Source organism: Mycolicibacterium sediminis (assembly GCF_010731735.1).
Lineage (GTDB): Bacteria > Actinomycetota > Actinomycetes > Mycobacteriales > Mycobacteriaceae > Mycobacterium > Mycobacterium sediminis.
Genome location: NZ_AP022588.1, coordinates 4,846,661 through 4,904,331, shown reverse-complemented (window position 1 = coordinate 4,904,331; position 57,671 = coordinate 4,846,661). Strand labels below are relative to the sequence as shown.

Sequence of the window (57,671 nt, the reverse complement as noted above, 5' to 3'; positions counted from 1 at the left end):
GCGCAGCACCGAGATCGCCGAGCACAGGGGTAGCACCGAGTTGTAACCGGTGCCCGCGCCGTAGTCGGCGATGACGATCGGCCGCGGAACGCGGGGGATGGGTACCGCGGCCGCGGCTTCGTCGAACAGCGCCATCGCCCGGCGCAACCCCGCGGCCTGGAGGCGGGAGGCGGCGCTGTACCAGCTGCTGTCCGGCGGCTCCGGTCGCACCACCACGCTCGACTCTGGCATGGGGAGACGGTAGCCCCTCGATCTTGATCGTGACAGGTGAAACGGGCCGTGACAGACTGCCCCTCGTGAGCCGACGGACCGGGCCCCGAGTCATGACGCGCGCCGCCGTGTTCGTCATGGCGGTGTCGTTGATCGGCTTCGTGCCCGTGCTCGCCCTCAACGCCTTCGTCTTCGACGACTTCGACGCCTACGGCGAGGTGCCGGTGCCCGGCGCGAGCAGCCTCGAACTGCCGCAGGGCGAGGTCGACGTCAGCTTCCACACGCTGGTGATCGGCGGAGGCAACGGCGGGCTACCGATCCCGCAGATGTCCATCGGCATCGTCCCGCCCGACGGCGTCCCCGACCCGGTGCTCACCGAGGACGTCGGCACCACCACGTCGGTGAACAACGATTCGCGCATCAGGGTGTGGGTCGCCCAGATACCCGTCGCCGGGACCTACGAGGTGACGGCCGACGGCAACGTCGGCCCCTATCTCAATCCGACGCTCGCGTTCGGACACGGCACTCGGTACGGGTACCTGCCGTTCCTGCTCGGCGCGGTGTTCGGGCTGGCACTGCTGGCCCTCGTGACGGCGCGGGTGTGGGCTGCGCGCACCCGCCCGGCCGTCGTACCGCGCGGCTACGCCGCACCGGCGGCGACGTACGTGCCCACCGACCAGGGCGTCCGCCTGGAGCAACTCAGCACCCTTGCGCGCCTTCACGATTCGGGCGCGCTGACCGACGCCGAGTTCGCAGCGGAGAAGAAACGGGTGCTCGACGGTCTGTGAGCCGTCAGCTCCCGCGCGCCACCCACTCGTCGTAGTGGACGAGTTCGTCGCCGATGGTCGTGGTGTCGCCGTGGCCGGTGTAGACGACCGTCTCGCCGGGCAGCATGCCTAGCCGGCCCGAGATGGACTCCAGGATGGTGGGGAAGTCGGAGAACGATCGGCCGGTCGCACCCGGGCCGCCGCTGAAGAGCGTGTCGCCGCTGATGACGGCGTTCAGCTCCGGTGCGAACCAGCACACCGAGCCCGGCGAGTGTCCGGGGGTGTGCAGGGCGCGCAGTTCCACGTTGCCCGCCCGCAGCACCAGGCCGTCCTCGACGGGCTGGAAGTCGCTGTCGGGGTGGGTCATCCGCCACAGCACGTCGTCGGCGGGGTGCAGGAACACCGGCGCGTCGAGCGCCTTCCCGAGATCGGGTGCGACGGTCACGTGGTCGTTGTGGCCGTGGGTGCAGACCACGGCGACCACGTTGCGGCCGCCGACGGCGTCGATGATCGGCTGCGCGGTGTGCGCGGCGTCGAACACCACGACGTCGGAGTCGTCCCCGACGATCCAGATGTTGTTGTCGACGTCCCAGCTGCCACCGTCGAGTTCGAACGTCCCGCTGGTGACGACGCGATTCACGTTGGCGCTCACAGAATCACCACCGAACGCAGGACCTCGCCGGCGTGCATCTTGTCGAAGGCGGCCTCGATGCCGTCCAGGCGGATGCGCTCGGTCACGAACTTCTCCAGCGGTAGTCGGCCCTGGCGGTACAGGCTGATCAGGGTGGGGAAGTCGCGCTCGGGCAGGCAGTCGCCGTACCAGGAACTCTTCAGCGAGCCACCGCGGGAGAAGAAGTCGACCAGCGGCATCTCCAGCGTCATGTCCGGCGTCGGCACCCCCACCAGGACCACGGTGCCGGCGAGGTCGCGGGCGTAGAACGCCTGCTTCCACGTCTCGGGCCGACCCACGGCGTCGATCACGACGTCGGCGCCGAACCCGTCCGTGAGGTCCTGGATGGTCTCGACGACGTCGAACTCCTTGGCGTTGATGGTGTGCGTGGCGCCGAAGTCGCGCGCCCACGAGAGCTTCTTGTCGTCGGTGTCGACGGCGATGATCTTCTTCGCGCCGACCAGAGCGGCTCCCGCGATCGCCGCGTCACCCACACCGCCGCAACCGATCACGGCCACGGTGTCGTCGCGGGTGACGGCGCCGGTGTTGATGGCCGCGCCGAGACCTGCCATGACGCCGCAGCCGATCAGTCCGGCGACGGCCGGGTCGGCCTCGGGATCGACCTTGGTGCACTGGCCCTCGTGCACTAGGGTCTTGTCGGCGAACGCGCCGATGCCCAGGGCGGGGGTGAGTTCGGTGCCGTCGGTCAGCGTCATCTTCTGCGCGGCGTTGTGGGTGTCGAAGCACAGGTGCGGGCGACCGCGCTTGCAGGCACGGCACCGGCCGCACACCGCACGCCAGTTGAGGACCACGAAGTCGCCGGGCACGACGTTGGTGACGCCCTCGCCCACGGACTCGACGGTGCCTGCCGCCTCGTGGCCGAGCAGGAACGGGTACTCGTCGTTGATGCCGCCCTCGCGGTAGGTCAGATCGGTGTGGCACACCCCGCAGGCGATGACGTCGACGACCACTTCGCCCGGACCCGGATCGGGGATCACGATGTCCACCAACTCGATGGGCTGCTTCTTGCTCCGGGAGATCACGCCCCGCACTGTCTGACTCATGCCACCAACCTAATGGGTGGGCCCCGGCCGGGTGACGGTTCACCCGCGGCTCCCGGACCACTCGTGCGGGCGGCCGATCGACGCGTTTCGCCGAACTGGTGAGATGGCAGCGTGACCACACTCGACGCCCTGTCCGACTGGCCGGTGACCAACGCCTCGGCGGCCGTGGTCGGCCCGGCCGGCGTGCTGGCCACCCATGGCGACGCCGACGCGCGGTACGCGCTGGCTTCGGTGACCAAGCCCCTCGTCGCGCGGGCGGTGCATGTCGCGATCGAGGAGGGGGCGGTCGATCTCGACACTCCTGCGGGTCCGGAGGGATCGACCGTGCGGCACCTCCTCGCGCACACGTCGGGGCTGTCGATGCGCTCGGCCGAGGTGATCGCCGCGCCGGGGACGCGGCGCGTCTACTCGAACGAGGGCTTCGCCGTACTGGCCCGCACCCTCGAGGCGGAGTCGGGCTTCGACGTCGCAGACTATCTGCGCGAGGCAGTGCTCGAACCCCTCGGGATGCGGTCGAGCGCGCTCGACGGCGGTGCGGACGCGGCGGGCTACGGCGCGTCGGCGACGGTGTCGGACCTCGCGCGCTTCGCGGGCGAGCTGCTACGGCCCGCGCTGGTCTCGGCGGAGCTGCACGCCGAGGCGACCGCCGTCGCCTTCCCCGGCCTGGCGGGGGTGCTGCCGGGATTCGGCACGCAGCGTCCCAACGACTGGGGGCTGGGCTTCGAGATCCGCGACGGCAAGTCGCCGCACTGGACCGGCGCGGACAACTCGGCGCGGACCTACGGGCACTTCGGGCAGTCCGGCACGTTCCTCTGGGTGGACCCGACCGTCGACCTCGCGCTGGTGGTGCTCACCGATCGAGACTTCGGGGAGTGGACGCACGACCTCTGGCCTGCAGTTTCTGATGGAGTCCTGAGAGAATTCGGGGCACACTAGCGCAACACACGTCCCACAGGGCACAATAGACACGCGCGAAACATCTGCATCTATTCGGTAACGCCAGGCCGTTGGGGAAGACGTCCCAGGTAGCCCGAAGGAGCAGAGTATGCGTGCGTCGAACCAATTCGCCGACGCGACGACAGGCGTGGTGTATGTCCACGCCTCTCCCGCGGCGGTATGTCCCCACGTCGAGTGGGCTCTGTCGTCGACCCTTTCGGCGCGAGCCAACCTGAAGTGGACCCCGCAGCCTGCCGTGCCGGGGCAGCTGCGGGCCATCACCAACTGGCGAGGACCGGTCGGTACCGGCGCCCAGTTGGCCAACGCGCTGCGGTCGTGGTCCGTGCTGCGCTTCGAGGTCACCGAAGACCCGAGCGAGGGCGTGGACGGCCATCGGTGGTGCCACACGCCTCAGCTCGGGTTGTGGAACGGTGCGATGGGCGCCAACGGCGACGTCATGGTCGGCGAGATGCGGCTGCGCGCGCTGCTCGCCTCCGGCGCCGACACGCTGGCCGCCGAACTCGACACGGTGCTCGGCACCGCTTGGGACGAGGCACTGGAGCCCTGCCGCGGAGGCGGCGACACCGGTGAACTCACCTGGCTGAACCGCGGAGTCGGATAGCTCTTCTTTTTTCCGCCGAGCAGACGCAAACGTGCACAACTGGTCGGCGTGTCGAGCACATTTGGGTCTGCTCGCCGGGAAACGCGACCTTCAGTGCGGCCGTAGGACCGTCAGCGCGTCCGAGACCGCCGACACCTCCACGGGCAGCGGGCACGCGAACTCACCGTCGGCGTAGGCGTTGATGCCGGGGCAGTCGACCGTGATCACCGTGGCCCGCGCCGTGCGCACCTCGTCGAGGTCGATGTGCGTGCCCTTGAAGACGGTGGGGAAGAGGCGGATCAGCTTGGTACGCGACGCCGACTGGACCATCGTCACGTCGAGCAGGCCGTCGGCGTGGTCCGCGTCGGGACAGATCAGCATCCCGCCGCCGTAGCTCCTGGTGTTCCCGAAGGCGGCCAGCGTGAGGTCGGTGACCACTTCGTCGCCGCCGTCGAAGGTCAGCCGGAACGGCAGCAGACGCAACTTCGAGATCTCGGCGACCATCGCGAGGTTGTAGCGCATCCGGCCGTGCGGCCACGTCATCCGGTTGGTGCGGTCGGTGACCAGCGAGTCGAACCCCGCCGCCATGACCGTGCCGAACCACCGGTCCGTGCCATCGGCCCCCCGGATGCGACCGAGGTCCACCCGCTCGGAGCGACCATCGACGACGACGTCGGCGGCGGCCGCCGGATCGCCCGTCGGCAGCCCGAACTCTCGGGCGTGGTCGTTGCCGGTGCCGGCCGGGACGATGCCCAGCGGGACGTCCCCGCGGGCGAGCGCCTGCAGTGCCACCGAGATGATGCCGTCGCCGCCGACGACCACCACGGCGTCGGTGCCGCTCGCGAGTTCGTCGTCGAGCAGCCGTCGGGCGTGCAGCGCGTCGCTGCCCACGATCTCGCGCACGTCGACGCCCCGCTGCTGGAACCGCGCGACGGCGCGCTCGGCGGCGTGCGGCGCGTGGCCGTGCCCCGACGCGGGGTTGGTCAGGACGGTGACCCGGTTCACGGGATCAGCTTGCCAGGGTTCATGATTCCGGCCGGGTCGAGCACCGACTTCACCGCGCGCAGCACCTCGACGCCGAGGTCGCCGATCTCGTCGCGCATCCACGGGCGGTGATCGGCGCCGACGGCATGGTGGTGGGTGATGGTGGCGCCGCAGCGGACCATCGCCTCGGACGCCGCCGCCTTCGCCGCGCGCCACTGCTCGATGGGGTTGCCGCGCTGACCGGCGACCACGGTGAAGTACAGGGACGCACCGGTCGGGTAGACGTGCGAGATGTGGCACAGCACCAGTGCGGGGGTCCCGGATTCGCCCAGCGACGTCGTCAGCGCCTCGGTGACCGCCGCCTTGAGCGTCGACAGGTTGGACCACGTCGTCGCGGTCTCGAGCGTCTCGCACAGCGCGCCCGCGGACAGCAGCGAGTCACGCAGATAGGGAGCGCCGAACCGGCCGTGCTCCCAGGCCCGCGCCGGCGCCTCCCCGAGCGAGGTACCGCCCTGGGCCTTCAGCAGCGCCCTGGTCTCGGCGTGCCTGCTGTCGGCGTGCGCGGCGGTGCCCTCGAAGACGGTGATGGCCAGGCAACCACCGGTGACGGTCTGCTCGCCGATCGCCTCCGTGGTCGCGAGGTTGACGCCGGTCTCGGCCTCGTCGGAGAGCCGGATGACGGTCGGGCCCGCGCCGTTCTGCACCACGGCCCGCAAAGCCGTAGCGCCGGTGGTGAAGTCGGGGAACGACCAGGCTTCGTAACGCGTCGCCTCAGGTACGGGATGGACGCGCACCCGTACGGCGGTGATGACGCCGAAGGCGCCCTCGGACCCGACGATCAGCTGACGCAGATCCGGTCCGGCCGCCGACGCGGGTGCCCGCCCGAGGTCGAGCACGCCGGCCGGGGTGACGACGCGGACACCGCGGACCATGTCGTCGAACCGGCCGTACCCGGCCGAATCCTGCCCGGACGAACGGGTGGCCGCGAAGCCGCCGATGGTCGCGAACTGGAAGCTCTGCGGGAAGTGCCCGAGGGAGAAGCCGCGTTCGCCCAGTAGCCGTTCGGCGTCCGGCCCGGTGACGCCCGCGCCGAGCACGGCCTCGCCGGACGTTCCGTCGAGGGAGTGCAGGCGGTCGAGGCGGCGCAGGTCGAGTGAGACGACGGCCTTGAGGTCGCCGCGCGCCGGGTCCACCCCGCCGACGACGCTGGTGCCGCCGCCGAACGGCACGACCGCGATGCTGCGTTGGGCGCAATATGCGAGGACGGCCGCGACCTCGTCCTCGTCGGCGGGCAGCAGCACGGCATCCGGTGCGTCCTGGACGCCGGTGTCCCTGCGGCGCAACAGGTCCAGCGTCGACTTGCCGCCGGCGCGCAGCAGCCTGTCGCGATCGTCGGAGACGCAGTGCGCGTCGCCGACGAGGTCTCGCAGCCCCGCCGCGTCGGTCGCCGACAGGGCCGAGGGGCGGAGTCGGACCTCGTCGATGCTCGGCTCGGGGCGCGGCGTGGTGTCGACCCCGAGCGCCTGGTTCAGCAGCGTGCGGATGCCGTCGGAGAGGGGCTTCGCGGCAGCGGGGTCGCCCCACGCGTTCCATGCCATCGGAGGGCGGAGGTGGTCGTCGACGTCGGTCATGAGTTACAGTATTACAGATGATGTCAATCAGTAACGCAGCACCGGCGCAGACGGTCGGGGACCGCATCCTCGACGCAGCGGCGGACTGCGTCCTGGCCTATGGCGTCGACCGCGTGACCCTCGCCGAGATCGCCCGTCGCGCAAGGGTCAGCAGGCCGACGGTCTACCGGCACTTCCCCGACGTCCGCACGATCCTGGCGGCCCTGCTGACGCTGCGGATCACCCGCGCGCTCGACGAGGTGCCCAGCCGGGGCGTCGGCCGCAGCCATCTCGTCGACCGAGTGGTGGGCATCGCCCAGCTGCTGCGGCACGAGCCGGTGATCATGGCGGTTCTGCACCAGGACTCCGACCTCGCGATGATCTACCTGTCCGAGCGGCTCGGCACCAGCCAGCAGATCCTGCTCGACACCGTCGCCGACGAGATCGCCGCCGCGCAGTCCGACGGCAGCGTCCGCACCGGCGACGTCCGCCGGCTGGGCGCGATGTGCCTGCTCATCACGCAGTCCACGATCCTGTCCGCCGACCTCGTCGCGCCGATCCTCGACGCGGACGCACTGGCCGTCGAACTGGCCCACGCACTGAACGGATACCTGAAGCCATGACGAACTCGACCGCACTGTCCGCCGCCCGCCGCGCCGCCGACCTCGCCGCGCTCGGCGACGGTGCCGCCGTAGACGTCGTCGTCATCGGTGGCGGCATCACGGGCGCCGGCATCGCGCTGGACGCCGCCACCCGTGGGCTGTCGGTCGTCCTCGTCGAGAAGCACGACCTGGCGTTCGGCACCAGCCGGTGGAGTTCGAAGCTGGTGCACGGCGGCCTGCGCTACCTCGCCACGGGCAACGTCGGGATTGCGCGGCGCAGTGCCATCGAGCGCGGAATCCTGATGACCCGCAACGCTCCTCACCTCGTGACGGCCATGCCGCAGCTGGTGCCGCTGCTGCCCTCGATGAGCACGCCGTCGCGGGCGTTGGTCCGAGTCGGCTTCACCGCGGGGGACGGCCTGCGGAAGCTGGCCGGCACCCCCGCCGCGGTGCTGCCGCGCTCGCGTCGCGTCGGCGCGGCCCGGGCTGCCGAGTTGTCCCCGACCGTCCGGCGCGATGGGCTCGACGGCGCACTGCTCGCCTACGACGGCCAGCTGATCGACGACGCGCGGCTCGTCACCGCCGTCGCGCGCACCGCCGCGCAGCACGGCGCCCGGGTGCTCACCCGGATGGCCGCCACGCACGCCACGGGGACGTCGGTGCGACTGACCGACGAACTCACCGGCGAGGTGCTCGACGTCGCGGCGCGCGCCGTGATCAACGCCGCGGGCGTGTGGGCGGGCGAGGTCGACGCGTCGATCCGGGTGCGGCCCAGTCGCGGCACGCACCTGGTGTTCGATGCGGCGGCGTTCGGCAACCCCGTCGCCGCCCTGACGGTGCCGATCCCCGGCGAGCTGAACAGGTTCGTGTTCGCGATGCCGCAGCAGCTCGGCCGCGTGTACCTCGGCCTCACCGACGAGGACGCTCCCGGCCCGGTTCCCGACGTGCCGGAGCCGACGGCCGAGGAGGTGACGTTCCTGCTCGACACCGTCAACACCGCGCTGGACGTCGCGGTGACCCGAGACGACGTCATCGGCGCCTACGCCGGCCTGCGGCCCCTGATCGACACCGGCGGCGGTCGCACCGCCGACGTGTCGCGCGAGCACGCCGTCACCGAGTCGGCGAACGGCGTCGTCAGCGTCATCGGCGGCAAGCTCACCGAGTACCGCTACATGGCCGAGGACGCCCTCGATCGCACGATCGCGCTACGAGGGTTGGCCGCGGGGCCGTGCCGGACCCGCAACGTGCCGCTCGTCGGCGCGCCGGCCAACCCCGTCGCCACGCTGCGGTCCCCGGTCGAGCTGCCGTCGTCGCTGGTGGCGCGTTACGGCGCGGAGGCGCCCAACGTCATCGCACACGCGACGTGCGACCGGCCCACCGAGGTGGTGGCCGACGGGATCGACGTCACCAGAGCCGAATTCGAGTACGCGGTGACCTACGAGGGCGCGCTGAGCGTCGACGACGTCGTGGACCGGCGAACGCGGATCGGCCTGGTCGCCGCCGACCGCGAGCGGGTGCTCAGCGTCGCCGAGGAGATGTTCGCGTCGCACTGACGCTGGGCCCGCGAGTGTGGGGCTTCTGTACGCGATCAGGCGGATTTGCGTACGTAAGCCCCACAGTCGAGGGTGCTCGCTCACCGGCGGCGCCGCTGACGCTGGTGCGCGCCGCGGCCCGTCATGATTCGTTGACGGGTCTGGGAGACACACTGCGTTGCGGCCACGTTCGGATAGCGCTGAGCGTCCATGCCACCCGCACTTCTGCCACCTGAACGCTCGCTCGACGCCGGGCCCATGAGTGTGGGGCTTCTGTACGCGATCAGGCGGATTCGCGTACGTAAGCCCCACAGTCGAGGGTGCTCGCTCACCGGCGGCGCCGCTGCAGCTGGTGCGCGCCGCGGCCCGTCATCATTCGTGGCTCTTGTGACTGATCTGTGGGTCATTGGCGGTCGGGCAGGGTGGGGCGGTGTCCTCCGAGGGTGAGCATGGCTAGGGCGATTAGGGCGGCGGGGTTGGCGAATCCGAACGCGATGCGTGTGATGAGTCGGATCTTGGTGTTGACCGATTCGATGAGTCCGTTGGATAGACCGTGGGTGATGGCTGCGAGGATCTGTTCGCGGTGGCCGGCGATGCGACGTTGGAGTGTGACGAACGATTCGATGCGGCTGCGCCGGGCCCAGGCGATCCACCTGTCCAGCGCCTCGGCGGCGTGGTCGGCGGGGAGTTTGAAGATCGTGCGCAGGCCTTCCTTGAGGAGGTAGGCGCGGTAGAGCCGCGGGTCGGTCGTGGCGATCCACTGCAGCTTCACTCGCTGCCGGTCGGTGAGGTTCTCCGGGTTCTTCCACAACGCATATCGCACGCGTCGAAGTGCTAGCGCGGGCCCGGTGGATACGGTGGCTCGTCGGCCGTGGGCCCACCCGTGCGAGCGGGTGTGACCCCCGCGGCGGGCGTTGGCCCAAGCGTCGCGGCGGACGGCATCGAGGGCGTCGCTGGCCCAGCCGACGACGTGGAACGGGTCTGCGCAGCGGATGGCGGTCGGGCACCGCTCACCGACTACGTCGGCGATCCATGGGGCCCCGTCCGCGGTGACGTGGGTGATGCGGGCGCATCGCCCCGCACCCGATGCCTCCAGTGCATCGAAGAAGGCGCGCACGGTGGCGCGATCTCGGCCGGGACTGGCCCACACCAGGCGGCCGCTGTCGTGGTCGACCACCACGGTCAGGTACTTGTGGCGGCGCTTGTAGGAGATCTCGTCGATTCCGATCCGTGTCAGGTCGGCCAGGGCATCGGCGCCGGCGGCGGTGTCCGACCAGACCCGGGTGACGATTGATCCGACTGTGCGCCAGGCGATCCGCATCAACTCGGTGATCGCCTTCTTCGAGCATTGTGTGGCCAGCCAGGCCACCTGCTGGTCGAAGGAGCGGGTGTGTCCGGCACCGTGTCGAGCCCAGGGAATCTGTCGCACGGTCGGCCCGTGGGTAGGGCAGTTGACCCGCGGGGCGTCGGCCTCGAGTAGGACCCGAACGGTTCCCACGTCGAGCCCGCGCCACCGGCGCCGGTGCCCACGGTCATACCAAGGGGCTCTCAATCCGCAGTCGCCGCATCGACCTCGAACCGATCGCCGAGGCCTGACATGGGCCACGAGTACCTGCCTGTGGTCGTCGAACTCGACGTCCTCGACGACGGTGTTTTCGACGCACAACAAGGCGCGCCATAAGCTGGCGTTCTGCACGCCGTTCTCCGTTCTGATGTTCCTGACCTTCGACAAGCCAGAAACTAGACGGGGAACGGCGTGTGGCCGTTCAGGCGCGATCAACCACCCACAAATGAGTCACAAGAGCCTCATTCGTTGACGGGTGGGGGTGCGGTAGTGCTTCGGTGGCGGCATCTTGGCACTTCAGATTCCCGACGAAAAGTCGTGAACTCCCCTCATTCGCAACGAACGAGGGGAGTTCAGGACTGCTCGCGGGGGATTAGTGCCCAGCTGCTCGCCGGGAATGCCCGCGGGGTTACAGCGGGATGTTCTTGTGGCGGCCGCGGCGCGCCGGCGCCTCGGCCAGCGCCTGGGTCACGACGCTACGGGTGTGCGCGGGGTCGATCTTCGCGTCGACGACACCGATCTCGATGGCGCTGTCCACGCCGCCCGCGATCCGCTCGTGCTCGGCGGCCAGCTCCTCGTGCAGGGCCTCGCGGTCCTCGGGAGCGGCGGCGGCGAGCTTGCGCTTGTGCAGGATGCCGACCGCGGCCTTGGCGCCCATCACGGCGACCTCGGCGTCGGGCCACGCGAACACCTTCGTCGCTCCGAGCGAGCGGGAGTTCATCGCGATGTAGGCGCCGCCGTAGATCTTGCGGGTCACCAGCGTGACGCGGGGGACCGTCGCCTCGCCGAACGCGTGCAGCAGCTTGGCGCCGCGGCGGACCACGCCGCCCCACTCCTGGTCGACGCCGGGCAGGTAGCCGGGCACGTCCACCACGACGACGATCGGGATGCCGAACGCGTCGCACAGGCGCACGAAACGTGCTGCCTTCTCGGCACTCTCGGAGTTGAGGCAGCCGCCGAGTCGCAGCGGGTTGTTGGCCAGCACGCCGACCGAGCGGCCCGCAAGCCTGCCGAGGCCGACCACCATGGACGGTGCCCACTTGGCCTGGAACTCCTCGAACGGGGCGTCGTCGTCGAGCAGCGCACCGATCAGCGGGTGCACGTCGTAGGCTCGCCGCGGCGAATCGGGAAGCAGCGCAGCGAGATCGGTGTCGCCGGCCTCGGCCTTCGCGCGGTCGAAGTGGCCCTGCTGGCTGAACAGCCCGACCAGGCGGCGGCCACGCTCGTAGGCGTCGACCTCGCCGTCGGCCACGATGTGGCACACGCCGGACTTCTTGTGATGGGTGTCGGGCCCGCCGAGCGAGGCCATGTCGACGTCCTCGCCGGTGACGCTGCGGACCACGTCGGGTCCGGTCACGAAGACGCGGCCCTCGGGCGCCATGATGACGACGTCGGTGAGCGCGGGGCCGTACGCGGCGCCGCCGGCGGCGAAGCCGACCACGATGGAGATCTGGGGGATGAAGCCCGAGGCGCGGATCATCGCCTCGAAGACCAGGCCGACGGCGTGCAGCGCCTTGACGCCCTCGGCCAGCCGAGCGCCGCCGGAGTGCCAGATGCCGATGATCGGGCTCTGGTCCTCGATCGCGGTGTCGTACGCGTCCACGATGTGCTTGCAGCCGTCGACGCCCATCGCGCCACCCATGACGGTGCCGTCGGTGCAGAACGCGACCGTGCGGACGCCGTTGACGGTGCCCGCGGCGGCGAGGACGCCGGACTTGTCGCGCTCGTGCAGCAGTTCGACGGTGCCGTCGTCGAAGAAGGTGGCGAGGCGCAGCAGCGGGTCGCGCGGATCTACTGACTCATCGACTACTTCGGGGGCCATGGTCGTCATCTCAAGTCTCCTGATTTCGTAGCTCTTCGGTTCGTATCGTGTCGTGCCGTGCGTCGGATCAGTACTTGCCGAAGGCGAGAGCGACGTTGTGCCCGCCGAATCCGAATGAGTTCTTGATCGCGTACTTGAAGTCGCCCCGTCGCGGCTCGCCGGAGACGACGTCGAGGTCGATCTCCGGGTCGAGGTTGCGCAGGTTCAAGGTCGGGGGGACCACGCCGTCCCGAAGTGCCATCACGGTGAGGACCGCCTCGACGGCGCCGACAGCGCCTACCGAGTGGCCCAGCGCCGACTTGGGTGCATACACCGCGGGCCGGTTCGAGCCGAGGGCATTGTTGATCGCCTTGCCCTCCGCCACGTCGCCGACCGAGGTGCCGGTCGCGTGCGCGTTCACGTGGTCGATGTCGCCGGGGGTGAGTCCGGCGAGCTGGATGGCCCGGGTGATCGCCCGTCCGGCCTGATCGCCGGTCGGGTCTGGAGCGACGATGTGGTAGCCGTCGGAGGTGACGGCTGCGCCCATGAGCCGGGCGAGGATCGTCGCACCGCGGGCCTTGGCGTGCTCCTCGGTCTCGATGACCATGAGCGCGCCACCTTCGCCGAACACGAAGCCGTTGCGGTCCTTGTCGAACGGACGGCACGCTCCCGGCGGGTCGTCGTTGGTCGTCGACAGCACGATGCGCATCTGGGCGAACGCGGCGATCGGGACCGCTTCGATACGGGTCTCGACGCCACCGCAGATCGCGACGTCGGCCTCGCCGAGTGCGATGCTGCGCCAGGCGTTGGCGATGCCCTCCGAGCCCGACGCGCAGGCCGAGACGGGGGAGACGATGCCGGCCCTGGCGTTGCGCTCCAGGCCGACCGCGGCGGCGGGCGAATTGGGCATGTACGTCTGCACGGCGAGCGGCGAGACGCCCTCGACGCCCTTCTCCCGCATGCCGTCGTAGGCATAGAGGAGTTCCTCACTGGAGCCCATACCGGTGCCGATCGACACCATCAGGCGGCGAGGATCGACGCCGGGTGAGTCGGCGTTCTCCCAGGCGCGGCGGCCCAGCACGGTGGCCATCTTCTGCAGGTAGGACAGTCGTCCCTGCTCCTCGGGCGTCAGATCGCCGTTGAAGTCCTCCAGGAGGTGGCCGCCGATGCGGACCGGCAGGTCGTACAGATCGATGAAGTAGTCGTCCAGCGTGCGGATGCCACTCTTACCCTCGAGCAGGCGTCTCCACGTGCTGTCGGCGTCGGCCCCCAACGCGGTCGTCATGGCAAAACCGGTGACGACCACGTTGGGCAAACCGTTGCCCGAGGACATCTGCGTCATTACTGCTGGAACACTCCCTCTCGGACTGGCTATCGGTCAGTAGCGGCCGAATGCCAGAGCGACATTGTGTCCACCGAAACCGAACGAGTTGTTGATGGCGTACTGGTAGTCGCCATATCGAGGCTCACCCGCGACGACATCGAGATCGATCTCGGGGTCGGGTGTCTCGTAGTTCAGTGTCGGCGGGATGACGCCGTCCCGCAGTGCGAGCACCGTCAGGATGGACTCCAGCGCGCCGACCGCTCCGATGGAGTGGCCGAGCGCCGACTTGGGCGCGTACACCGCGGCGTTCTGCACTCCGGCGTTCCGGATCGCATTGGCCTCGGCCACGTCGCCGATCGGCGTCGCGGTCGCGTGTGCGTTGACGTGATGAATGTCAGACGGGGTCAGCCCCGCCGTCTCGATTGCCCGCTTCATCGCGTGCCCGGCACGCAGACCGTCGGGTGCCGGCGCCACCATGTGGTAGGCGTCCGACGAGATGCCTGCGCCCATCAGTCGGGCCAGTGGCTTGGCGCCACGGGCCTTGGCGTGCTCCTCGGTCTCGATGATCATCAGCGCGCCGGCCTCGCCGAACACGAAGCCGTCCCGGTTCTTGTCGAACGGACGCGACGCTGCCTCGGGGTCGTCGTTGCGGGTCGACATGGCCCGCATCATCGAGAACGCCGCGATGGGCAACGCCTCGATCATGCCTTCCACGCCACCGCAGACGGCGAAGTCGGCGTCACCCATGACGATCTGGCGCCACGCGTGGGCGATGGCCTCCGAGCCCGACGAACAGGCCGACACCGGCGTGATGACCCCGGCGCGGGCGCCGAGTTCGAGGCCGACGACGGCAGCCGCACCGTTGGGCATGACCATCTGAACGGCGAGCGGGGACACCTTGCGGGGCCCGCCCTCGTTCATCGCGTCGTACATCTCGACGATCTTCTCGCCGCCGCCGAGGCCGGTGCCGATCACGACCGAGAAACGATCGGGATCGACCTCCGGCTTCCCGGCGGATTCCCACAGCTGGTTGCCGACGTACTTCGACATCCGCTGGACGTAGGACATCCGTCGCAGCTCCAGCCGGGTCATCAGCGGATCGAGGGGCTCCTTGAGGTGCCCGCCGATCTTGACTGCGAGGTCCCACTTGTCGACGAACGGGTCGTCGAGTTCGCGGATACCGCTCTCGCCGGCCAACAAACCCTTCCACGTGCTGTCGATGTCCGCCGCCAGCGACGTGGTCGCGGTGACCGCAGTCACCACGACGTTGGGGAAGTTGCCGTTAGCAGTGGAAGGGCGGGTCACGAGGTGAACTTGTCGCGGAGTGCGGCGGCAGCCTCGGGGTTCTCTTCCTCGAGCTTCTGGATGTAGGCGACGACGTCACCGACGGTGCGCAGGCCCGCGAGGTCCTCGTCGGGGATCTTCACGCCGTACTTGTCCTCGGTCTGCACGGCGATCTCCACCATCGACAGCGAGTCGATGTCCAGGTCGTCGACGAACGACTTCTCCGGGGTGACCTCGGAAGGCTCGATACCGGTGACCTCTTCGATGATCTCGGCGATGCCGGCGATGATTTCTTCCTGCGTAGCCACGATGGCTCCTTCTATTCGGTGATCGGCACGCCGGATTCGGCATGCCAGGTGGGAACGGTCGGTGGTGCGGGTGCTACTGGACTAGTACTCGGCGAGCCCGTCCAGATCTGCGGGGCTCTTGACGGCGTGCGTCGGAACGCCCCGAAGTTCTCGTTTCGCGATCCCGGCGAGCGTCCCGGCGGGCGGGAACTCGACGATCGCTGCGACGTCCCGCTCACGCAGCGTCGCGGTGCACAGGTCCCAGCGGACCGGCTTGGTCAGCTGCGACACCAGCTTGGCCATGGCGTCGGTGGCCGAGGCGACCGGCTGGCCGTCGGCGTTCGACAGCAGCACGGTAGTGGGCTCGGCGGTGGCGACGCTCTCGGCCGCGGCGGAGTAGCCGGGCAGGGCGGAGGCCATGAAGTGCGTGTGGAACGCCCCTGCGGTGGCCAGCTTGCGGACGCGCGCCTTCTCCGGCGGATCCTCGGCGAGCTTGTCGAGCGCCGACTGTGCGCCCGCGGCGACGATCTGTCCGGCCGCGTTGCGGTTGGCGGGGACCAGGTCGAGCGCCTCGAGTCGGGCGAGGACCTCGGTCTCGTCGCCCCCGAGGACGGCGGCCATGCCGGTGGGCTCCGCGGCGCAGGCCTTCGCCATCTCGGCGCCCCGGGTCGCGGCCAGCTTCACCGCGTCGTCGGCGGAGATAACGCCGGCGATGGCGTAGGCGGCGATCTCGCCGACCGAGTGGCCGGCGACGACGGTCTGGGCTCGATTGGACCCCGGGTCGCCAGGCTCCTGCCCGCCGAGGCCGAGCAGTCCGCGCCGGGTCAGCTCCTCGTAGGCGAGCAGCGTGGCCGCGACGACGAGGGGCTGGGTGACCGCGGTGTCGGTGATCTCCTCGGCGGTAGCGGTGGTGCCCAGTGCGGTGAGGTCCAGGCCGCTGATCTCCGACCACGTCGCGAGGCGGTCCGCGGCGCCGGGCAGTTCCAGCCAGGGCACGAGCATGCCCGGGGTCTGGGAACCCTGTCCCGGAGCGAGCAGCGCAAGCACGGCGTTTTGTGGCACGGATTAAGAGAACACTGTGAAGTTGGGTTTACGCGGTGTAAGAGATTATGAACCTGGTCTTATGTTTTTGTAGGTAGTCAACAAAACGGCACGTGACGGGACCGCGCCGTGATCGGAATGCGACGTTTTATCCTCAAAGCGAAGCCACCGAAGGGCCCGGACGGGCTGTCAGCTGGATCACATCGGCGTTTGTCGTGCTGGAATGCGTCGTCTGCCGTCCCAGCCGCCCGAGGGTGGTGGCGACCCGCAGGATGTAGGCGTCCCTGGGGACGGTCGGATCACGTCCCGTGAAGTCGGCGACCCGCTTGAGGCGGTAGCGGACGGTGTTTGGATGAACGAACAGTTTGCGGGCGCATGCCTCGATCGCACCCCCCGAGTCGAGGTAGGCGTCGAGCGTCTCGGCGAGCGCGGGACCGGCGTCGGCGAGCGGCCGCATCACCTCCGTCTGCAGGACGGCGATCGCCGAGCGGTCGCCGGCGAGCGCCCGCTCGGGCAGCAGTTCGCGGGCCGGGACCGGGCGCGGAGCACCGCTCCACCCGGCGACGGCGTTCATCCCCGCGATCGCCTCGCCGGCGCTGTAGTGCGCGCCGGACAGCGACGTCGCGACGGGGCCCACCACCACGGGTCCGTCGGCGAACGCCTCCATGAGGTCGGCGAGGAACTTGTCGGTCGGGGTGAGCTGGCCCGACACGATGGCCACCAGCCAGGTCCCGTGCACGTCGGTCAGCGCCACCCGATCGTGCCTGCTGACGACCGCGTGCACGTCCTCGCTGGTGAACTCGAGGCGCGCGGGATTGGGCAGGCCGACGACCACGGTCGCCGGCGCCGTGGCGTCCCAGTTGAGCGCCGCGGCCTGCGACTGCAGTTCGGGCCCGATGTCGCCGCGGACGACGGCGTCGACGACGTTGGCCTCCATCCGGGTGTCCCACGCGCCGCGCGCCTCCGCCGCGTCGGCGTAGCCGGACGCCGCCGCGAAGGCCAGGTTGCGGCTGTAGCGCAGGATCCCGACGGTCAGTGCCGTCATCTGCTCCTGGTTGCGCGCCAGCAGCGGCACGGCCTCCTCGAAGTACTCCATGGTCACGCGCACCATGTCGACGGTCTGCCGCAGTGCGATGCGGCGGGTGAGTTCTTGCGGCACCAGCGCGAACGCCTCCGCGGTGTAGCCGACGTCGCCACCGGGGTCACGCATCCACTCGGCGAAGTTGACCAGCGCGGTCTGGACGACGAGCTGGACGCTGGCCCGCTGCGACGCCTCGAGTTCGGCGAAGAAGGGCAGCCGCTCACCCATCACGTGCACGGCCTCGGTGGCCAGGCGCCCGGAGTGCTGCTTCACGCGTCGCTGCAGCGACTCTGGGACGGACGCCACCATTTCGAGCGGCGTCCGTCCGGACGAGTTGTCAGTCACTCCTAAAAGCTACGCCGTTCTTCTGGCAGAAGTCCACAAACGCGTGGCTCAGGCGCTCCCGGTGTCCTTGAACGACACGCCTGCCGCCATGACGTCGTCGATCTGGTATTGCTTGGCCGCGGCCACCGCCACCGACGGATCGATCTCGCCGTCGCGCGCCAGCGCCGCCAGCACCGCCACCACGACCGACTCGGCGTCGGTGTTGAAGTAGCGTCGCGCCGCGGGCCGGGTGTCGGAGAAGCCGAAGCCGTCGGTACCGAGCGTGACGTAGGTGTTGGGCACCCACGGCCGGATCTGCTCGGGGACCGCGCGCATCCAGTCCGAGACGGCCACCACGGGGCCGGCCGTGTCGGCGAGCACCTTGGTGACGTACGCCTGCCCGGCCTCCTTGCCCGGATGGCGCAGGGCCTCCCGGTCGAGCGCCACGCCGTCGCGGTTCAACTCGCCCCAGCTCGTCACCGACCACACGTCGGCCGCCACGTCCCACTCCTTGGCGAGCAGGTCGGCGGCACGCAGGGCCTCCGGCATCGCGACGCCGGAGGTCAGGATCTGCGCGACGTTGCTGCGCTCGTCCTTCGCGGCCCGGTAGCGGTAGATGCCCCGCAGCACGCCCTCGTGATCGAAGTTCTCCGGCTCGGCGGGCTGCACGTAGGGCTCGTTGTAGATGGTCATGTAGTAGAAGACGTTCTCCGGCTCGTCGCCGAACATGCGCCGCAGACCCTCCTCGACGATGTAGGCGATCTCGTAGGCGAACGCCGGGTCGTACGTCACCACGGCGGGGTTGGTCGACGCGAGCAGCAGCGAGTGACCGTCCGCGTGCTGCAGACCCTCACCGGTGAGCGTGGTGCGACCCGCGGTGGCACCGAGCACGAAGCCCTTCGCCATCTGATCCGCGGCGGCCCACAGCCCATCGCCGGTCCGCTGGAACCCGAACATCGAGTAGAAGATGTAGACCGGGATCATCGGCTCGTCGTGCGTCGCGTAGGACGTGCCCACCGAGGTGAACGACGCCGTCGAACCGGCCTCGTTGATGCCCTCGTGCAGGATCTGGCCGATCTCACTCTCCTTGTACGCCAACATGAGTTCGGCGTCCACGGCCGTGTACAGCTGGCCGTTGCGGTTGTAGATCTTCAGGCTCGGGAACCACGAGTCCATCCCGAAGGTGCGTGCCTCGTCGGGGATGATCGGCACGATGCGCTTGCCGATGTTCTTGTCCCGCAACAGTTCCTTGAACGTGCGGACCGTCGCCATGGTGGTGGCGACCTCCTGGTTGCCCGACCCCTTCTTGAGCGCCTTGTAGGTGTCGCGAGGGGGAAGCACGAGCTTCTTCATCTTGGTGCGACGCTCGGGCAGGAACCCGCCGAGCGTGCGGCGCCGGTCGAGCAGGTAGCGGATCTCGGGGGCGTTCGGCCCGGGATGGAAGTACGGCGGCAGGTACGGGTTCTCCTCGAGCTGCGCGTCGTCGATCGGGATGCGCTGGGCGTCGCGGAAGTCCTTGAGGTCCTGCAGCGCCAGCTTCTTCATCTGGTGGGTCGCGTTGCGGCCCTCGAAGTGCTTGCCGAGGGTGTAGCCCTTGATGGTCTTGGCCAGGATGACCGTCGGCTGGCCCTTGTGCTCCATGGCGGCCCGGTAGGCGGCGTAGACCTTGCGGTAGTCGTGCCCGCCGCGCTTGAGGTTCCAGATCTCGGCGTCGGTCATCGGCTCGACGAGGGCCTTGGTGCGCGGGTCGCGGCCGAAGAAGTGGTCGCGGACGTAGCTGCCGTCGTTGGCCTTGTAGGTCTGGTAGTCACCGTCGGGCGTGGTGTTCATCAGGTTGACCAGGGCGCCGTCCCGGTCGGCGTGCAGCAGGGCGTCCCATTCGCGGCCCCAGACGACCTTGATCACGTTCCAGCCCGCGCCGCGGAAGAACGACTCCAGTTCCTGGATGATCTTGCCGTTGCCGCGAACCGGACCGTCGAGGCGCTGCAGGTTGCAGTTCACGACGAACGTCAGGTTGTCGAGACCCTCGTTCGCCGCGACCTGGATGAGGCCGCGCGACTCGGGTTCGTCCATCTCGCCGTCGCCGAGGAACGCCCACACGTGCTGATCGGTGGTGTCCTTGATGCCGCGGTCGGCCATGTAGTGGTTGAACCGGGCCTGGTAGATGGCGTTCATGGGGCCCAGCCCCATCGACACCGTCGGGAACTCCCAGAAGTCCGGCATCAACCGCGGGTGCGGGTAGGACGGCAGCCCGCCGCCCGGATGGCTGTGCTCCTGGCGGAAACCATCCAGTTGGTCGGCGGTTAGCCGTCCCTCGAGGAAGGCGCGCGCATAGATGCCGGGGGAGGCGTGCCCCTGGATGAAGATCTGGTCGCCGCCGCCGGGGTGCGCCTTGCCGCGGAAGAAGTGGTTGAACCCGACCTCGTAGAGCGCGGCCGACGAGGCGTAGGTCGAGATGTGGCCGCCCACACCGACTCCCGGCCGCTGGGCCCGGTGCACCATGATGGCGGCGTTCCACCGGATCCACGCTCGGTAGCGCCGCTCCACGTCTTCGTCACCGGGGAACCAGGGCTCCATCTCGGTGGGGATCGTGTTCACGTAGTCGGTCGACGTGAGCGCCGGGATGGCGACGCGCTGTTCGCCGGCACGCTCCAGCAGGCGCAACATCAGGTACCGGGCGCGGGCCGGACCGGACCGGTCGAGCAGCGCGTCGAACGATTCGAGCCATTCGGCCGTCTCGTCCGAGTCGATGTCGGGCAGATACGATGCGACGCCTTCGCGGATGACGCGAACACGATCGGGTTCTTTTGTGTTGCTTGAGTTTTGAGCCAGGTCTTGGCGCGCGAACTCGGTGGTCAACTTCCGCTCCTTGGTAGGCGGGTGTTCGGGCTCGTGGCCCTGGTGAACTGCATGTCCATCGTCCTCCATCCTGCCTGAACACGGGCAGCTGGGTCGGCTTCCGGGGCGACGTAGTGCGATGACCGGCGACGAATGCCCCCACCGGAGTAACGTCTGCTGACCGTGACCGGTCCACGGCTGGCGGCTCGGAGCCTGCGCGCCACGAGCCTCGCGACCGGCGTGGCCGCAGCCGTGGCGATGATCGTGGTGGGTTGCCAGAGCATCACCTCCGGTTCGGCGAGCCTCGACTCGGCCGACGTCCCGCTGTACCGCGCCTCCACGTCGTCGTCGATCGAGGCGTCGGTGTCGAGTTCGGCGGCCCGGGAGTCGGAGCGCCAGGAGTCGGTGGCCAAGGAGGCGGTGCACACCTCGTGCGAGGCGCTGAGTTCGAGCAGCGTCGACGCCATCGCCGCGGTGAACGGGTACGTCGACGCGGTCAACGAGAACTCCATGGACCTGGTGGCGAAGGCCGGCCCCGCGGTCGATGCGCTCAATCGGACCGCCGACGTCGTGGCAGGCAGCATCTCCGATCCGTTGGCGCCGGACCTGCGGGATGCGCTCACCGCCTGGGTGGACGCGGCGAGGGCGCTGGCGTCGGCGATCGCGGCCGATGCACAGACGTCGGAGTTCAACTCGGCGATCGACCGCGTGAACGATTCGCAGGGTGTCGCGCTGAACCTCTGCGACGCCGCATATTGACCAACTTGCGCGCCAGGCGCGTGCCTTCGGCAGTAGCGTGCGACGATAGGCCGACGAAACCCGGGGCGAACCCGCTGGCTGAAGGAGGACGACGGTGGTTGCGGCGGATTCGCCGAACTACGCCCGAAGGTTGGGCATCGAAAAGGACCATGCCATCCAGGAGCTTGGATGGGACGAAGACACTGACGACGACATCCGGGCCGACATCGAGGAGGTCGCCGGCGGCGAACTCCTCGACGAGGACGCCGACGAGGTGGTCGACATCGTGCTGCTGTGGTGGCGCGACGACGACGGCGACCTGGTCGACCGGCTGATGGACGCCATCACGCCACTGGCGGACGAAGGCATCGTCTGGGTGGTGACACCCAAGACCGGCAAACCCGGTCACGTGGCGCCCGCCGAGATCGCGGAGGCTGCGCCGACCGCGGGGCTGGTCGTGACGTCGTCGGCGAACCTGGGCGACTGGATCGCCAGTCGGCTGGTGCAGCCGAAGTCGAAGGCCGCGCCCAGGAGGTGACGGTCGCTGCTTGACGCAGGCTCCCGGGCACCGGACTTCACCCTCAGGGATCAGGCCGGCCAACCCGTCTCGCTGAGCGCGTTCCGCGGATCGGCGAACGTTCTCCTGGTGTTCTTCCCGCTCGCGTTCACCGCGGTCTGCGAGGGCGAACTGGCGGAGATTCGCGACAACGCGGCGCGTTACCGGACCGACGACACGGTCACGCTCACCGTCTCGATCTGTCCGCCCCCGGTCCACCGGGTGTGGGCCGAGCAGAACCGCTTCGACTTCCCCGTGCTCTCCGACTTCTGGCCGCACGGCGCCGTCGCCGCCGACTACGGGGTGCTCAACGCCGACAGCGGCCTACCCAACCGCGGCACCTTCGCCGTCGACATGGCGGGGACCATCGCGTTCGCGGAGATGAAGCAGCCCGGGGAACGGCGCGACCAGACCGCCTGGACGGACGCGCTGGCGGCACTGCGCAGCGCCTGATCGGATTTCCGCTCGGGCGTCGACGGCGTGTAAGTTGCCCCGAGCACGGGCGCGTAGCTCAGGGGTAGAGCTCTGGTTTTACACACCAGCGGTCGGGGGTTCGAAACCCTCCGCGCCCACCAGGTCGGAGGTAGTTTTCGAGTGTCCAGATACTTCGGGTGTTGAGGGTGTCTTGGATGCGTTTGAGGTCGGCCTTGAGATGCACGCTTAGGTCTGTGCCCTTCCCGAACCAGAATCATAGGAGCCGCTTGGTGGTCTCGTTGCTGCCGCGTTGCCACTTCGAGTGCGGGTCGCAAAAGTAGACCGGAGCCTGTAGCTGCAGGTTGACAGTGAACACGGAAAGGCGATGACCAAACGGCATGACAACCTCTCAGATCAAGGGATCTTGTCTTGACCGAATGAAACTTTCCACCCGTTCGGCTGGTCTGGAGCCTCGGGCCAGCGGAACGCGCCCCTGTCCCCACGCTGCGATCTTTGCTTCGTTTCACGCACGCATCTCATACCCGAGGTAGAGTCAGAACCTCGCGTAACTAACGTGGTTGAGACCACGAAATCTGTTGTCAATACAATAGAATTCGGGTTTTACCCGCGGAAAATTACCCCCAGGGGGGACCCTCCCTAGGCACCTCCAAGACCGCGCGCAGAATGCGTTGGTAGCAAGTCGGACGTGTCTGCGACTTCGATCGACCTGGCGTGCTAAACCGTTGTACGGGAATCGCAGAGGACACGGCGTAGGGGGGAACTTGGAGCTGTCAGAGCTAGCCAGGACTATCGAGCCAGCAGACACAGCGCTGCTGCTCGGTGCAGGTGCGGCCATACCATCGGGAGCGCCCACAGGTGCAGCACTTGCAAGGCATCTAGCTGAACAACTGTCGCCCCCACCCGATGGTGATGATCTGGCTGAAATCGCCGGGATCTTCGAGAACCGCGTCGGGCGCAAAGATCTCGTCTTGGCTGTGCGACAACGACTTTCCGACCTAGAACCTACTGGCGGCATGTTGGCATTGCCTGCTTTCAAATGGAAGGCCATCTACTCTACGAATTTTGACCGCCTTGTGGAGAAAGCTTACAAACTGGCAAGTGTCGATTTGAACGTGATCCGGACAAATTACGAGTTTTCATCGGGATCGCAGTCCGACGACGTCGTACCTCTTTACAAGATCCACGGATGCGTCAGTAAGGATGTGGCCCTTGGTGATCACGCCCGAATGGTTCTGACTGAGTTTGACTATGAAGAAGTTGAGAAATATCGACAAGCTCTATTTTCGAGTCTGCAATTGCAAATGATGGGTGGGACCACCCTCATCATCGGCCAGTCTCTGGCGGACGCTCATCTCCGTGATCTCGCTAAGCGGGTGGGAGCGCTCCGTCTGGAGGGTGTGCCGGGTCGCATCTTTCTTTTGGTCTATCAATATGACGCGGACCGCGCGAAACTGCTAGAGCAGCGCGGCATACAGGTTGCGGCGGGAACTCTGGAAGAGTTTCTTTTCCAACTCAGTTCTCGGCAGTTGGTCGCGGACAGCAGAGCAGTGGCGCATACCTCGGAATCGCCCGAGACGCTCCCGCCAAACCTTGCTACCAGTACCACAGTTGTCAGCCACGCGAGTGGACTTGCGCCTAACATTACGCGCTTATTCAACGGCAGCCCGGCGACGTATGCCGACATTCATCACAACTTGACAATTCAGCGTCATCGCGAAAACGTACTATTCGAAGCGCAAAATGGGCGGCGCGGGTACTTCTTGGTTTTAGGCGGCGCTGCGGGTGTCGGCAAGACCACTCTAGCGCGACGACTCATTTATCGCCGCCATACAGAGCGGTTCGTCACATGGGAGCATAAGAACGAATACCCGCTAGACGTCCAGGGCTGGCTTGGAATGGAAGCAATCCTACGACGCGACAACAGGCAAGGGATGCTGCTTATTGATGACTGCGCGAGGCATCTAAGCACGGTAAACCGACTGGTCGACGGGCTCGGCAAGATTGCTCGTCCGTTTCTTCGAATCGTAGTGACTGTTAATTCATCGCAATGGAAAAGTCGACCTAAATCACCATTCTTTTTCAGTCGTGGCACTTTTGAGCGTCTCTCCCTGCTGGCGGACGGCGATTTGACGTCATTGATCAATCTCGTTGATCAAAAAGTCGAGATTCGCAATCTAGTCGAAGAGGACTTTCTTCGCCTGGGGTTCAAGGACAAGGTGCGACGCTTGCGCGAGCGTTGCAGTTCCGAGATGTATGTGTGCCTGAAAAATATCTTTCACACCGAGCAGCTAGACACGATCGTCCTTCGGGAATTTGCGGAACTTGATGACGATGCCCAAGAAATTTATCGCTATGTAGCAGCCATTCAGGCAATGGGTGGGAAGGTCCATCGCCAGTTGGTTCTGCGCCTACTGCAGGTCGAAGCGGGCGGATTTTTCAATCTATTAGGTCGGATGGAAGACGTCGTCTCTGAGGAAGATATCAAACCGCGCATGGGATTGTATGGGTTGAAAACCAGACATGATGTGATTGCTGAGACGATTGCTAAATATAAATTTGCTGATGAAGGAGAGCTCTATCGATTGATAGAGCGTTTAATCGATGGTTTGAACCCTACGGAATATATTGAGCTCGAGACAGCGCGCGGCATGGCTGCACACGAAATGGGGATACAGCGTCTCACCGATCGAGGCCAGCGTGAAGCGCTTCTCCGACGCTTGATCGACGTAGTTCCAGCCGAACGAACCCCCCGGCGGCGCCTTATCCGCTTGCTTTTGGAAGATGGGAGATACGACCAGGCCGATCAAGCGATCCGCGTAGCGCGACGCGAGATAGGAAAAGATTCGATCATCAAGCGCTACCAAGCGACGCTGCTAATTGGTCGCGCCGAGACAACCTCGGGACTTCTGGACGGGGATCGATTCGCGATGCTCCTAGAAGCTGGACGTGTTGCTCGGGAATGTGTAGCGCACGCCCCCCACGATCGATACAACTATCGCGTGCTGGCTGATGTCGGAATCGCCATGGCCCAGGGACATGGACGGGGGGAACTGCTAGCCGAGACAATCGACATGATGCGGCAGGTTGAAACGGAGGTGGCAGACCCTGATTTTGTCCGTGACCGTCGGGACCTCGAATCGACGCAGAGGCGCACCGAGGCCGCAGCACCTCGTTTGCCCGAGATGGCTTGGGCGGATATCGACGAATAGACATCCGGACATGTCCAAACGCTAATGCCAAGAGTATGTCAGCGATCCGCTGTCTGCTCGGTATCGAGTTCTAACCTGCTGCCAGCGTGCGGCATCGTGTATCACAGCCAGGGTGGCGCGCCAGTCCTTGGTTGCAAGCGACAACTGAAGTTTGCGTCCGATAGTGGCTAACAACTCATCGAAGGCACGGAGCGCTTGTCTGTTGATTTCTGCCGGAACGGGTTTCGTGCCGTTGTACTTAGTCGTGGTGTGCAGAGTCGCAGGAGTGACCGGCGTTTCGGGCAGATTCGTACGCCGGTCGGCGTTACCGTTCGTCGCTGTGTGGGAGCATTGGCAACGGCAAGCAGGCAACATACCGATCGTCATCGCAGTTCTAGCCCTTCTCGTCGTGATCGGCGTCCTGCCCGTGGTGCTGCACTTGCAGGGATCGCTCACCGTCGGAAGTCTGGCCAAGTGGGTGTCGACTGTAGGTACGCTTGGGGCGCTCGCGGCACTTCTGTTCGCGGCAAGAGAGTGCCGTGCCGGGCAGGACGAGCGTCTCGCAAACGAAGCTGACCAAGCCCGTCTAATGGTCGTTGAGCACATCGAACGACACGATGATCCGCTTGCTGAGGATGACATTGGCGTGCCAAATTTTTTCAGCTCTGCTCCCGTGTTCAAACTTGGTGATTAGAAGCGCGACGCAGACGGCCAAGTTGGTTGAAGTTCAAGACAGTATTTATACGAACGTCCTGCTGATGCCGGTCTCAAAGCCGGATGAGCCCACTCCTCGGCTAATGCTCCGCGCGAGGCGGGGCTGACGCCAAACGTCGAGTTCGTGGTGTCCCACTTCACCGATTCGCACGGTCGCGATTAAGCGTGGACAGGCAGCCGGCCAGCCCGTGAAGGACTCCGGCCGACGGTCTTGGCGATTGTTCTGACGATCCTCCGGAGGACGCGCGCGGTTCGCTTACATTCTGCCCAGATTCTGCGTCCAGATACAGTTAATTTCGGTGACCTCAAATGATTTGGTTTGACTTCAGAGACTCTCACGCGGACATTTATCGGGCAGCCGTCGGGGGTTCGAAACCCTCCGCGCCCACCGTCAGGCAGGAACGTCGGGACCGAGGCATCAGAAGTGGGCGGCGCGGGCATAAACGCCTAAAAAGAGGGACCGAAAGCCGCAACCTCTGTGGTCCATCGGAGAAACCGTCTTGCGACGGGATCCGCGCCGGCGCCGACAGTAACCGGACGGGCTGGCTCCGGCAAGGATCATTGCCGGTTGCGCAGCCCCACCAGCGACGTCAACCCCATGTCGCGGTACAGCGCCGCCGGCGGCACGTCGCGGAAACCCCGCACCCCCGATCGCCCCGTCGCCGCCTGCGCGATCTTGCGGGCGATGCGGTAGTCGAGGTCCTTCAGCGTCCCACGGTCGGTGGTCGCGTCGAGCAGCGCGGGCAGACCGGCGACCGAGAAGGGGCTGGCCAGGTCGAGCATCACGTTGGTGGCCGCCACGAGGTGGCGGGCCCGCTGGTCCACCGGGAGGGAGGCCAGGGCGGGCGTTGCGCCGTCGATCCGGGTGGCGATGCGACCGACGAAGCGGCGCAGTCGGTGTGGCCCCAGCGTCACCGTGCCGGCATGGGTGACGGACAGCCCGAGACAGTCGATGCGGTCGCGACCGAGGTAGGCCGGGTCGACGGTGTCGGGCCTGCCATGTCCGCTCAACGCCGTGCGCAGCTCCTTGGACAGTTTGCGGCGCACACCCAGACCGCCGGTGAGTCCTTCGATGCGTCGATCGGCCTCGAGGATGGCGTCGAGGTCCGGGTGGGCCAGGATGAAGTCGTCGTTGTATCGAACGTAGAAGATGCCGTCGACGTCCGCGACGGCCCGGTCCATGGGCACCACCGCCAGGTTGCCGAGCAAGGGTACGAGCGGGGTTCCCATGGCGATTCCGTTCACCCGGGTGAATTCGGCGCCGTCGGCGTCCCGCACCACCGGACGGATCAGATCCGTGATGAGATCCCAACTGCGAGAGTCGATGTCGCCCTCGGCGCTGCCCAGCGACGCCACCTCGCGCACCGTTCGCCACAGCGCCGCGCCTGGACCGACGGGCAGGTTGTCGCCGTACTTCTCGAAGTCGGACTGCAGGACGTAGAGCGGACCGGACGCCCGGTTGCCCGGCTCACGATGGGACCGCACGAACCGGGCGAACGCTCGCATGGCGCCGAGGTTCGTCAGGCCCGGCAGATACGAGTAGACACCCGGCAGGCCGTAGCAGCGGGCGTTGTGGGTCAGGAGCTTGAACAGCGTCGAGCCGACGACGTGATCGATGAATGCCGGTTGGTGGGCGGCCCGTCTCTTGCCGTTGGTCTCGAGGAACCAGAGGTCGACCGGCTGCGGACGGTAGCTGCCGTCGGCGATGCTGCGGGCGATGGCGCGGGAGAGTGCACGCCGGTCTGCGGCTGCGTCGAGGTAGGTGACGCCGTCGGAGACGTCGTTGAAGCCCAGTCCGCGTTCGCTGCGTTTCGAGTAGATCCGCAGGATCGTGTCCTCGTAGGTCCTCGGGTCGACCAGCTTCCGTCCGACGTCGACCGGTTCATCGAGCATGGACGGCGCCTTCGGTGGGGCGCCCGCCCAGCCGCCACGACTTCAGTGTCCGCAGCCACTGCGCAAACCGTTCGGGAGCGGGATCCGGCGGCAGCAGGAAGACCATCTGCACCCTGTTCTGATGGAAGATCGCCGACAGCCACCGCCCGGCCACCTGGATCACCAGCGCGTCGTCGTCGAGGCTCCGGACCGCCTTCGGCAGGAGTGCCACGAGGAGGTCGGGATCCAGGTTCCGCATGTCGCGCCTGCCGGCTCGGGTGTGGAGGTCGGCCACGAAGCCGTCCGGGAAGATGGCGAGAAACCCCGGCCGCAGGAGAGCCGGACTGACCGGCGGGGCGGGCGCGGCGTCGACGGGCTTGAGCCACCTGTCGTGGATGATGCGGTCGAGAGCCGCGTGCCCGTCGTCGGCGGGATCGGGCCACCGGCGTCCACGATTCACTGCTCCTCCGGTTGCCGCCTGCAGGGTCAGATGTAGGTGGCCCGGTGCGTCGCCGCCGGACGCCCGCTCGAAGAAGACCAGTGAGGTCGGGGAGTGGAATGCCAGACATCCATTGTGGCGCAATTGTTCCCGCACGAGGCGCAGGGCTGCCGACCGCTGTCGCGTGGGAATCCACTCGGGCACGTCGACCGTTCCCGCGTACACGGGACCGGGCTCGGCGGCGAGCGCCCGAATCCAGTCGCCCAGCGGCAACTGCGTGGGACGTGACGGCACCCTGTCGTGAAAGTGCTGGACGTTCATGTGGACGATGAGCAGCACGAGCATCGCGGCGGTCAGTTCGAGGAGATCGGACGCGGGGTCGGGATCGAGCCACACGAGCGCGAACAGGACTGCGGTGAGCGCGGTGGTGGCGTTCAGGCTGTTGAAGCGGCCCTCGGCGAACAGGCGGATCTGATAGGTGCCGATGAAGCTTCGCACGACGAACAGCGGAAGCAGAGCGAGGAGGAACGAGAACGGTATGTCGGGGAGCACCCACGTTCCCAGTACGGCTGCCAGTCCCCAGAAGTAGAGGGTCACGACAGGGGTGATCCACAGCAGTCTGTGGAAGAACCAGACCCGGTACTCCCGCAGCGCCGGAAGCCGTCTGAGCCGGACGAAGTCGAAGTAGAACACGCTCGTCGCCTCGTAGGCCCCCCGGAACAAAGGCAGTGCGAGGTAGAAGAATTGGAAGGCGTCGATCTCGCGCCAGGTCTGGATGCCTGCGGTGAGGTCGAACGCTCGGGTTGTCGTGCCGTAGATGCCGGCGATGGCGAGGACGGCGACCGCATCGAGACGCAGTCCGACCCCGGCCAGCGTCGTCTCGATGCCCAATCGGACGGGGATCGACGGTAGCGAGATCCGGTGCCGGCCGGCCGGGCGGAGGTTGGGCCACAGACCCGCGAGACGGTAGAGACGGACGGCGAAGGTGACGGTGATCCAGATGGACAGGGCGTTGGACGCGATGATGGCGACGACGACCGCGGCCGTCGGGAAGAACAGCACGCCGCCACCGATGATCACCAGTTGGACGACGGTCGGGGCGAAGAGTGTCCACAGCGGGCGGTAGACGCGGCGGGTGGCGAACATGCCGGAATGCAGCACGCGCACGGGCATTCTCATCGCCAACTCGATGACGATGAGGAATGCGTAGACATGCCCGATCGTGTCGCCGTCCTCCGGCAGGAGCGCGCTCAGGACCAGCGCGCCGGCCAACGTCACCATCGCCGCGGCGATCACGGACAAGACCAGCCACGCGCCGATCTCGCGTTCGATACCGTCTCTGTCCGCAGACTCCGAGAGCCCGCGCACGCGCTCGCGCATCACCTCCAGCAGACCCCACCAGGCACCGCTGACGAGCAGGCTGCCCACCCGCAGGATCATGACCGTGTAGGCGGCTAGACCCCCGAGAGTCGCGAGGATGATCAAGAATTCGGCGACGTGAACGGCGAAGTTCGTTCCGTCGACGACGAGCAGGTAGCGGAGGCGGTAACGGAAGTACGCGGACATCCTCCCGGTGAGCAAGCACGCGTAGAGCGAGACCGTTCGGTTCTCGCGGCGCCGGGTGCGGTCGAACCACCGGTCGATCTCGTTCACCAGCATCCCCTCCAGCGTTCACCCGAGACCTCCGCCGGTGATCTCACGAGCGGCGACGCGACGCTGTGGGAGGCTGCGTGGAAGGCGTCCGTGACGCCCGTCCCACCCAGTCCACGAGGATGCCGCATGCAGCGAGGCGACGTTACCGTATTTTCCCTGACCGCGATCCTCACCGCCGTGGTCGCCGCAGCGGTCGCGTTCAGTTTGCTGGTGTTCGACGGAGACCGTTCGACGCTCGTCTCCGACAACGGCTCGGACTCGAGTTGGTTGGTGATGACGTGGAGTCCCAGCTTCTGCAAGGCACAGCCCGCCAACGCCGGCTGCCAGTCGGGCGAACTCTCGGGCATGGAGCAGACACTCATCCTGCACGGGTTGTGGCCGCAACCGCGCGAGAACCAGTATTGCGGTGTGCCGCAACACGTCAAGGAGGCGGCGTCGAGGAGTCGCGGCGATGTGCCGCCGGTGGACCTGTCCGATGAGGTGCGCGCGGGCTTGAAGTCGACGATGGCGGACTCGTCCCACCTCGCCCTGCACGAGTGGTACGCCCACGGGACCTGCTCAGGGGTGACACCCGACGCCTTCTTCGGCGACGCCCTCGCGCTGGCCGCCCAGGTTCGGCAGACGCTGGACCCGGTGTTCCGGGACGCCGCGGGCGGACAGCTTCCCGTGAGCGCCGTCCGCGCGCGCATCGACGAGCGATTCGGCGCCGGGGCGGGTGAGCGAGTCGGGCTCAGTTGCCTCAACGCGACGGGCGAGGGTGCCTACGTCGTCGACGTGCGCCTGTCGCTGCCGTCCGTCGAGGCGCTCCGCAGCGTGGACCGGTCGCTCGACCTCGGCACCCTGCTGAAGGAGGCTCCGCCGCTGAAGTCGCAGTGCGGACACGGGGTCGTGCCCTGACCCGAGACCGGCCTCGTGAGACGCTGCCGAGGTGCTCGGTCAGCGAAGTCCCGGTCGCGCCACCGGCGTGGCGCTCGGATACCTGGCCGACGCGGCGTTCGGCGATCCCCGTCGAGGGCATCCCGTCGCGCTGTTCGGCCGCACCGCCGCGGCGCTGGAGCGTCTGACCTACGCGAACCGCCGGGACGCCGGCGCCGCGCACGTGGCGATCCTGGTCGGCGCGCTCCTCGGCGCCACCGTCGCTGCCGACCGGGCCGCAGCCCGCCGCGGCCCGCAGTGGACGGCGCTGCTGACCGGACTGGCGACCTTCACCGTCCTCGGTGGCACCTCGCTCGCCCGTACGGGTGCGGAGATGTCCGACCGCGTCGGCGGGACCGACCTCGCCGGTGCGCGCGACCTGCTGCCGTCACTGTGCGGACGCGACCCGGCCTCGCTCGACGCCGCGGGGATCACCCGTGCGGCGCTGGAATCGATGGCCGAGAACACCTCCGACGCCACGGTTGCGCCCCTGTTCTGGGGTGCAGTGGCCGGTGCCCCGGGTCTGATCGTCTACCGGGCGGCCAACACGCTCGACGCGATGATCGGGCACAAGTCGCCCAGGTATCTCCGATTCGGTTGGGCCGCAGCACGATCGGATGACGTGCTCAACTACCCGGCTGCCCGCGTGGCGGGATGCCTGGTCGCGGCGTGCGCACCCGTCGTCGGCGGGTCGGCGCGCGGCGCACTCGGCGCCTGGCGGCGTGACGCGCGGCGGCACCCGAGCCCCAACGCGGGCGTCGTCGAAGCGTCCTTCGCGGGTGCGCTCGGCGTGACGCTCGGGGGCGCCACCCAGTACGCGCACGGACTCGAGATCCGCCCCACCCTCGGGCACGGCCGCGATCCCGACGTGGCGGACCTCCGGCGCTCGGTGCGGCTGTCCCGCGCGGTGCAGGCCGCGGCCGCCGTGGTGGCGATCGCGGTCCTGGCCGTCGGACCGATCAGCCGCGGCGGCCGTAGCGGTCGGCCATCTTCTCGTCGGCGGTGAGGGGCGGCGGTGGATCGCGGGGGTCCGCCGTCGACGTCGAAACCCCGGGGCGATCGGCCTTCTCGCGTCGGCGCTGCTTGTACTCGGCCAGGACGAAGTACCCCACGCCGACGGGGGCCACGATGCCGAACGCGATCCACTGGATGCCGTAGGACAGGAACGGCCCGGAGTCCAGGTGGGGGAGCGGGATGACGCCGAGCCCACCGGGCTGATCCTCGACCAGCTGCAGATACGACCCCGTCAGTGGCGTGCCGGTGACGTCGGCGATCTGCGCCGTGTTGATCGAGTACACCTGCAGTTGGCCGTCCGCGCGGAACGGCACCTTGTTCTGCGCCAGCAGCTCCGAGTCGCGGACCCGTGCGGTGAGTTCGACGGTGCCGGTGGGCGCAGGCGCGATGTCCGGCACCTCGTTGCCCTCCTCGGGCTTCACGTACCCGCGGTCGACCAGCACGGTGGGACCGCCGTCGACGGCGAAGGGCACCAGCACCTCGAACGCGGGCTCGCCGTCGATGGAGCGCAGCCGGGCCAGCACCTGACGTTCCGGCTGGTACCTGCCCGTCGCGGTCACCCGTTTCCAGGCGTCGTCTGGAGCGGCCGAATCCTGCTGTGGCAGAACGGAGGTGACCGGCACCGGGTCGGCGGTCAGCGATGCCGAGATCTGGGCGTTCTCACGGGTGGTCTTGGTGTTCTTGCCGAGCTGCCACGGTGCGAGCACCGTGAAGCACAGGTAGGCGAAGCCGATGACGACGACGTAGAGCGCCAGCCACTGGGGTCGGAGGAGGAACGCGAACCTCTTCACGAGGCGGCCTCGCGACCGGCGAGCCGTTCGTCGACCCAGGCATGCAACCCGGGCAGCGAGGTCTCGATCACCGTGAAGACGTCCTCGAAGTCGGCGTGCGTGCCGTAGTAGGGATCCTCGACGTCGTCCGGGTGGGCGGGCGAGCGGGGGTGGAACGACCGCAGCATCCGCAGCCGCTCGGGCGGCACCCCGAGGTCGCGCAGGATGAGGGTGTGGTTGCGCCCCATCGCGACGACGAGGTCGGCGCCCAGGTGGTCGTCGTCGAGTTGGGCGGCGCTGTGGTCGGACGGATAGCCGCGGTCGGTCAGCACCCGGACCGCACGGTGGTCCGCGGCGTCGCCCGCGTGCCAGCCGCCGGTGCCCGCGCTGGACGTGCGGACCACGCCGGACAGCCCGCGCTCGTCGATCTGGTGGGCGAACATCTTCTCGGCCATCGGGGAGCGACAGATGTTGCCCGAGCACACGAACGTCACGTGCAGCGCAGCCTCAGACACCGAGGACCTCGCGCAGGTCGTCGACCGTCGAGACCCGGCCCGCGGGTTGCATCGCATCCGGATGGTCGAAGTCGCCCGATCCGTAACCCCACCCCACGACCACGGTGTCGATGCCGTGCGCGGCGGCGCCCATCACGTCGTGGTCGCGGTCACCGACCATCAGCACCCGCTCGGGCAGGGGACCCAGCTGCGCCAGCGCGTGGGCGAGGACGTCGGCCTTGGAGGAGCGCACGCCGTCCACGCTGGCGCCGGCGATGACCTCGAAGTGCACGTCGAGACCGAAGTGCTCGATGATGCGGCGCGCCATCGGCTCGGACTTGCTGGTGGCTACCGCGAGCCGAACGCCGTTGGCCCGCAGGTCGGCGAGCAGGTCGGGGATGCCCTCGTAGACGCCGTTGATCGACCAGCCGCGGGTCGTGTAGTCGGCGCGGTACGCCGCGAACGCCTCGGCGGCGCGGTCGCCCAGCCCCATGCCCGACAGCGTGACGTGCATCGGAGGGCCGACGACCAGCGCCGCGAGGTCGCCGTCGGGCACGTCGGCGCCGATCTCGTCGAGGGCATGGCGGAAGCTCGACACGATGCCGCCGGCCGAATCGGTCAGCGTCCCGTCGAGGTCGAAGATCACCAACTGGGGGGCCACCCGTCCATTGTCGCCGACTAGGGTCGTGCTGTGGCAAGGCAGAGGCGTGCGACGGGGCACGAGCACGGTCGACGCCCGAGCGAGGGCGTCCGATGAGCGTGCGGCTGGCCGACGTCATCGACGTGCTCGACGCCGCCTACCCACCCTCTCTGGCCCAGGAATGGGACTCGGTAGGACTCGTCTGCGGCGACCCCGACGAACCGGTCGACTCCGTCGTGGTCGCGGTGGACGCGACACCCGCCGTCGTCGCCGACGTCCCAAAGCGCAGCCTGTTGCTCGCGCACCATCCGCTCCTGCTGCGGGGCGTCGACACCGTATCGGCCGATACCCCGAAGGGCAGGCTGCTGCACCGCCTGATCCGTTGGGGCAGTGCGCTCTTCACCGCGCACACGAACGCCGACGCCGCGGCGCCCGGGGTCTCCGACGCCCTCGCCGAGGCGCTGGGGCTGGTGGTCGAAGGCGTGCTGGACCGGGAATCAGACGGCCGGCGGCTCGACAAGTGGGTGCTCTTCGTCCCCGACGGTGCGGCCGACGCCGTGCGGGACGCGGTCTTCGCGGCGGGTGCGGGCCGGATCGGTGACTACTCGCACTGCTGCTGGACCGTCGAGGGCACGGGCCAGTTCCTGCCGCACGACGGCGCGTCGCCCGCGATCGGCGCCGTCGGCGAGGTCGAACGCGTCGCCGAACGCCGCATCGAGGTCATCGCCCCGGCCGGCCTGCGCACGGAGGTGCTCGCTGCCATGCGCGCCGCCCACCCCTACGAGGAGCCGGCCTTCGACGTCGTCGCCCTCGCACCACTGCCGACCGGTACCGGCATCGGCAGGGTCGGCGCGCTCCCGCAGCCGCAACCGCTGTCGGCGTTCGTGGCCCGCGTGGCCGCGGCGCTGCCCGCCACCACCTGGGGGGTGCGCGCCGCGGGCGACCCCGACGCACTGGTGTCCCGGGTGGCGGTCTGCGGTGGCGCAGGGGACTCGCTGCTGGACGCGGCCGACGCCGCGGGCGTCCAGGCGTACCTCACCGCGGACCTGCGCCACCATCCCGCGGACGAACACCGGCGCGCCTCCGACGTCGCACTCGTCGACGTCGCCCACTGGGCGAGCGAGCAGCCCTGGTGCGGGCAGGCCGCCGCCCTCCTCGAGCGTCACTTCGGCACGGCACTTCCGGTGCGGGTGAGTTCCATCCGTACCGACCCCTGGAACATCGGAGAGCAATGAAGGCAGACGTCTGGCAACAACACGCACTGGTTGAGTTGACGGCACTCGACGCCGAGATCGGTCGACTCGACCACCGTACGAAGAACCTCGCCGAGCAGCAGCGGCTCGACGCCGTCGCCGCCGAGCACGAGGCGGCCCGCGACGAGGTCGCCGTGATCGCCACCTCGCTGGCCGACCTCGACGGCGAGGTGGCCAAGTACGAGAACGAGATCGCGTCGGTGCGCCAGCGCGAGGACAAGGACCGGTCGATGCTGCAGTCCGGGAGCGTGAACGCCAAGCAGCTCACCGACCTGCAGCACGAACTCGAGACCCTCGAACGCAGGCAGGCGAGCCTGGAGGACGAGCAGCTCGAGGTGATGGAGCGCCGCGAGGAATTGCAGGACCAGCAGGCCGTCAAACAGCGCGGGGTCGACGACCTGGCGCAGACGGTGGCCGACGCCCGTGCCGCGCGCGACGAGGCACTCGTCGACATCGACGTCGCCCGGCAGAAGGCCCTCGAGCGACGGGCCGAGATCGCCGGCGGGATCGACGCGGCGCTGCTCGCGTCCTACGACCGTCAGCGGTCGGGCGGCGGCCCGGGCGCCGGTGTGCTGCAGGCCCGGCGGTGCGGCGCGTGCCGCATCGAGATCGACCGCTCCGACATGGCGCGCATGTCGGCCCTGCCCGAGGACGAGGTGCTGCGGTGCCCGGAGTGCAACGCGATCCTGCTGCGGCAGCCGGGTTCGTTCGCGTGAAGGTGCTCGTCGAGGCCGACGGGGGATCGCGCGGCAACCCCGGTCCGGCCGGATACGGTGCCGTCGTGTGGTCCCAGGACCGCGCCGGCGTGCTCGCCGAGCGCAAGGAGGCCATCGGCACCGCCACCAACAACGTCGCCGAATACCGTGGCCTCGTAGCCGGTTTGGAGGCGGCCGCCGCGGTCGGGGCCACCGAGGTCGCCGTGTCGATGGACTCCAAGCTGGTCGTCGAGCAGATGTCGGGTCGCTGGCGGGTGAAGCACCCGGACATGATCCCGCTCAACGAGCGGGCGAGGAAGGCCGCCGCGGCATTCGATCGGGTCACGTACTCGTGGATCCCGCGGGAGAGGAACTCGCACGCCGACAAGCTGGCGAACGAGGCCATGGACGAGGCGGCGGGGATAGTCGTCGACGACGACAACCCCGTCGACGAGTCCGCGACCGCCACCGATCCGGTCGTGACGTCGACCGCGGTGCGCACCTCACCCGCCGGTTGGACGGGTGCCAGCGGTGCGCCCACCCGGTTCCTGCTGTTGCGGCACGGCCAGACGGCGCTGTCGGTCCAGCGTCGCTACTCCGGCCGCGGCAACCCTCCGCTGACCGAACTCGGCCGCGCCCAGGCCGACGCCGCGGCGCGCTACCTCGGTGACCGCGACGACGTCGTGGCGGTCATCAGTTCCCCGCTGCAGCGCGCCCTCATCACGGCCGACGCGGCGGCGCGCGCGCTGGGGCTGGAGGTGACGGTCGACGACGACCTGATCGAGACCGACTTCGGTGACTGGGAGGGCCTGACCTTCTCCGAGGCCGCCGAACGGGACCCCGAACTGCACCTGCGGTGGTTGCGCGACACCAGCCTGCCGCCGCCCGGTGGTGAGAGCTTCGACGACGTGGCGGTCCGCGTGCGTCGGGCGCGCGACCGGATCGTCGCCGAGTACGGCGACGCCACCGTGCTCGTCGTGTCCCACGTGACGCCGATCAAGACGGTGCTGCGGCTGGCGCTCGACGCCGGTGAGGGGATCCTCTACCGGCTGCACCTCGACCTGGCGTCGCTCTCGGTCGCGGAGTTCTATCCCGACGGGGCGTCCTCGGTCCGGCTGGTCAACCAGACGTCGTACCTGTAGCTCAGGTCCGCACGTGCATCCGCTCGCCGTGCGGACCGAACAACGCGATGGCCTCGACCGGCCCGTCGACGACCCCGAACCAGTGCGGCGTCCACGTCGAGAACTCTGCTGCCTCACCGGGTTTGATGACGAAGTCCCGATCGCCCAGGACGAGGCGCAGGTTGCCCGACAGTACGTAGAGCCACTCCTGGCCGTCGTGCACCGGTAACTCCTCGGGCGGGGTGCGCCGTCGCGCACTGACCCGGATCTTGAAGGCGTGTAGGCCACCCGCGGGGCCGCCCCTCGTGAGCGGCCAGTACGTCACCCCGTGGGCGGTGTGCGACGCTCCGCGCACCCGCGGGTCCTCGGCCTCCGGCGCACGCATCAGTTCGTCGGTGGTGACCGAGAGTGCCGACGCCAGCCGCGGCAGGTGATCGAGTGCGAGCCTGCGCTTCCCGGACTCCAGGCGGCTGAGCGTGGAGACGTCGATGTCGGCGCGGGTCGCCACGTCCTCGAGCGTCAGCCCGCGCTGGGTACGGATCTCGCGCAGCCGACGGCGCACGCGGAGGTCGACGTCGTCGGCGTTCTTCGCGGAGTCGCTTGCCTGCATGGCAAACCAGCTTGGCATTCATCCGAGGCGTCGGCAAGCTCGACGGCATGGGAAGCGAATGGGATTGCGTGATCGTCGGTGGCGGTGCCGCGGGGCTGAGTGCCGCGTTGGTCCTCGGCAGGGCGAGGCGACGCACGCTGCTGATCGACGCCGGGGTGCCGAGCAACTCGGCCGCGCACGGGATCGGTGGCCTGCTCGGGTTCGACGGGCGCCCGCCCGCCGAGTTGTACGCCCGGGGTCGCGCCGAACTCGCCGCGTACCCGACGGTCGAGGTGCGCAGCGGCGAGGTCGTCGCCGGACGGCCCGGGTTCTCGCTGGAGCTGGCCGACGGGACCACCGAACGCGCTCGGACGGTGCTGCTCGCCACCGGGATGGTCTACGAGACTCCCGACGTCCCCGGACTCGCGCCGCTGTGGGGACGCTCGGTGTTCCACTGCCCGTTCTGCCACGGCTGGGAGGTCCGTGATGCACCGGTGGCGGTGCTCGCGACGGGCGACCGTGCGGTGCACTCCGCGCTGATGATCCGCGGCTGGACCGACGACGTCGTCGTGCTGGCGGGTTCGCCGGACGGCCTCGACGACGACCAGCGCGCCCGGCTCTCCGCCGCGGGCGTCGCCGTCGACGAGCGCGCCGTCGCCCGCTTCGTCTCGAGCGACGGCGAACTGAGTGCCGTCGAGTTCGACGACGGCGAGCTGCTGCCGCGGCGCGGCGCCCTGGTCGCCACCACGCTGCGGCAGCGCTCGGAGCTGGCCGCACACCTCGGTGCCGAGACCAGCCCCACCCCGCTCGCCCCGGACGCGTTGCGGGTCGACGAGTTCCAGCGCACGTCGGTCCCCAGACTGTTCGCCGCAGGAGACGTGGCCGTCCGGATGCCGCAGGTGGCGGCGGCCGTCGCGTCGGGCAGCCTGGCGGGCGCCTCGGTCGTGGCACACCTCCTCGGCGCGGAGGTGGGACTACCCGTGCCGGCGTGGCCGGTGCCGACCGTTCGGGAGTTCTGGGAGCGGCACTACGGCGAGCGGGAACGCGTGTGGAGCGGCCGGGTCAACGCGCAGCTCGCGTCCGTCGCGGAAGCTCTTCCGGCGGGTCGCGCGCTCGACCTCGGCTGCGGCGAGGGCGGGGACGCCGTCTGGCTCGCCGAACACGGCTGGTCCGTGACGGCCGTCGACGTCTCCGAGACCGCCCTCGGGCGCACCCTCGAGGAGGCGTCGCGCCGCGGCGTCGCCGATCGGATCGCCGTCGAACGATGCGACCTGTCGGACGGGTTCCCGTCGGGCACGTTCGACCTCGTCTCCGCACAGTTCCTGCACTCGCCGGTGCACCTGGAACGGCCGCGGATCCTCCGCGACGCGGCGGCCGCCGTGGCGCCGGGTGGGCACCTCGTCATCGTCGACCACGCCGCAGTGCCGCCGTGGGCCACGAAGGTGCCGCACGACCACCGGTTCGACACCGTCGACGAGGTCCTCGCGCAGCTCGACCTCCCCGCCGACCGATGGGACCAGCTGCACGCCGCGACGGTCGACCGCGACGCCGCCGGTCCCGACGGTCGGGTGTATCCGATCGCCGATGGCGTGATCGTGCTGCGCCGGCGGGATTGAGCGCGGGGCTCGGCCACGGCCACCTCGACTGTGGGGCTCCTGCACGCACACGGGGCGGAATGCGTACACGAGGCCCACAGTCGGCGCGATCGGGCCGGTGACACCGCCGGCGCGCCGATCGGAGTACGGTGATCGGCGCGGACGAGTTGGCCGGGCGGCCGCGGACGCCGGGTTCGCCCCGGCGTTCGAGGAAAGTCCGGACTTCACAGAGCAGGGTGATTGCCAACGGCAATCCGAGGTGACTCGCGGGACAGTGCCACAGAGAACAGACCGCCGCCACCGGCTTCCGGGCCGGTGACGGTAAGGGTGAAACGGTGCGGTAAGAGCGCACCAGCACTCCGGGTGACCGGAGTGGCTAGGTAAACCCCACCCGAAGCAAGGCCAAGAGGCCGCAACCTGGTTGCGGCTGCGCAGGCGTCCGAGGGCTGCTCGCCCGAGCCTGCGGGTAGGCCGCTCGAGGCACCCGGTGACGGTGTGTCCAGATGGATGGTCGCCGCCCCGTCGCCGGCAACGGTTGACGGGGAACAGAATCCGGCTTACAGGCCAGCTCGTCCGCCCCGCACTGCCAGGTCAGCCGACCGCCTTGCGCAGTCCCTTGAGCACACCCTCGAGCTGGTCCTCCGCGGACAGCGCGACCTGCTCCTCGCCGGTGAACAGCAGCCCGTAGGTGAACGTGTCCTCGCCCGCGGCGTGCGCGACGGTGGCCTCGTGCAGCAGGTGCCTGCGGCTGACGACGCTGTCCTGGTGATCGCCGAGCAGTGACTGGATCGCCTTGGCGCCGTCCGCGACGTCCGCCGCGCCGGTGGCCGCCGCGGTGTACCGAAGCCGCTTCGCGCTCTTGCGGATTCGGTGCAGCGCCTCGTCCTTCTCCTCGGGGGAGAGGTCGGGGTCGGCCTTCGCCTCCCGCGCGACCTTCGCGGCCTTGCGCACCTTGCGGTACGCGGACTCAACGGTGGCCTGCCGTGGTGGTTCCCCGCTCGCGGTGGTCGCGGGCTCGGCGAGCTTCAGGGCGTCGAGCGCGTCGAGCATCCGGAAGTACCGCTCGGAGCGCATCGCGGTCAGCGAGCGCTTCCACCCTGTCTCGTAGCGCCGCTTGGCGCCGTCGATGAGGCGGGTCCGGACGGGTCCGCGGACGAGATCGGCGGGCAGGCCGTCGAGCGCCTTCTCGTACCGCTCCGCGAGAACCTCCGCGTCACGCGCGACGCCGAGGACGCCCGCGAGCACCTTCAGCTCCTCCAGCACGAAGGCGTCGTCGTTGAGCCCGAACGACTCCTCCGACCCCTTGACCAGGCTGCGGATCTTGCGGGTGGTCACGCGCATCTGATGGACCGAGTCCCAGACGTCGGTACGCACCGCGCGGTCCCACACCAGCAGTTCCTCGATCTGCTCGGCCACGGCACGGTGCACCGGATCGTCGGGCGGTGACTGCCGCTCCGGTGCCGTCGCCGCCAGCACCCGGCCCACCTTCGAACCATGGCCCGCGGGTTCGGCGCCGGCGTCCAGCAGACGGTTGGCCAGCCGCTCCAGCAGCCCGGGATCGGCGCCCTCGACGATCTCGAGTTCCCACTCCCGCCACGCCTGCTCCTCGCCGCCGACCGCCGAGGCCGTCACCTGGTCGTCGCAGAACTCGGCGACCGGCGAGCCCGACGGGTCGAACAGGACGTCGACGGTGCGGACCGTCGAGATGCGCGCGACGGGGGCGAGTTCGCGATCACGGACGATGGCGAGCACCACGTCACGCAGCTCGTCGGGCACGGTGTCGCCGTCATCGAGCGGCAGTCGCACCTCGGTGCGGGCGTCGGCGCCGGCGGGCAGCTTGAGGTGCCAGCCGGCATCCGGCCCACCCGTGCGGCGGCGCAGCGTCACGCGCCGCTCGCCCAGGTGCTGGCCCGCGGTGTCGTAGTAGACGGCGTCGAGGTGCTGCGGCTCCAACCTGTCGACCCGGCCGATCACCGACAGCCCCTGGAACGACGGGGACACGGTGTCACCGGTGACGGCGAACTTGCGTTCGATCTCGGTGTGGCGGGACGCCTTGCGCTTGTCGGCTGCCATCTTCACCTTCGGTCGGCGTGGAACGTGGGCTCAAATCCGTGAACAGGGTGCCACATTGAGGTGAACGGACGACGCCGTGAGGAGTCCGGCCTCGACGGCGCCGCCGGCGCGGGCGTTACACATGGCCCACGGGCCGTAAGTGCTGGTGCGCTAACGTGCTGCGCATGCCCGAATTCGAGACGCTGACGTTCACCGAGACCGGCCCCGTCACCAGCATCGTGCTGAACCGGCCCGACGCGGCCAACGGCATGAACGACGTCCTCACCCGCGAACTGGCCGTCGCCGCCGCCCTCTGCGACACCACGGCCACCAAGGTCGTCACGATCACCGGCGCGGGCCGGTTCTTCTGCGCCGGCGGCGACCTCAAGGCCATGGCCGCCGCGGAGGACGCGGGGACGTTCGTGAAGGGCATCGCCGCCGACCTGCATCGGGCACTGTCCACCTTCGCGCGGATGGACGCCGTCGTGATCACCTCGGTCAACGGCACCGCCGCGGGCGCCGGCTTCAGCCTCGCGGTCACCGGCGACCTGGCGATCGCGGCCGAGTCGGCGAAGTTCACGATGGCCTACACGAAGGCGGGATTGAGCCCCGACGGCAGTTCGTCCTATTACCTGCCGCGGCTGATCGGCATCCGGCGCACCCAGCAGCTCATGCTAGCCAACCGCACCCTGACCGCGGCCGAGGCGCTCGACTGGGGCCTGCTCACCGAGGTCGTTCCCGACGCCGATCTCGGCGCGCGCACCGAGGAGCTGGCCGGCCAGATGGCCGCGACGTCCCGGACGTCCAACGCCGCGGTGAAGCGCCTGCTGCTCGACACGTTCTCGAACGGCATCGAGAGCCAGATGGAACTCGAGGCGCGCTACATCGCCGACTGTGCGCGGTCCGCCGACGGTCAGGAGGGCATCGCCGCGTTCCTCGGAAAGCGTGCGCCGACCTTCGGCTGAGCGGCTCGCTAGAAGGAGTGCTCCTCGGCCGGGAACGCCCCGGTCGCGACGTCCTGAGCGTATTCCGTTGCCGCACGACGCAACTCGTCGCCGACGTTGCCGAAGCGCTTCACGAACTTCGCGGTCCTGCCTGCGGTCATGCCCGCCATGTCCTGCCACACCAGCACCTGGGCGTCGCAGTTGGGGCCCGCGCCGATGCCCACGGTGGGGATCGTCAGCTTGCCGGTGATCTGCGTGGCGAGTTCGGCGGGCACCATCTCGAGGACCACGGCGATGGCACCGGCCTCGGCGACGGCGATCGCGTCGTGCACGGTCTGCTCGGCGGCGTCGCCACGGCCCTGCACGCGGAACCCGCCGAGGCCGTTGACGCTCTGCGGGGTGAAGCCGATGTGGGCCACCACGGGGATGCCGGCCTGGGTCAGCGTCGCGATCTGAGCGGCGACGCGCTCACCGCCCTCGAGCTTGACCGCCGCCGCGCCGGTCTCCTTCATGAACCGCGTCGCGGTCTCCAGGGCCTGCTGCGGGCCGGCCTCGTAGCTGCCGAACGGCAGATCGGCCACCACCAGCGCGTGCGGCGCCCCGCGCACGACGCCGCGGACCAGCGGGATCAGTTCGTCGATGGTCACCGGCACCGTGGTGTCGTAGCCGTAGACGACGTTGGCGGCCGAGTCGCCCACCAGCAGTACGGGGATCTCTGCGTCGTCGAAGACGCGTGCGGTGGAGTAGTCGTAGGCCGTGAGCATCGCCCACCTGTGCCCTTCGGACTTCCACTTGAGGAGGTGGTGCGTTCGCACCTTCGTGCGGGGCTTGGTGGCCGCGGAGGCGAGGTTCGGATCGGTGGCAGCACCGTAAACCGTCTGCTCAGACATCATTGTCCCTAACTGGTCGGGTCGTCCTCGAGGCCCATTCGGGTCCCCGGGTCGTTCTGACCCCACCAGTGTGGCACTCGCCGCGCCGAAGGTGAACGACGAGTGAAGTGGACTTCCTCACACCGGCCCACCCGCCCGGGCCTACGATCGGCGACATGCAACGGCTGAGTGGTCTCGACGCGAGCTTCCTGTACCTCGAAACCGCCGCGCAGCCGCTGCACGTCTGCTCGGTGCTCGAGATCGACCCCGCCACCATCCCGGGCGGCTACTCCTTCGACCGGCTGCGCGACGCGCTCGCGATCCGCATCAAGGCGATGCCGGAGTTCCGGGAGAAGCTGGCCGACAACCGGCTCAACCTCGACCACCCGGTTCGGGTGGAGGACAAGGACTTCGACCTCGAGAAGCACCTGCACCGCATCGGGCTGCCCGCGCCGGGCGGTCGCAACGAACTGGCCGAGATCTGCGGCCACATCGCCTCGTTGACGCTCGACCGCAGCCGGCCGCTGTGGGAGATGTGGGTGATCGAGAACCTCGCGAGCGGTGAGGGGGAGGGCGAGGGCCGCCTCGCGGTGCTCACCAAGGTGCACCACTCCGGCGTCGACGGGGTCACGGGCGCCAACCTGATGTCGCAGCTGTGCGCGACCGAACCCGACCCGCCGCCGCCGGACCCGGTGGCCGGCGTCGGTCAGGCATCCGACCTCGAGATCGCGATCGGCGGCGCCCTGCGGTTCGCCACCCGGCCGATGAAGTTCGCCAACGTGCTGCCCGCCACGGTCTCCACCGTGGTCGACACCGTCAGACGAGCCCGAAACGGCCAGTCGATGGCTGCGCCGCTCAATGCGCCCAAGACGCGGTTCAACGCCAACGTGACCGGCCGGCGCAACGTGGCCTTCGCCCAGCTGGACCTCGACGACGTCAAGATGGTGAAGAACCACTACGGCGTCAAGGTCAACGACGTCGTCATGGCGCTGGTGTCGGGCGTGCTGCGGCGATTCCTGCTCGACAGCGGCGAACTGCCCGACAGCTCGCTCGTCGCGATGGTGCCCGTGTCGGTGCACGACAAGTCCGACCGGCCGGGACGCAACCAGGTGTCGGGCATGTTCGCCAGCCTGGAGACCAACATCGAGGACCCAGGCGAGCGGATCAAGGCGATCTCCGAGGCGAATTCGGTTGCCAAGCAACATAGTTCGGCAATCGGCGCGACCCTGCTGCAGGACTGGGCGCAGTTCGCGGCGCCCGCGGTCTTCGGGGTGGCGATGCGGGTGTACGCCCGCAGCAACCTCAGCGGCGCCCGCCCCGTGCACAACCTGGTGGTCTCGAACGTGCCGGGGCCCCAGGTGCCGCTGTACTTCCTGGGCGCCCAGGTGAAGGCGATGTACCCACTCGGGCCCATCTTCCACGGCTCGGGACTCAACATCACGGTGATGTCCCTGACCGGAACACTCGACGTGGGCCTGATCTCGTGCCCCGACCTGCTGCCCGATCTGTGGGACATGGCCGACGACTTCCAGGTCGCACTCGACGAGCTGGTCGCCTCCACGAAGTAGGCGCGCGCGTACGCCCTCAACTGCGTCGATGTCGGGCCATGGCAGCATGGGCAGCCATGAACCTCAAGAGCGGGGTCCTCGCGGCCGCCATGGTGATGATTGTCGTGGCCGGCTGCAGCAGGGCGGTCGACGGACGCGCCACCATGGGCGCCCCGCCGCCGGGATCGCCGGTTCAGTGGTCGCAGTGCGAGACCGACGAGTCGGCGGACGTGCCACTGCCGTCGAGCGCGCAGTGCGGCATGCTCTCGGTGCCGGTGGACTACGCCAAGCCCGACGGCGACGTCGCGCAGCTCGCGCTGATCAAGTTCCCCGCCACGGGCGACAAGATCGGATCCCTCGTGATCAATCCCGGCGGCCCCGGCGAGTCCGGCGTCACGGCAGCGGCCTCGCTCGTGGAGGGCATGCCCGCGGAGGTGCGCGAGCGGTTCGACCTCGTCGGCTTCGACCCGCGCGGCGTCGGACGGTCGACGCCCGCGGTCTGGTGCAACTCCGACGAGGACAACGACCGGCTGCGCGCCGACCCGCAGGTGGACTACACGCCCGAGGGCGTGGCCCACATCGAGTCGGAGACCAAGGCCTTCGTCGACCGATGCGTCGAGAAGATGGGCGACGAATTCCTGGCCAACGTCGGGACCGTCAGCGTCGCAAAGGATCTCGACGGGATTCGGACTGCCGTCGGTGACGAGAAGCTGACCTACCTCGGCTACTCGTACGGCACCCGGATCGGTGCCGCGTACGCCGAGGAGTTCCCCGACAAGACCCGGGCGATGATCCTCGACGGTGCCGTCGACCCGAATGCGGACCCGCTCGAGGCGGACATCCGGCAGGCCGCGGCGTTCCAGACCGCCTTCAACGACTACGCCGCCGACTGCGCGAAGAACCCTAGCTGCCCGCTCGGCACGGATCCGGCGAAGGCCGTCGAGGTGTACAAGACGCTCGTCGACCCGCTCGTCGCGAACCCCGCCAAGACGAAGGACCCACGCGGGCTGAGCTACAGCGATTCGGTGATCGGCACCATCCTGCCGCTGTACTCGCCGAACCTCTGGCGCCACCTCACCCAGGCACTGTCGGAGATGCGGGCCGGCCGTGGCGACACCATGCTGGCGCTCGCCGACCTCTACATGGGCCGTGACTCGGAGGGGCACTACAACAACTCGACCGACGTCCGGGTGGCGGTCAACTGCGTCGACGAGCCGCCGGTGACCGACCGCGCCAAGGTCGTCGAGCAGGACAGGCGTGCGCGCGAGGTGGCCCCGTTCATGAGCTACGGGCAGTTCACCGGCAACGCACCGATGGGAACGTGCTCCTTCTGGCCCGTCCCGCCGACCTCGACGCCGCACCAGCTGAAGGTGCAGGGTCTGCCGCCCACCCTCGTCGTGTCGACCACGAACGATCCGGCGACGCCGTACCAGGCCGGCGTGGACCTCGCGAAGCAACTCGGCGGCGCCCTGCTGACGTTCGACGGCACCCAGCACACCGTCGTGTTCCAGGGCAACCGGTGCGTCGACGACATCGCCACCAGGTACCTGGTCGACGGCGCGGTGCCGCCCGCCGACGCGCGCTGCTGACCGCGCGCTGACGGGACGGCCCGGCAGGTCACCGAAGCGTCACCGTCCGGTTGCCGAGCAGTCACCGCGCGCGGCCGGATGCAGCCGCGAAGCGCGTTGCGTGCGAACATGTTCGCCATGTGGCGGGCGGTAAGGCGAATCTCTGTACCGCTCGTGATCCCGATGCTGGCGATCGCCGGCCTCGTGACGGCGACGCCCACGGCCGCCTCTCCCGAGGGTGGAGCGGTTCAGGCGTACGGCCAGTCACCGTCCTGGGGGAGTTGCGCGTCGGTGGTCGGGGACCTCTCCGCGATCCCGACGGCACAGTGCGGCGCGGTGGACGTGCCCGTCGACTACGCCGATCCCACCGGACCGATGGCCCGGTTGGCCGTCATCCGGGTGCCCGCCACCGGTCCCGACCGCATCGGCGTGCTGATGGTGAACCCGGGCGGACCGGGCGCCTCGGCCGTCGACACCGTGGCCGGGATGGCCGCCGGCCTGTCGGGTACCGAGATCACCCGCCGGTTCGACCTCGTCGGCTTCGACCCGAGGGGCGTCTCGCACTCGACGCCGCAGGTGCGCTGCCGCACCGACGCCGAGTTCGACGCCTACCGACGGGAGCCGATGGCGGACTACAGCCCGGCCGGCGTTGCCGCGATCGAATCGGTCTACGCCAACCTCATCCAGGGCTGCCTCGACAAGACCGGCCGCAGCTTCCTCGCGAACGTCGGCACCGCGTCCGCAGCCCGCGACATGGACGTCGTGCGCTCGGCGCTCGGCGAGAACCAGATCAACTACCTCGGGTTCTCCTACGGCACGGAACTGGGCGCCCGGTACGCCGAGCTGTATCCCGAACGCGTGCGCGCCATGGTCCTCGACGGCGCGGTGGACCCCGGCTCGGACCCGGTGGCGGAGAACATCCGACAACTCGCCGGCTTCCAGCAGGCATTCGACGACTACGCCGCCGACTGCGCACGGTCCACCGACTGCCCACTCGGGCAGGACCCGAGCCAGTTCGTCGCCCGCTACCACCAACTGGTGAACCCGCTGGTGTTCGCGGCCGCCCGGACCTCGGACCCGCGGGGGCTGAGCTATCAGGACGCGATCACCGGCACGGTCAACGCGCTGTACACCAAGCGGTACTGGAAGTACCTCACCAGCGGGCTGCTCGGTCTGTCCCGCGGCACCGACCCGGGCGACCTGCTGCTCCTCGCCGACGACTACCAGGAACGCGACCGGGCCGGCCACTACACGAACCAGCAGGACGCGTTCACCGCGATCCGCTGCGTCGACGGGCCGTACCCGACCGACCCGGCGGTGTGGGCGGACGCCGACCGACAGGCCCGCGCGGCGGCGCCCTTCATGGCATACGGCGAGTTCACCGGATTCGCGCCGCGCGACCCCTGCTCGATGTGGCCGGTGCCCCCGACCTCGCAGCCCCACGACGTCGCGTCGCCCGGGCCCGGGAAGGTGGTCGTCGTCTCGACCACCCACGATCCCGCGACGCCATACCAGGCGGGTGTCGACCTCGCCCGCCAGCTCGACGCGTCCCTGATCACGTTCGACGGCACCCAGCACACCGTGGTGTTCAACGGCGACGCGTGCGTGGACCCGGCGGTCGTCGCGTTCCTGGTCGACTCGACGCTGCCGCCGGCCGGCCTGCGCTGCTGACCGGCGCGGCCGAAACGGCATGGGTTTCCGGCGCGTAACACGGATTTAACAGCCGGTGCATACGCTTTCGCCCATGGACCGGCAGAAGGAATTCGTGCTGCGCACGCTGGAGGAACGCGACATCCGGTTCGTCCGCCTGTGGTTCACCGACGTCCTCGGATATCTCAAGTCGGTCGCGATCGCGCCCGCCGAACTCGAGGGCGCGTTCGAGGAGGGCATCGGCTTCGACGGCTCCTCCATCGAGGGCTTCGCCCGGGTGTCGGAGGCCGACATGGTCGCCCGACCGGACCCCTCGACGTTCCAGGTCCTGCCGTGGACCACGAGCGCCGGCAAGAACCACTCGGCCCGGATGTTCTGCGACATCACGATGCCCGACGGGTCGCCCTCCTGGGCGGACTCGCGGCACGTGCTGCGCCGGCAACTGGCCAAGGCGAGCGACCTCGGCTTTTCCTGCTACGTGCACCCCGAGATCGAGTTCTTCCTCCTCAAGCCCGGCGGCGACGACATGGCCCCGGTGCCCGCCGACAACGGCGGCTACTTCGACCAGACGATCCACGACTCGGCGCCGAACTTCCGCAGGCACGCAATCGACGCGCTCGAGCAGATGGGCATCTCCGTCGAGTTCAGCCACCACGAGGGCGCGCCCGGGCAGCAGGAGATCGACCTGCGCTACGCCGACGCGCTGTCGATGGCCGACAACGTGATGACGTTCCGGTACGTCGTGAAGGAGGTCGCTCTCGCCGACGGGGTGCGCGCGTCGTTCATGCCGAAGCCGTTCGCCGAGTACCCGGGGTCGGCCATGCACACCCACATGAGCCTGTTCGAGGGCGACACCAACGCCTTCCACAGCTCCGACGACCCGCTGCAACTCTCCGACGTCGGCAAGGCCTTCATCGCGGGCATCCTCGAGCACGCCACCGAGATCAGCGCCGTCACCAACCAGTGGGTGAACTCCTACAAGCGGCTCGTCCACGGTGGCGAGGCGCCGACGGCGGCGTCCTGGGGTGCAGCCAATCGCTCGGCGCTCGTGCGGGTGCCGATGTACACGCCGCGCAAGGCCTCGTCGCGCCGCATCGAGGTGCGCAGCCCCGACTCGGCGTGCAACCCCTACCTGGCCTTCGCGGTGCTGCTGGCCGCGGGCCTGCGGGGCGTCGAGAAGAACTACCAGCTGGCGCCCGAGGCCGAGGACAACGTCTGGACGCTCACCCCGGAGGAGCGCCGCGCCATGGGCTACAAGGAGCTGCCGGGCAGCCTCGGCGTCGCGCTCACCGAGATGGAGAACTCCGAACTGGTCGCAGAGGCGCTGGGCGAGCACGTCTTCGACTTCTTCCTGCGCAACAAGCGCACGGAGTGGGAGAACTACCGCAGCCACGTCACGCCCTTCGAGCTGAAGGCGTACCTCTCCCTGTAGGCGTGTCCGACCGTCCGACGCGCACGCACCGTGCGATAGCCGGTACGTTAAATTCGGGGTGTGCCCAAACCCGCCACTCAGCGCCCCACGCTGCCCGGCGTCGGGCGGCTCGGCCTGGTGGCACCGACGGCACGCGACGACCTCGACCGCCTCGGCTGGACCACCGACGCGCACGTCGAACTGCTGTGGTCGCTGTCGCGGGCACCGGACGCCGACGAGGCGTTGCGCGCCGTCGTCCGCCTCGCCGACGAACTCGGTGCCGGGTGGGACGAACTCGGCACCGCCCTGGTCAAGGACAAGGCGCTGCGCGGCAGGCTCTTCGGCGTGCTCGGCTCGTCGCTCGCGCTCGGTGACCACCTGGTCTCGCGGCCGCTGTCCTGGCATCTGCTCGCCGGGTCGGTAGCGTTGCCCAGCGCGGCGGACCTCCGCCGCGACTTCATCGACGCCGCCGAGAACGCCACGGACGCAACGGCGCTGCCGTCACTGCGATCGCTGTACCGGGACCGGCTGCTGGTGCTGGCCGCACTCGACGTGGCGCCCACCGTCGAGAACGAACCCGTCCTCGCGTTCACGACGGTCGGTGAGCACCTGGCCGACCTGGCCGACGCCGCGCTGGAGGCGGCGCTGTTGCTCGCCCGGCGCACCGTCTGCGGGACCGGCCCCGCGCCCCGGCTCGCCGTCATCGCGATGGGGAAGTGCGGTGCGCGGGAACTGAACTACGTCAGCGACGTCGACGTCATCTTCGTCGCGGACGACGCCACCCAGTCGGGGTTGACCGCCAACATCCGCATCGCCGGTGAGCTGATGCGCTTCGCCAACGACGCGTTCTTCGAGGTCGACGCCGCACTGCGCCCCGAGGGCAAGCAGGGTCAGCTGGTGCGCACGCTCGAGGCGCACGTCGCCTACTACGAGCGGTGGGCCAAGACCTGGGAGTTCCAGGCGCTGCTCAAGGCCCGCCCCGCCGCGGGCGATCCCGACCTGGGCGCGGAGTACGTCGCCGCCCTCATGCCGATGGTGTGGACGGCCTGCGAGCGCGAGGACTTCGTGCCCGACGTGCAGGCGATGCGCCGGCGCGTCGAGGAACTCGTCCCCGCGGGCGTGCGGGCGCGGGAGATCAAGCTCGGCACCGGCGGCCTGCGCGACGTCGAGTTCGCCGTCCAGCTGCTGCAGCTGGTGCACGGTCGCACCGACGACACGCTGCACGTGGCGTCGACCGTGGACGCGCTCGCCGCGCTGGCCGCCGGCGGTTACGTCGGCCGCGACGACGCCGCCAACCTGACCGCGTCCTACGAGTTCCTGCGTCTGCTCGAGCACCGCCTGCAGCTGCAACGGCTCAAGCGCACCCACATGCTCCCCGAGTCGGGCGACGAGGAGGCGATGCGCTGGCTCGCGCGCGCGGCCCACATCCGGCCCGACGGCATCCGCGACTCGCTCGGCGTGCTGCGGGAGGAACTCAAGCGGCAGAGTCTGCGCGTCTCGCGCCTGCACGCGAAGCTGTTCTACCAGCCGCTGCTCGAATCGGTGGGCGGCGCGTCGGTCGACCTCGACGACGCGGGCATGTCGACCGAGGCCGCCGAGCGTCAGCTCGCCGCACTCGGCTACGAGGGACCGCAGAGCGCGCTGACCCACCTCGCGGCGCTCACCGGCAACGGCGGCAGGCGCGGCCGGGTGCAGCGGGTGCTGCTGCCCACGCTGCTCGACTGGCTTTCGGACACACCGGATCCCGACGCCGGTCTGCTGGCCTACCGCCGGATCAGCGAGGAGCTGATCGACCAGCGGTGGTACCTCGCGGCACTGCGCGACGAGGGCGCGGTGGCCAAGCGTCTGATGCGGATCCTGGGCACGTCGGCCTACGTCCCGGACCTGCTGATGCGGGCGCCGGAGGTGATCCGCCAGTACGCCGACGGTCCCAACGGCGCCAAGCTGCTCGACGTGGAACCCGACGGCTTCGCCAAGGCACTCGTGGCGGCGGCCGGCAGACACACCGATCCGGTGCGGGCCATCGCCGCGGCACGCACGCTGCGCCGGGGTGAACTCGCGCGCATCGCGTCGGCCGACCTGCTGGGTCTGATGGACGTGACCGAGGTGTGCAACGCGCTCACGTCGGTGTGGGTGGCCGTGCTGCAGGCCGCACTCGACGTCGTCACCCGGGCCAACACGCCGGCCGGCGGTGCGCCCGCGACGATCGCCGTCATCGGCATGGGCCGCCTCGGCGGGCTGGAACTCGGCTACGGCTCGGACGCCGACGTCCTCTTCGTGTGCGAGCCGCTCGGGGACACCGACGAGGCCGTCGCCGTCAAGTGGGCGGTGAGCATCGCCGAGCAGGTGCGTGCGCGGCTCGGAACGCCCAGTGCCGACCCGCCGCTCGAGGTCGACGCCAACCTGCGCCCCGAGGGCCGCAGCGGGCCGCTGGTGCGCACGCTGTCGTCGTACCGTGCGTACTACGCGCAGTGGGCGCAGGCCTGGGAGGTGCAGGCGCTGCTGCGGGCGCACTGCGTCGCCGGCGATGCCGAACTGGGCCAACGGTTCCTGCTGATGATCGACGACATCCGCTACCCGCCCGACGGCGTGTCCGGCGACGCGGTGCGGGAGATCCGCCGCATCAAGGCGCGCGTCGACGCGGAACGGCTCCCGCGCGGCGCCGACCCCAACACGCACACCAAGCTCGGCCGCGGTGGCCTCGCCGACATCGAGTGGACCGTGCAACTGCTCCAGCTGCGCCACGCGCACCGCATCCCGGCGCTGCACAACACGTCCACCCTCGAGACGCTCAATGCCATCGGCGCCGCCGAATTGATCGCCGAGGGCGACGTCGACCTGCTCCGTCAGGCATGGCTGACCGCCACCAAGGCCCGCAACGCGCTGGTCCTGGTGCGGGGCAAGCCGACCGACCAGCTGCCCGGACCCGGTCGGCAGCTCAACGCGGTGGCGGTGGCGGCGGGCTGGCCCAACGGTGACGGCGGTGAGTTCCTGGACAACTACCTGCGGGTCACGCGACGGGCGAAGACCGTGGTGCGCAAGATATTCGGAGCCTGATGACCGTCAACGAGTTCCCCTTCGACGTGATCACCGAGCAGGAGTACGACCGCCTGCGCGCCCTGTACGAGCCGCTCACCGAGTCGATGCGCAGGCTGATCGACGCGGGCATCCGCACCGGCGTCGACGACTCGGCGATCGGCGAGGCGCGGGCTGCCATCGACTCGGCGACCGAGACCCTGGAACGCGTCCGCCGCGACACCACGTCCACGCTGCGGCATGCGGGCACGGGCCGTCCGCTCGCGTGGGCGAATCCGGCGGTGGGACTGCGCAACGCGATTGCACCCCCGATGCGCATCGAGCACGAGGGCGAGAACGGAAGGTGCTGGGCGGAATTCACGCTCGGCGCCGCCTACGAGGGGCCGCCCGGGCTGGTGCACGGCGGGGTCTGTGCGCTGGTCCTGGACCACCTGCTGGGCGAGGCCGCTAGCGACGGACTGACCAAGCCGCTCTTCACCGGCACGATCACGCTGCGCTATCTGCGTGGGACACCGCTGGGGCCGGTGCGGGCCGAGGCGTTCATCGAGCGCACCGAGGGCATCAAGACCTATGCGCGCGGCTACCTCGGCGACGCCGACGGGTGGACGGTGGAGGCGGACGGGGTGTTCATCAGGCCGGCGTGGGCGCGTGATGCCGGATGAAGTTCTACGTGAGCACCGCGTTCCTCGACGTCAAGGAAGTGGTCGACGTCGCGAAGGCGGCGGACGACCTCGGCTACGACGGCATGGGCATCCCAGACCACGTCGTCAACCTCGAGACGCTGGCGACGCCCTACCCGTACACGAAGGACGGCTCGCGGCGGTGGGAGGCCTTCACCCACTGGCCCGATCCGTGGGTGATGATCGGCGCGATCGCGCTGGTGACCGAGCGGCTACGCTTCGTCACCACCGTCTACCTGCCCGCCATGCGGGACCCCTACTCCGCGGCCAAGGCGATCGGCACCGCCGCGTGCCTCGCCGAGGGCCGGCTCGAACTCGGCATCGGGGTGGGGTGGTGCGAGGAGGAGTTCACCCTGATGGGCCAGCGGTTCGACCGCCGCGGCAAGCGCACCGACGAGATGCTCGAGCTGATGCGCGCGCTGTGGCAGCCGGGCTGGACCAAGTTCTCCGGCGAGTTCTACACGACGCCGCGCCTGGAGATGGAGCCGACGCCGCCGCACATCCCGATCTACGTCGGGGGTCTGTCGGACGTCGCGCTACGGCGGGCGGCGCGCAACGACGGCTGGATCGGCGACCTGATAGACACCGCACGGGCGATCGAGTCGGTCGAGAAGATCCGCGGGCTGCGCGCCGAGAAGGGGCTGTCGATGGACGATTACACCGTCATCACGCCGCTCACCGACGCGTTCACGCCCGAGCACTTCGCCCGAGCCGAGTCAGCGGGAATCACGGGCATCATCACGATGCCATGGATGTTCTACTCCGGCCCGCAGGCCACCTTCGCCGAGAAGGTCGACGGCATGAAGCGGTTCCGCAGGGACCTCGCCCTCGACGGCTAGGCCGCCGCGCGTCGTCGTCCGAGCACGGAATCCAGCGCGTACGCACCGCCGCCGGTGAACACCAGCAGGAAGAAACCGAAGCAGAACAGCACCGCGGACTCGCCACCGTTCTCCAGCGGGTGCAGAGCCTGAGGCTGATGCATCCAGAAGTATGCGACGGCCATCGTGCCCGACGCGATGAACGCCGCGATACGGGTGAACAGCCCGGTCATGATGAGGACGCCGGCGACCAGTTCGATCAGTCCCGACCACCACCCGGGCCAGGAGCCGACTGGAAGGGCTCCGCCGCCCATGTCGATGGGCCACGCGAACAGCTTGGAGGCGCCGTGCACGGTGAAGAGCAACCCGAGCACCACGCGGAACAGGGTGATGGCCACGGGACTGAAGGACGTCAGGCGCCGCTCGAGTGGTTGCGTCATGGCACCAACGGTACCGACGTACCACTCCTTCGTCAGGGCTAGCGCGTGCGTACTCGACGTTGCCGCATCGCGTCGAGGGCGAAGGTGCCGCCGCCGGTGAACACCAGCAGGAACAGGCCGAAGCAGAAGAGCACCGCTGCCTCGCCGCCATTCTCGATGGGCCACAACGCCGTCGGCTGATGCTGGGTGAAGTAGGCGAACGCCATCTCGCCCGATCCGATGAACGCCGCCAGGCGCGTCACCAGACCGATCAGCAGCAGCACGCCGACCACGAGTTCGATCAGGCCGGCAATTCCGTAGGGCCACGACGTGATTGGCACGACGCCGCCGCCGGCCGCCGCGACGGGCCAGGCGAACAACTTTTGCGTTCCGTGCACGGTGAACAGCAGGCCGAACACGATGCGGAACACACTCAGGATCGCCGGCGATACGGCGGACAGCTTCGTTTCCAGTTTGTTCATGCGACGAACCTACTATCTGGACTTCGGTCCGGATGGCTGCGGGTCGTCGTGTCGGGAACACTGGAAGGGTGACCGACCGCCCACTGCGCCTGCACGATCCCGACGACCGCGGCTTCGCCAGTGACAACTACGCCGGAGCCCATCCCGAGGTGATCGCCGCGATCGCGGCCGCCAACGAGGGCCACCAGGTCGCCTACGGTGGCGACGCCTACACCGCACGCCTGCAGGAGGTCGTCGCCGGCCACTTCGGCCCGGACGCCCGGGCGTTCCCCATGTTCAACGGCACGGGCGCGAACGTCGTGGGGCTGCAATCGATGCTGCCGCGGTGGGGCGCGGTGATCTGCACGTCCACCGCGCACATCCACACCGACGAGAACGCCGCCCCCGAGCGCGTCGCCGGCCTCAAGCTGCTGACCGTGCCGACGCCCGACGGCAAGCTCACCCCCGAACTCGTCGACCGCGAAGCCTGGGGGTGGGGTAACGAGCACCGTGCCCAGCCGCTGGCCGTATCCATCACGCAGACAACCGAACTGGGTACCGCCTACACGCCGTCGGAGGTGCGGGCGATCGCCGACCACGCGCACGCCCGGGGGATGACGTTGCACGTGGACGGCGCCCGCATCGCCAACGCCGCGGCGCACCTCGGGTGCGGACTGCGCGAGTTCACCACCGACGCCGGCGTCGACGTCCTGTCGTTCGGCGGCACGAAGAACGGCCTGCTGTTCGGGGAGGCCGTCGTCGTCCTCAACCCCTCGGCCACCGAGGGACTGGACTATCTGCGCAAACTCGACATGCAACTGACCAGCAAGATGCGGTTCGTCTCGGCGCAACTCGTCGCGCTGCTCACCGACGACCTGTACCTGCGCTCCGCGACGCACGCGAACCGGATGGCCCGCCGTCTCCGGGACGCCGTCGAGGGTCTACGGGGTCTGACGATCACCCAGCCCACGCAGGCCAACGCCGTCTTCGCGATCCTGCCCCCGGGCGTCGCCGACCGGCTCCGGGAGCGCTTCCGCTTCTACGACTGGGATGCGGCGACGGGGGAGGTGCGCTGGATGTGCGCCTTCGACACCACCGAGGCCGACGTCGACGCGTTCGCCGCCGCGGTGCGTGCGGAGCTGGACGCCGCGGCCTGACGTCTGCTCGTCGAACGTGCGGGTACGGCGCGAAATCGGCCGGTGATCCCGCCGTACCCGCACGTACGCGGGGCCGAAAGGTACCTGTGAACGCAGACCACCCCGCCCCGCGAACCGGACGGGGTGGCAGCAGAACGCTTCGAGTTACACGTCGTAGTACAGCGAGAACTCGTAGGGGTGCGGACGGATCTGGATGGGCATGATCTCGTTCTCGCGCTTGTACGAGATCCACGTGTCGATCAGGTCCTCGGTGAACACGCCACCTTCGGTGAGGTAGTCGTGATCCTCCTCGAGACGGTCGATGACCGCGGACAGCGACGTCGGAGCCTGTGGGATGTTCGCGGCCTCCTCGGGAGGAAGCTCGTAGAGATCCTTGTCCACGGGCGCCAGCGGCTCGATCTTCTTCTTGATGCCGTCGATGCCGGCCATCAGCATGGCCGCGAACGCCAGGTACGGGTTGCCCGAGCTGTCCGGGCACCGGAACTCGAGGCGCTTGGCCTTCGGGTTGTTGCCGGTGATCGGGATGCGGACGCACGCCGAACGGTTGCGCTGGCTGTACACCAGGTTGATCGGCGCCTCGTAGCCCGGCACCAGACGCTTGTAGGAGTTCACCGTCGGGTTGGTGAACGCCAACAGCGACGGCGCGTGGTGCAGGATGCCGCCGATGTAGTGGCGCGCCAGGTCCGACAGACCCGCGTAGCCCGACTCGTCGTGGAACAGCGGCTTGCCGTCCTTCCACAGCGACTGGTGGGCGTGCATGCCGGAACCGTTGTCACCGAACAGCGGCTTGGGCATGAAGGTGACGGTCTTGCCGTTCTTCCACGCCGTGTTCTTGATGATGTACTTGAACAGCAGCACGTCGTCGGCGGCAGCCAGCAGGGTGTCGAACTTGTAGTTGATCTCGGCCTGGCCGGCGGTGCCGACCTCGTGGTGGCCGCGCTCGAGGATGAACCCGGCGTTCTGCAGATTGGTGGCCATCTCGTCGCGCAGGTCCACGTAGTGGTCGTACGGCGCGACGGGGAAGTAGCCGCCCTTGGGACGGACCTTGTAGCCGAGGTTGGGGCTGCCGTCGGCTTCGAACGGCTCGCCGGTGTTCCACCAGCCCGACTCGGAGTCGACCTCGTAGGACGTGCCGTTGATCTTCGAGTCGAACGTCACCGAGTCGAAGATGTAGAACTCGGCCTCGGCACCGAAGAAGCAGGTGTCGGCGATGCCGGTGCTGGCGAGGTAGTTCTCGGCCTTGCGGGCGACGTTGCGGGGGTCGCGCGAGTACGCCTCACGGGTGAACGGGTCGTGCACGAAGAAGCTGAGGTTGAGCGTCTTGGCATGCCGGAACGGATCGATGCGCGCGGTGTTGGGATCCGGCAGCAGCATCATGTCGGACTCGTGGATGGACTGGAAGCCGCGGACCGACGAACCGTCGAACGCGAGGCCGTCCTCGAAGACGCTCTCGTCGAACGCCGAGGCGGGGATCGAGAAGTGCTGGACGACACCGGGCAGATCGCAGAAGCGAATGTCGACGTACTCGACGTTCTCGTCCTTGATCAGCTTGAAGATGTCGTCTGCAGTCTTGTCTGGCACTGAGAATTCTCCTTTGACTGGTAACCCGCCGACTGACGCTATGGACACGATGTTGCAGGCCAGTCAACCGGATGTTGCGCCGACGTTACGCGTGCGGTGTCCCCGGTCGCTTCGCTCCTGCCCGCCGAACCGCTCTGACCATATGCTGGTGACATGGCGCGCACCTTCGGTTCCTGGCTCTCCGGTCCGCCCCCCGCCGACGCGGGCGGGTCCGGTCAGGGCACGAACACCTATGCCGGTGAGCGCCTCGGACTGCCCGAGCAGGGTCCCGGGTCCA

At 68.9% G+C, this 57,671-nt stretch carries 50 protein-coding genes, 1 tRNA gene, 1 other RNA gene and 1 pseudogene (2 of these 53 running past the window's edge); 28 read left to right on the top strand and 25 right to left on the bottom strand.

Annotation, left to right across the window (positions count from 1 at the left end):
* On the bottom strand, positions 1-231 hold the beginning of the coding sequence (locus tag G6N64_RS23460; RefSeq protein WP_163800244.1) for a class I SAM-dependent methyltransferase. 849 nt of this gene lie to the left of the window's left edge; the window shows 231 of its 1,080 coding nt (coding positions 1-231); it begins with the start codon at positions 229-231; its stop codon lies off the left edge, out of view.
* A gap of 65 nt (positions 232-296) precedes the next feature.
* Here G6N64_RS23460 and G6N64_RS23455 point away from each other — a divergent pair, with 65 nt between their 5' ends.
* Positions 297-998 carry an SHOCT domain-containing protein gene (locus G6N64_RS23455; protein ID WP_409370777.1) on the top strand — a complete coding sequence of 234 codons (702 nt, stop codon included), beginning with the start codon at positions 297-299 and terminating at the stop codon, positions 996-998.
* A gap of 4 nt (positions 999-1,002) precedes the next feature.
* On the opposite strand, the gene G6N64_RS23450 is transcribed toward G6N64_RS23455, so the two are convergent.
* Entirely contained in the window at positions 1,003-1,629 is a 627-nt protein-coding gene (locus G6N64_RS23450; RefSeq protein WP_163800243.1) for an MBL fold metallo-hydrolase, read from the bottom strand.
* A complete protein-coding gene (locus tag G6N64_RS23445) occupies positions 1,626-2,711 on the bottom strand; it encodes an S-(hydroxymethyl)mycothiol dehydrogenase (protein WP_163800242.1) in 1,086 nt (361 codons plus the stop codon). Before G6N64_RS23445 ends, G6N64_RS23450 begins: the two co-directional genes overlap by 4 nt.
* A gap of 111 nt (positions 2,712-2,822) precedes the next feature.
* Between G6N64_RS23445 and G6N64_RS23440 the strand changes: the two genes are divergently transcribed.
* Entirely contained in the window at positions 2,823-3,647 is an 825-nt protein-coding gene (locus G6N64_RS23440; protein ID WP_163800241.1) for a serine hydrolase domain-containing protein, read from the top strand.
* Positions 3,648-3,756: 109 nt separating this feature from the next.
* The gene (locus G6N64_RS23435) at positions 3,757-4,269 is read left to right on the top strand and encodes a DUF3145 domain-containing protein (protein WP_163800240.1); all 513 of its coding nucleotides are present in this window, start codon (positions 3,757-3,759) and stop codon (positions 4,267-4,269) included.
* Positions 4,270-4,359: 90 nt separating this feature from the next.
* Here the strand turns inward: G6N64_RS23435 and G6N64_RS23430 are convergent, their stop codons facing one another.
* Both G6N64_RS23430 and G6N64_RS23425 read right to left on the bottom strand, forming a co-directional pair.
* Positions 4,360-5,253, bottom strand: a complete 894-nt coding sequence (locus G6N64_RS23430; protein ID WP_163800239.1) for a diacylglycerol kinase — start codon at positions 5,251-5,253, stop codon at positions 4,360-4,362.
* On the bottom strand, positions 5,250-6,830 hold the full coding sequence (locus G6N64_RS23425) for an FAD-binding oxidoreductase (RefSeq protein ID WP_163802063.1): 1,581 nt from the start codon (positions 6,828-6,830) through the stop codon (positions 5,250-5,252). The genes G6N64_RS23430 and G6N64_RS23425 overlap by 4 nt, the downstream gene beginning before the upstream one ends.
* A gap of 50 nt (positions 6,831-6,880) precedes the next feature.
* On the opposite strand from G6N64_RS23425, the gene G6N64_RS23420 reads away from it, so the two are divergent.
* A complete protein-coding gene (locus tag G6N64_RS23420) occupies positions 6,881-7,465 on the top strand; it encodes a TetR/AcrR family transcriptional regulator (protein WP_163800238.1) in 585 nt (194 codons plus the stop codon).
* Positions 7,462-8,997 (top strand): glycerol-3-phosphate dehydrogenase/oxidase, encoded by a 1,536-nt coding sequence (locus G6N64_RS23415; protein WP_163800237.1) that lies wholly within the window; start codon positions 7,462-7,464, stop codon positions 8,995-8,997. The genes G6N64_RS23420 and G6N64_RS23415 overlap by 4 nt, the downstream gene beginning before the upstream one ends.
* A gap of 382 nt (positions 8,998-9,379) precedes the next feature.
* On the opposite strand, the gene G6N64_RS23410 is transcribed toward G6N64_RS23415, so the two are convergent.
* From G6N64_RS23410 to aceE, 8 genes are all read right to left on the bottom strand, one after another.
* On the bottom strand, positions 9,380-10,672 hold the full coding sequence (locus G6N64_RS23410) for an ISL3 family transposase (RefSeq protein WP_163802062.1): 1,293 nt from the start codon (positions 10,670-10,672) through the stop codon (positions 9,380-9,382).
* Positions 10,673-10,949: 277 nt separating this feature from the next.
* Positions 10,950-12,371, bottom strand: coding sequence for an acyl-CoA carboxylase subunit beta (locus G6N64_RS23405; RefSeq protein WP_163800236.1), 1,422 nt, complete (start codon positions 12,369-12,371; stop codon positions 10,950-10,952).
* A gap of 58 nt (positions 12,372-12,429) precedes the next feature.
* Positions 12,430-13,683 (bottom strand): KasA/KasB family beta-ketoacyl-ACP synthase, encoded by a 1,254-nt coding sequence (locus G6N64_RS23400; protein WP_163800235.1) that lies wholly within the window; start codon positions 13,681-13,683, stop codon positions 12,430-12,432.
* Positions 13,684-13,719: 36 nt separating this feature from the next.
* The gene (kasA, locus tag G6N64_RS23395; RefSeq protein ID WP_163800234.1) at positions 13,720-14,970 is read right to left on the bottom strand and encodes a 3-oxoacyl-ACP synthase KasA; all 1,251 of its coding nucleotides are present in this window, start codon (positions 14,968-14,970) and stop codon (positions 13,720-13,722) included.
* On the bottom strand, positions 14,967-15,260 hold the full coding sequence (gene acpM / locus G6N64_RS23390; protein ID WP_163802061.1) for a meromycolate extension acyl carrier protein AcpM: 294 nt from the start codon (positions 15,258-15,260) through the stop codon (positions 14,967-14,969). Before acpM ends, kasA begins: the two co-directional genes overlap by 4 nt.
* A 78-nt stretch (positions 15,261-15,338) precedes the next feature.
* Complete coding sequence (locus G6N64_RS23385; RefSeq protein WP_174266991.1) at positions 15,339-16,283, bottom strand: ACP S-malonyltransferase; 945 nt, start codon at positions 16,281-16,283, stop codon at positions 15,339-15,341.
* Between the two features lie 148 nt (positions 16,284-16,431).
* Positions 16,432-17,667, bottom strand: coding sequence for a PucR family transcriptional regulator (locus tag G6N64_RS23380; RefSeq protein ID WP_163802060.1), 1,236 nt, complete (start codon positions 17,665-17,667; stop codon positions 16,432-16,434).
* Positions 17,668-17,751: 84 nt separating this feature from the next.
* Positions 17,752-20,541, bottom strand: a complete 2,790-nt coding sequence (aceE, locus tag G6N64_RS23375; RefSeq protein ID WP_163800232.1) for a pyruvate dehydrogenase (acetyl-transferring), homodimeric type — start codon at positions 20,539-20,541, stop codon at positions 17,752-17,754.
* 237 nt (positions 20,542-20,778) lie between these two features.
* Between aceE and G6N64_RS23370 the strand changes: the two genes are divergently transcribed.
* The 4 genes from G6N64_RS23370 to G6N64_RS23355 all read left to right on the top strand — a co-directional run bounded on the left by G6N64_RS23370 (position 20,779) and on the right by G6N64_RS23355 (position 22,389).
* A complete protein-coding gene (locus G6N64_RS23370; protein ID WP_163802059.1) occupies positions 20,779-21,279 on the top strand; it encodes an Rv2240c family protein in 501 nt (166 codons plus the stop codon).
* Between the two features lie 94 nt (positions 21,280-21,373).
* The gene (locus tag G6N64_RS23365) at positions 21,374-21,796 is read left to right on the top strand and encodes a DUF3052 domain-containing protein (protein WP_163800231.1); all 423 of its coding nucleotides are present in this window, start codon (positions 21,374-21,376) and stop codon (positions 21,794-21,796) included.
* Positions 21,797-21,802: 6 nt separating this feature from the next.
* On the top strand, positions 21,803-22,267 hold the full coding sequence (locus G6N64_RS23360; RefSeq protein WP_163802058.1) for a peroxiredoxin: 465 nt from the start codon (positions 21,803-21,805) through the stop codon (positions 22,265-22,267).
* Positions 22,268-22,314: 47 nt separating this feature from the next.
* A tRNA-Val gene (locus tag G6N64_RS23355) sits at positions 22,315-22,389 on the top strand.
* Between the two features lie 17 nt (positions 22,390-22,406).
* On the opposite strand, the pseudogene G6N64_RS30720 reads toward G6N64_RS23355, so the two are convergent.
* Positions 22,407-22,577 (bottom strand): annotated as a pseudogene (locus tag G6N64_RS30720) (IS30 family transposase); the annotation flags it as partial.
* 433 nt (positions 22,578-23,010) lie between these two features.
* On the opposite strand from G6N64_RS30720, the gene G6N64_RS23350 reads away from it, so the two are divergent.
* Together G6N64_RS23350 and G6N64_RS23345 are read left to right on the top strand one after the other, a co-directional pair.
* Positions 23,011-25,458 carry an SIR2 family protein gene (locus G6N64_RS23350; RefSeq protein WP_163800229.1) on the top strand — a complete coding sequence of 816 codons (2,448 nt, stop codon included), beginning with the start codon at positions 23,011-23,013 and terminating at the stop codon, positions 25,456-25,458.
* 265 nt (positions 25,459-25,723) lie between these two features.
* Positions 25,724-26,131 carry a hypothetical protein gene (locus G6N64_RS23345; protein ID WP_163800228.1) on the top strand — a complete coding sequence of 136 codons (408 nt, stop codon included), beginning with the start codon at positions 25,724-25,726 and terminating at the stop codon, positions 26,129-26,131.
* A gap of 578 nt (positions 26,132-26,709) precedes the next feature.
* Here G6N64_RS23345 and G6N64_RS23340 read toward each other — a convergent pair.
* Positions 26,710-28,044: a reverse transcriptase family protein gene (locus G6N64_RS23340; protein WP_163800227.1), complete on the bottom strand. Its 1,335-nt coding sequence runs from the start codon at positions 28,042-28,044 to the stop codon at positions 26,710-26,712.
* On the bottom strand, positions 28,034-30,115 hold the full coding sequence (locus G6N64_RS23335) for a hypothetical protein (protein WP_163800226.1): 2,082 nt from the start codon (positions 30,113-30,115) through the stop codon (positions 28,034-28,036). The genes G6N64_RS23340 and G6N64_RS23335 overlap by 11 nt, the downstream gene beginning before the upstream one ends.
* 126 nt (positions 30,116-30,241) lie before the next feature.
* Between G6N64_RS23335 and G6N64_RS23330 the strand changes: the two genes are divergently transcribed.
* Positions 30,242-31,012, top strand: coding sequence for a ribonuclease T2 family protein (locus G6N64_RS23330; protein ID WP_163800225.1), 771 nt, complete (start codon positions 30,242-30,244; stop codon positions 31,010-31,012).
* 31 nt (positions 31,013-31,043) lie between these two features.
* Positions 31,044-32,036, top strand: a complete 993-nt coding sequence (locus G6N64_RS23325; RefSeq protein WP_163800224.1) for a cobalamin biosynthesis protein — start codon at positions 31,044-31,046, stop codon at positions 32,034-32,036.
* Here the strand turns inward: G6N64_RS23325 and G6N64_RS23320 are convergent.
* Genes G6N64_RS23320 through G6N64_RS23310 form a run of 3 tightly spaced genes read right to left on the bottom strand, consistent with a single transcriptional unit; the run spans position 31,990 to position 33,969 of the window.
* Positions 31,990-32,835 carry an SURF1 family cytochrome oxidase biogenesis protein gene (locus G6N64_RS23320; protein ID WP_163800223.1) on the bottom strand — a complete coding sequence of 282 codons (846 nt, stop codon included), beginning with the start codon at positions 32,833-32,835 and terminating at the stop codon, positions 31,990-31,992. The genes G6N64_RS23325 and G6N64_RS23320 overlap by 47 nt on opposite strands.
* Positions 32,832-33,329 (bottom strand): low molecular weight protein-tyrosine-phosphatase, encoded by a 498-nt coding sequence (locus tag G6N64_RS23315; protein WP_163800221.1) that lies wholly within the window; start codon positions 33,327-33,329, stop codon positions 32,832-32,834. Before G6N64_RS23315 ends, G6N64_RS23320 begins: the two co-directional genes overlap by 4 nt.
* Positions 33,322-33,969, bottom strand: coding sequence for an HAD-IA family hydrolase (locus tag G6N64_RS23310; RefSeq protein ID WP_163800219.1), 648 nt, complete (start codon positions 33,967-33,969; stop codon positions 33,322-33,324). Before G6N64_RS23310 ends, G6N64_RS23315 begins: the two co-directional genes overlap by 8 nt.
* Before the next feature lie 92 nt (positions 33,970-34,061).
* On the opposite strand from G6N64_RS23310, the gene G6N64_RS23305 reads away from it, so the two are divergent.
* The 3 genes from G6N64_RS23305 to G6N64_RS23295 are packed head-to-tail and all read left to right on the top strand — an operon-like array spanning position 34,062 to position 37,038.
* Entirely contained in the window at positions 34,062-35,183 is a 1,122-nt protein-coding gene (locus tag G6N64_RS23305; protein WP_163800216.1) for a Nif3-like dinuclear metal center hexameric protein, read from the top strand.
* On the top strand, positions 35,180-35,917 hold the full coding sequence (locus G6N64_RS23300) for a zinc ribbon domain-containing protein (RefSeq protein WP_163800208.1): 738 nt from the start codon (positions 35,180-35,182) through the stop codon (positions 35,915-35,917). Before G6N64_RS23305 ends, G6N64_RS23300 begins: the two co-directional genes overlap by 4 nt.
* The gene (locus tag G6N64_RS23295) at positions 35,914-37,038 is read left to right on the top strand and encodes a bifunctional RNase H/acid phosphatase (protein WP_163802057.1); all 1,125 of its coding nucleotides are present in this window, start codon (positions 35,914-35,916) and stop codon (positions 37,036-37,038) included. Before G6N64_RS23300 ends, G6N64_RS23295 begins: the two co-directional genes overlap by 4 nt.
* A 1-nt stretch (position 37,039) precedes the next feature.
* On the opposite strand, the gene G6N64_RS23290 is transcribed toward G6N64_RS23295, so the two are convergent.
* Positions 37,040-37,627 carry a type II toxin-antitoxin system RelB family anti-toxin gene (locus G6N64_RS23290; RefSeq protein ID WP_163800205.1) on the bottom strand — a complete coding sequence of 196 codons (588 nt, stop codon included), beginning with the start codon at positions 37,625-37,627 and terminating at the stop codon, positions 37,040-37,042.
* An 11-nt stretch (positions 37,628-37,638) separates the two neighbouring features.
* On the opposite strand from G6N64_RS23290, the gene G6N64_RS30645 reads away from it, so the two are divergent.
* Positions 37,639-39,222, top strand: a complete 1,584-nt coding sequence (locus G6N64_RS30645) for an FAD-dependent oxidoreductase (RefSeq protein ID WP_308206624.1) — start codon at positions 37,639-37,641, stop codon at positions 39,220-39,222.
* Between the two features lie 142 nt (positions 39,223-39,364).
* Positions 39,365-39,777: RNase P RNA component class A (gene rnpB, locus G6N64_RS23280), an RNA gene on the top strand.
* Positions 39,778-39,792: 15 nt separating this feature from the next.
* Here the strand turns inward: rnpB and G6N64_RS23275 are convergent.
* Positions 39,793-41,274 (bottom strand): CYTH and CHAD domain-containing protein, encoded by a 1,482-nt coding sequence (locus G6N64_RS23275; protein WP_163800204.1) that lies wholly within the window; start codon positions 41,272-41,274, stop codon positions 39,793-39,795.
* Positions 41,275-41,438: 164 nt separating this feature from the next.
* On the opposite strand from G6N64_RS23275, the gene G6N64_RS23270 reads away from it, so the two are divergent.
* A complete protein-coding gene (locus G6N64_RS23270; RefSeq protein ID WP_163800201.1) occupies positions 41,439-42,218 on the top strand; it encodes an enoyl-CoA hydratase/isomerase family protein in 780 nt (259 codons plus the stop codon).
* A gap of 8 nt (positions 42,219-42,226) precedes the next feature.
* Here G6N64_RS23270 and panB read toward each other — a convergent pair whose 3' ends face one another.
* Complete coding sequence (gene panB / locus G6N64_RS23265; RefSeq protein WP_163800199.1) at positions 42,227-43,087, bottom strand: 3-methyl-2-oxobutanoate hydroxymethyltransferase; 861 nt, start codon at positions 43,085-43,087, stop codon at positions 42,227-42,229.
* Positions 43,088-43,242: 155 nt separating this feature from the next.
* Between panB and G6N64_RS23260 the strand changes: the two genes are divergently transcribed.
* From G6N64_RS23260 to G6N64_RS23230, 7 genes are all read left to right on the top strand, one after another.
* On the top strand, positions 43,243-44,634 hold the full coding sequence (locus G6N64_RS23260) for a WS/DGAT/MGAT family O-acyltransferase (protein WP_163800197.1): 1,392 nt from the start codon (positions 43,243-43,245) through the stop codon (positions 44,632-44,634).
* 56 nt (positions 44,635-44,690) lie between these two features.
* Positions 44,691-46,202: an alpha/beta hydrolase gene (locus G6N64_RS23255; protein WP_174266872.1), complete on the top strand. Its 1,512-nt coding sequence runs from the start codon at positions 44,691-44,693 to the stop codon at positions 46,200-46,202.
* Positions 46,203-46,310: 108 nt separating this feature from the next.
* Complete coding sequence (locus tag G6N64_RS23250) at positions 46,311-47,852, top strand: alpha/beta hydrolase (protein ID WP_163800192.1); 1,542 nt, start codon at positions 46,311-46,313, stop codon at positions 47,850-47,852.
* A gap of 73 nt (positions 47,853-47,925) precedes the next feature.
* Positions 47,926-49,263: a glutamine synthetase family protein gene (locus G6N64_RS23245; RefSeq protein ID WP_163800190.1), complete on the top strand. Its 1,338-nt coding sequence runs from the start codon at positions 47,926-47,928 to the stop codon at positions 49,261-49,263.
* Between the two features lie 60 nt (positions 49,264-49,323).
* On the top strand, positions 49,324-52,299 hold the full coding sequence (locus G6N64_RS23240; protein ID WP_163800188.1) for a bifunctional [glutamine synthetase] adenylyltransferase/[glutamine synthetase]-adenylyl-L-tyrosine phosphorylase: 2,976 nt from the start codon (positions 49,324-49,326) through the stop codon (positions 52,297-52,299).
* Complete coding sequence (locus tag G6N64_RS23235; protein WP_163800185.1) at positions 52,299-52,940, top strand: PaaI family thioesterase; 642 nt, start codon at positions 52,299-52,301, stop codon at positions 52,938-52,940. Before G6N64_RS23240 ends, G6N64_RS23235 begins: the two co-directional genes overlap by 1 nt.
* Positions 52,937-53,797: a TIGR03619 family F420-dependent LLM class oxidoreductase gene (locus tag G6N64_RS23230; RefSeq protein ID WP_163800183.1), complete on the top strand. Its 861-nt coding sequence runs from the start codon at positions 52,937-52,939 to the stop codon at positions 53,795-53,797. The genes G6N64_RS23235 and G6N64_RS23230 overlap by 4 nt, the downstream gene beginning before the upstream one ends.
* On the opposite strand, the gene G6N64_RS23225 is transcribed toward G6N64_RS23230, so the two are convergent.
* On the bottom strand, positions 53,794-54,216 hold the full coding sequence (locus G6N64_RS23225) for a DoxX family protein (RefSeq protein ID WP_163800181.1): 423 nt from the start codon (positions 54,214-54,216) through the stop codon (positions 53,794-53,796). The two genes, G6N64_RS23230 and G6N64_RS23225, sit on opposite strands and share 4 nt — an antisense overlap.
* Positions 54,217-54,254: 38 nt before the next feature.
* On the bottom strand, positions 54,255-54,677 hold the full coding sequence (locus G6N64_RS23220) for a DoxX family protein (protein ID WP_163800179.1): 423 nt from the start codon (positions 54,675-54,677) through the stop codon (positions 54,255-54,257).
* A 68-nt stretch (positions 54,678-54,745) separates the two neighbouring features.
* Between G6N64_RS23220 and G6N64_RS23215 the strand changes: the two genes are divergently transcribed.
* The gene (locus G6N64_RS23215; protein WP_246230772.1) at positions 54,746-55,813 is read left to right on the top strand and encodes a threonine aldolase family protein; all 1,068 of its coding nucleotides are present in this window, start codon (positions 54,746-54,748) and stop codon (positions 55,811-55,813) included.
* 144 nt (positions 55,814-55,957) lie between these two features.
* Here the strand turns inward: G6N64_RS23215 and glnA are convergent, their stop codons facing one another.
* Positions 55,958-57,394, bottom strand: coding sequence for a type I glutamate--ammonia ligase (gene glnA / locus G6N64_RS23210; protein WP_163800175.1), 1,437 nt, complete (start codon positions 57,392-57,394; stop codon positions 55,958-55,960).
* A gap of 153 nt (positions 57,395-57,547) precedes the next feature.
* Here glnA and G6N64_RS23205 point away from each other — a divergent pair, with 153 nt between their 5' ends.
* Positions 57,548-57,671, top strand: partial view of an RDD family protein gene (locus G6N64_RS23205; protein WP_163800172.1) — the 5' portion only. 356 nt of this gene lie beyond the right edge of the window; 124 of the gene's 480 nt are visible here — the first part of the coding sequence; its start codon is at positions 57,548-57,550; the stop codon falls past the right edge of the window.

What these genes read in the sequence shown, in the direction of transcription:
- G6N64_RS23260 (WP_163800197.1), top strand. Translation starts at nt 43,243, where the DNA reads ATGCAACGGCTGAGTGGTCTCGACGCGAGCTTCCTGTACCTCGAAACC.
- G6N64_RS23275 (WP_163800204.1), bottom strand. Translation starts at nt 41,274, where the DNA reads ATGGCAGCCGACAAGCGCAAGGCGTCCCGCCACACCGAGATCGAACGC.
- G6N64_RS23380 (WP_163802060.1), bottom strand. Translation starts at nt 17,667, where the DNA reads ATGGTGGCGTCCGTCCCAGAGTCGCTGCAGCGACGCGTGAAGCAGCAC.
- G6N64_RS23425 (WP_163802063.1), bottom strand. Translation starts at nt 6,830, where the DNA reads ATGGCATGGAACGCGTGGGGCGACCCCGCTGCCGCGAAGCCCCTCTCC.
- G6N64_RS23250 (WP_163800192.1), top strand. Translation starts at nt 46,311, where the DNA reads ATGTTCGCCATGTGGCGGGCGGTAAGGCGAATCTCTGTACCGCTCGTG.
- panB (WP_163800199.1), bottom strand. Translation starts at nt 43,087, where the DNA reads ATGTCTGAGCAGACGGTTTACGGTGCTGCCACCGATCCGAACCTCGCC.
- G6N64_RS23305 (WP_163800216.1), top strand. Translation starts at nt 34,062, where the DNA reads ATGAGCGTGCGGCTGGCCGACGTCATCGACGTGCTCGACGCCGCCTAC.
- G6N64_RS23230 (WP_163800183.1), top strand. Translation starts at nt 52,937, where the DNA reads ATGAAGTTCTACGTGAGCACCGCGTTCCTCGACGTCAAGGAAGTGGTC.
- G6N64_RS23415 (WP_163800237.1), top strand. Translation starts at nt 7,462, where the DNA reads ATGACGAACTCGACCGCACTGTCCGCCGCCCGCCGCGCCGCCGACCTC.
- G6N64_RS23405 (WP_163800236.1), bottom strand. Translation starts at nt 12,371, where the DNA reads ATGACGACCATGGCCCCCGAAGTAGTCGATGAGTCAGTAGATCCGCGC.
- G6N64_RS23435 (WP_163800240.1), top strand. Translation starts at nt 3,757, where the DNA reads ATGCGTGCGTCGAACCAATTCGCCGACGCGACGACAGGCGTGGTGTAT.
- G6N64_RS23220 (WP_163800179.1), bottom strand. Translation starts at nt 54,677, where the DNA reads ATGAACAAACTGGAAACGAAGCTGTCCGCCGTATCGCCGGCGATCCTG.
- G6N64_RS23300 (WP_163800208.1), top strand. Translation starts at nt 35,180, where the DNA reads ATGAAGGCAGACGTCTGGCAACAACACGCACTGGTTGAGTTGACGGCA.
- G6N64_RS23290 (WP_163800205.1), bottom strand. Translation starts at nt 37,627, where the DNA reads ATGCAGGCAAGCGACTCCGCGAAGAACGCCGACGACGTCGACCTCCGC.
- G6N64_RS23270 (WP_163800201.1), top strand. Translation starts at nt 41,439, where the DNA reads ATGCCCGAATTCGAGACGCTGACGTTCACCGAGACCGGCCCCGTCACC.
- G6N64_RS23235 (WP_163800185.1), top strand. Translation starts at nt 52,299, where the DNA reads ATGACCGTCAACGAGTTCCCCTTCGACGTGATCACCGAGCAGGAGTAC.
- G6N64_RS23400 (WP_163800235.1), bottom strand. Translation starts at nt 13,683, where the DNA reads ATGACGCAGATGTCCTCGGGCAACGGTTTGCCCAACGTGGTCGTCACC.
- G6N64_RS23225 (WP_163800181.1), bottom strand. Translation starts at nt 54,216, where the DNA reads ATGACGCAACCACTCGAGCGGCGCCTGACGTCCTTCAGTCCCGTGGCC.
- G6N64_RS23330 (WP_163800225.1), top strand. Translation starts at nt 30,242, where the DNA reads ATGCAGCGAGGCGACGTTACCGTATTTTCCCTGACCGCGATCCTCACC.
- G6N64_RS23340 (WP_163800227.1), bottom strand. Translation starts at nt 28,044, where the DNA reads ATGCTCGATGAACCGGTCGACGTCGGACGGAAGCTGGTCGACCCGAGG.
- G6N64_RS23255 (WP_174266872.1), top strand. Translation starts at nt 44,691, where the DNA reads ATGAACCTCAAGAGCGGGGTCCTCGCGGCCGCCATGGTGATGATTGTC.
- G6N64_RS23245 (WP_163800190.1), top strand. Translation starts at nt 47,926, where the DNA reads ATGGACCGGCAGAAGGAATTCGTGCTGCGCACGCTGGAGGAACGCGAC.
- G6N64_RS23370 (WP_163802059.1), top strand. Translation starts at nt 20,779, where the DNA reads ATGATCGTGGTGGGTTGCCAGAGCATCACCTCCGGTTCGGCGAGCCTC.
- G6N64_RS23445 (WP_163800242.1), bottom strand. Translation starts at nt 2,711, where the DNA reads ATGAGTCAGACAGTGCGGGGCGTGATCTCCCGGAGCAAGAAGCAGCCC.
- G6N64_RS23420 (WP_163800238.1), top strand. Translation starts at nt 6,881, where the DNA reads ATGATGTCAATCAGTAACGCAGCACCGGCGCAGACGGTCGGGGACCGC.